This window comes from Corynebacterium curieae (assembly GCF_027570035.1).
Classification (GTDB): domain Bacteria; phylum Actinomycetota; class Actinomycetes; order Mycobacteriales; family Mycobacteriaceae; genus Corynebacterium; species Corynebacterium curieae.
On sequence record NZ_JAKMUU010000004.1, the window covers coordinates 56,899 to 111,504 of the forward strand.

58 protein-coding genes, 5 tRNA genes and 1 other RNA gene (2 of these 64 cut by a window edge) are annotated in these 54,606 nt (G+C 60.3%); 26 read left to right on the top strand and 38 right to left on the bottom strand.

The window, feature by feature from the left end; genetic code table 11:
• Together L8V01_RS07760 and ffs are read right to left on the bottom strand one after the other, a co-directional pair.
• Positions 1-1,087: the 5' portion of an aspartate aminotransferase type Ic gene (locus L8V01_RS07760; protein ID WP_269946517.1), read on the bottom strand. 185 nt of this gene lie to the left of the window's left edge; the window shows 1,087 of its 1,272 coding nt (coding positions 1-1,087); its start codon is at positions 1,085-1,087; its stop codon lies off the left edge, out of view.
• A gap of 60 nt (positions 1,088-1,147) precedes the next feature.
• Positions 1,148-1,246, bottom strand: an RNA gene (ffs, locus tag L8V01_RS07765) — signal recognition particle sRNA small type.
• A gap of 191 nt (positions 1,247-1,437) precedes the next feature.
• On the opposite strand from ffs, the gene L8V01_RS07770 reads away from it, so the two are divergent.
• Positions 1,438-1,526: transfer RNA gene (locus L8V01_RS07770), tRNA-Ser, on the top strand.
• A 120-nt stretch (positions 1,527-1,646) separates the two neighbouring features.
• On the opposite strand, the gene L8V01_RS07775 is transcribed toward L8V01_RS07770, so the two are convergent.
• From L8V01_RS07775 to gluQRS, 3 genes are read right to left on the bottom strand one after another with little or no spacing between them, the layout of a single operon-like run.
• Positions 1,647-1,982 (bottom strand): hypothetical protein, encoded by a 336-nt coding sequence (locus L8V01_RS07775; protein ID WP_269946518.1) that lies wholly within the window; start codon positions 1,980-1,982, stop codon positions 1,647-1,649.
• Positions 1,983-1,992: 10 nt separating this feature from the next.
• Positions 1,993-3,573, bottom strand: a complete 1,581-nt coding sequence (locus L8V01_RS07780) for a cation:proton antiporter (RefSeq protein WP_269946519.1) — start codon at positions 3,571-3,573, stop codon at positions 1,993-1,995.
• Between the two features lie 11 nt (positions 3,574-3,584).
• A complete protein-coding gene (gluQRS, locus tag L8V01_RS07785; protein ID WP_269946520.1) occupies positions 3,585-4,478 on the bottom strand; it encodes a tRNA glutamyl-Q(34) synthetase GluQRS in 894 nt (297 codons plus the stop codon).
• A gap of 33 nt (positions 4,479-4,511) precedes the next feature.
• Between gluQRS and L8V01_RS07790 the strand changes: the two genes are divergently transcribed.
• Positions 4,512-5,186 (top strand): queuosine precursor transporter, encoded by a 675-nt coding sequence (locus L8V01_RS07790; protein ID WP_394371652.1) that lies wholly within the window; start codon positions 4,512-4,514, stop codon positions 5,184-5,186.
• Here L8V01_RS07790 and tgt read toward each other — a convergent pair.
• From tgt to L8V01_RS07820, 6 genes are all read right to left on the bottom strand, one after another.
• Positions 5,171-6,415, bottom strand: coding sequence for a tRNA guanosine(34) transglycosylase Tgt (gene tgt, locus L8V01_RS07795; RefSeq protein ID WP_269946522.1), 1,245 nt, complete (start codon positions 6,413-6,415; stop codon positions 5,171-5,173). The two genes, L8V01_RS07790 and tgt, sit on opposite strands and share 16 nt — an antisense overlap.
• Before the next feature lie 2 nt (positions 6,416-6,417).
• Positions 6,418-9,039, bottom strand: a complete 2,622-nt coding sequence (locus L8V01_RS07800; RefSeq protein ID WP_269946523.1) for an MMPL family transporter — start codon at positions 9,037-9,039, stop codon at positions 6,418-6,420.
• 201 nt (positions 9,040-9,240) lie between these two features.
• Positions 9,241-9,328: transfer RNA gene (locus L8V01_RS07805), tRNA-Ser, on the bottom strand.
• Between the two features lie 91 nt (positions 9,329-9,419).
• Positions 9,420-9,620, bottom strand: coding sequence for a CsbD family protein (locus tag L8V01_RS07810; RefSeq protein WP_269946524.1), 201 nt, complete (start codon positions 9,618-9,620; stop codon positions 9,420-9,422).
• Between the two features lie 51 nt (positions 9,621-9,671).
• Complete coding sequence (locus L8V01_RS07815) at positions 9,672-10,103, bottom strand: nucleoside deaminase (RefSeq protein WP_269946717.1); 432 nt, start codon at positions 10,101-10,103, stop codon at positions 9,672-9,674.
• A 25-nt stretch (positions 10,104-10,128) separates the two neighbouring features.
• A complete protein-coding gene (locus L8V01_RS07820) occupies positions 10,129-10,608 on the bottom strand; it encodes a tRNA adenosine deaminase-associated protein (RefSeq protein WP_269946525.1) in 480 nt (159 codons plus the stop codon).
• Between the two features lie 39 nt (positions 10,609-10,647).
• On the opposite strand from L8V01_RS07820, the gene L8V01_RS07825 reads away from it, so the two are divergent.
• On the top strand, positions 10,648-11,676 hold the full coding sequence (locus L8V01_RS07825) for a prephenate dehydrogenase (RefSeq protein WP_269946526.1): 1,029 nt from the start codon (positions 10,648-10,650) through the stop codon (positions 11,674-11,676).
• Here the strand turns inward: L8V01_RS07825 and L8V01_RS07830 are convergent.
• The 4 genes from L8V01_RS07830 to L8V01_RS07845 form a co-directional block, all read right to left on the bottom strand.
• Positions 11,673-12,683 (bottom strand): trypsin-like serine protease, encoded by a 1,011-nt coding sequence (locus L8V01_RS07830; protein ID WP_269946527.1) that lies wholly within the window; start codon positions 12,681-12,683, stop codon positions 11,673-11,675. The genes L8V01_RS07825 and L8V01_RS07830 overlap by 4 nt on opposite strands.
• Before the next feature lie 2 nt (positions 12,684-12,685).
• Complete coding sequence (locus tag L8V01_RS07835) at positions 12,686-13,549, bottom strand: DUF418 domain-containing protein (protein WP_274707396.1); 864 nt, start codon at positions 13,547-13,549, stop codon at positions 12,686-12,688.
• Positions 13,550-13,776: 227 nt separating this feature from the next.
• The gene (locus L8V01_RS07840; RefSeq protein WP_269946529.1) at positions 13,777-13,968 is read right to left on the bottom strand and encodes a hypothetical protein; all 192 of its coding nucleotides are present in this window, start codon (positions 13,966-13,968) and stop codon (positions 13,777-13,779) included.
• Positions 13,969-14,031: 63 nt separating this feature from the next.
• Positions 14,032-14,104, bottom strand: a tRNA-Arg gene (locus tag L8V01_RS07845).
• Positions 14,105-14,287: 183 nt separating this feature from the next.
• Here L8V01_RS07845 and L8V01_RS07850 point away from each other — a divergent pair.
• Positions 14,288-14,440, top strand: a complete 153-nt coding sequence (locus L8V01_RS07850) for a hypothetical protein (protein ID WP_269946530.1) — start codon at positions 14,288-14,290, stop codon at positions 14,438-14,440.
• Positions 14,441-14,486: 46 nt separating this feature from the next.
• Here the strand turns inward: L8V01_RS07850 and L8V01_RS07855 are convergent, their stop codons facing one another.
• From L8V01_RS07855 to L8V01_RS07875, 5 genes are all read right to left on the bottom strand, one after another.
• Positions 14,487-16,061, bottom strand: coding sequence for an SLC13 family permease (locus L8V01_RS07855; RefSeq protein ID WP_269946531.1), 1,575 nt, complete (start codon positions 16,059-16,061; stop codon positions 14,487-14,489).
• Positions 16,062-16,320: 259 nt separating this feature from the next.
• The gene (gene mgtE / locus L8V01_RS07860) at positions 16,321-17,685 is read right to left on the bottom strand and encodes a magnesium transporter (RefSeq protein ID WP_269946532.1); all 1,365 of its coding nucleotides are present in this window, start codon (positions 17,683-17,685) and stop codon (positions 16,321-16,323) included.
• A gap of 96 nt (positions 17,686-17,781) precedes the next feature.
• Positions 17,782-18,543: a hypothetical protein gene (locus L8V01_RS07865; RefSeq protein WP_269946533.1), complete on the bottom strand. Its 762-nt coding sequence runs from the start codon at positions 18,541-18,543 to the stop codon at positions 17,782-17,784.
• A 44-nt stretch (positions 18,544-18,587) separates the two neighbouring features.
• Positions 18,588-18,896 carry a DUF202 domain-containing protein gene (locus L8V01_RS07870; protein ID WP_269946534.1) on the bottom strand — a complete coding sequence of 103 codons (309 nt, stop codon included), beginning with the start codon at positions 18,894-18,896 and terminating at the stop codon, positions 18,588-18,590.
• The gene (locus L8V01_RS07875; RefSeq protein WP_269946535.1) at positions 18,889-19,251 is read right to left on the bottom strand and encodes a YidH family protein; all 363 of its coding nucleotides are present in this window, start codon (positions 19,249-19,251) and stop codon (positions 18,889-18,891) included. Before L8V01_RS07875 ends, L8V01_RS07870 begins: the two co-directional genes overlap by 8 nt.
• Positions 19,252-19,371: 120 nt before the next feature.
• On the opposite strand from L8V01_RS07875, the gene L8V01_RS07880 reads away from it, so the two are divergent.
• From L8V01_RS07880 to L8V01_RS07900, 5 genes are all read left to right on the top strand, one after another.
• Positions 19,372-20,076 carry a hypothetical protein gene (locus tag L8V01_RS07880; protein WP_269946536.1) on the top strand — a complete coding sequence of 235 codons (705 nt, stop codon included), beginning with the start codon at positions 19,372-19,374 and terminating at the stop codon, positions 20,074-20,076.
• A gap of 28 nt (positions 20,077-20,104) precedes the next feature.
• Positions 20,105-20,488 carry an NUDIX hydrolase gene (locus L8V01_RS07885; protein ID WP_269946537.1) on the top strand — a complete coding sequence of 128 codons (384 nt, stop codon included), beginning with the start codon at positions 20,105-20,107 and terminating at the stop codon, positions 20,486-20,488.
• Between the two features lie 89 nt (positions 20,489-20,577).
• Positions 20,578-21,003, top strand: a complete 426-nt coding sequence (locus tag L8V01_RS07890) for a MarR family winged helix-turn-helix transcriptional regulator (RefSeq protein WP_269946538.1) — start codon at positions 20,578-20,580, stop codon at positions 21,001-21,003.
• 75 nt (positions 21,004-21,078) lie between these two features.
• Positions 21,079-22,485 carry an MATE family efflux transporter gene (locus L8V01_RS07895; protein WP_269946539.1) on the top strand — a complete coding sequence of 469 codons (1,407 nt, stop codon included), beginning with the start codon at positions 21,079-21,081 and terminating at the stop codon, positions 22,483-22,485.
• Between the two features lie 99 nt (positions 22,486-22,584).
• The gene (locus L8V01_RS07900) at positions 22,585-22,791 is read left to right on the top strand and encodes a hemolysin III family channel protein (protein WP_269946540.1); all 207 of its coding nucleotides are present in this window, start codon (positions 22,585-22,587) and stop codon (positions 22,789-22,791) included.
• 134 nt (positions 22,792-22,925) lie between these two features.
• Here the strand turns inward: L8V01_RS07900 and L8V01_RS07905 are convergent.
• Positions 22,926-23,014 (bottom strand) — tRNA-Ser (locus L8V01_RS07905).
• A 108-nt stretch (positions 23,015-23,122) separates the two neighbouring features.
• On the opposite strand from L8V01_RS07905, the gene hisC reads away from it, so the two are divergent.
• Together hisC and L8V01_RS07915 are read left to right on the top strand one after the other, a co-directional pair.
• Positions 23,123-24,175 (top strand): histidinol-phosphate transaminase, encoded by a 1,053-nt coding sequence (hisC, locus tag L8V01_RS07910; protein ID WP_269946541.1) that lies wholly within the window; start codon positions 23,123-23,125, stop codon positions 24,173-24,175.
• Positions 24,176-24,568: a phage holin family protein gene (locus L8V01_RS07915; protein ID WP_269946542.1), complete on the top strand. Its 393-nt coding sequence runs from the start codon at positions 24,176-24,178 to the stop codon at positions 24,566-24,568.
• Here the strand turns inward: L8V01_RS07915 and L8V01_RS07920 are convergent.
• Complete coding sequence (locus L8V01_RS07920) at positions 24,565-24,825, bottom strand: MoaD/ThiS family protein (protein ID WP_269946543.1); 261 nt, start codon at positions 24,823-24,825, stop codon at positions 24,565-24,567. The genes L8V01_RS07915 and L8V01_RS07920 overlap by 4 nt on opposite strands.
• Positions 24,826-24,883: 58 nt before the next feature.
• Between L8V01_RS07920 and L8V01_RS07925 the strand changes: the two genes are divergently transcribed.
• Genes L8V01_RS07925 through L8V01_RS07940 form a run of 4 tightly spaced genes read left to right on the top strand, consistent with a single transcriptional unit; the run spans position 24,884 to position 27,942 of the window.
• Positions 24,884-26,020, top strand: coding sequence for a molybdopterin molybdotransferase MoeA (locus L8V01_RS07925; protein WP_269946544.1), 1,137 nt, complete (start codon positions 24,884-24,886; stop codon positions 26,018-26,020).
• The gene (locus tag L8V01_RS07930; RefSeq protein ID WP_269946545.1) at positions 26,017-26,496 is read left to right on the top strand and encodes a MogA/MoaB family molybdenum cofactor biosynthesis protein; all 480 of its coding nucleotides are present in this window, start codon (positions 26,017-26,019) and stop codon (positions 26,494-26,496) included. Before L8V01_RS07925 ends, L8V01_RS07930 begins: the two co-directional genes overlap by 4 nt.
• A complete protein-coding gene (locus L8V01_RS07935) occupies positions 26,486-26,947 on the top strand; it encodes a molybdenum cofactor biosynthesis protein MoaE (protein WP_269946546.1) in 462 nt (153 codons plus the stop codon). Before L8V01_RS07930 ends, L8V01_RS07935 begins: the two co-directional genes overlap by 11 nt.
• Positions 26,944-27,942 (top strand): ThiF family adenylyltransferase, encoded by a 999-nt coding sequence (locus L8V01_RS07940; RefSeq protein WP_269946547.1) that lies wholly within the window; start codon positions 26,944-26,946, stop codon positions 27,940-27,942. Before L8V01_RS07935 ends, L8V01_RS07940 begins: the two co-directional genes overlap by 4 nt.
• Positions 27,943-27,971: 29 nt before the next feature.
• Here L8V01_RS07940 and L8V01_RS07945 read toward each other — a convergent pair whose 3' ends face one another.
• From L8V01_RS07945 to L8V01_RS07955, 3 genes are all read right to left on the bottom strand, one after another.
• The gene (locus tag L8V01_RS07945; RefSeq protein ID WP_269946548.1) at positions 27,972-28,232 is read right to left on the bottom strand and encodes a hypothetical protein; all 261 of its coding nucleotides are present in this window, start codon (positions 28,230-28,232) and stop codon (positions 27,972-27,974) included.
• Positions 28,233-28,434: 202 nt separating this feature from the next.
• Positions 28,435-29,949 carry a hypothetical protein gene (locus tag L8V01_RS07950; protein ID WP_269946549.1) on the bottom strand — a complete coding sequence of 505 codons (1,515 nt, stop codon included), beginning with the start codon at positions 29,947-29,949 and terminating at the stop codon, positions 28,435-28,437.
• A gap of 1,100 nt (positions 29,950-31,049) precedes the next feature.
• Positions 31,050-31,133 (bottom strand) — tRNA-Ser (locus L8V01_RS07955).
• A 178-nt stretch (positions 31,134-31,311) separates the two neighbouring features.
• Here L8V01_RS07955 and L8V01_RS07960 point away from each other — a divergent pair.
• A complete protein-coding gene (locus tag L8V01_RS07960) occupies positions 31,312-32,268 on the top strand; it encodes an NAD(P)H-quinone oxidoreductase (protein WP_269946718.1) in 957 nt (318 codons plus the stop codon).
• On the opposite strand, the gene L8V01_RS07965 is transcribed toward L8V01_RS07960, so the two are convergent.
• Positions 32,265-33,521 carry an aminotransferase class V-fold PLP-dependent enzyme gene (locus L8V01_RS07965; protein ID WP_269946550.1) on the bottom strand — a complete coding sequence of 419 codons (1,257 nt, stop codon included), beginning with the start codon at positions 33,519-33,521 and terminating at the stop codon, positions 32,265-32,267. The two genes, L8V01_RS07960 and L8V01_RS07965, sit on opposite strands and share 4 nt — an antisense overlap.
• Positions 33,522-33,733: 212 nt before the next feature.
• On the opposite strand from L8V01_RS07965, the gene wzm reads away from it, so the two are divergent.
• The 3 genes from wzm (at position 33,734) to glfT1 (ending at position 36,433) form a co-directional block, all read left to right on the top strand.
• Positions 33,734-34,585, top strand: a complete 852-nt coding sequence (gene wzm / locus L8V01_RS07970) for a galactan export ABC transporter permease subunit Wzm/RfbD (protein WP_269946719.1) — start codon at positions 33,734-33,736, stop codon at positions 34,583-34,585.
• A gap of 46 nt (positions 34,586-34,631) precedes the next feature.
• Complete coding sequence (gene wzt, locus L8V01_RS07975; RefSeq protein WP_150850302.1) at positions 34,632-35,435, top strand: galactan export ABC transporter ATP-binding subunit Wzt/RfbE; 804 nt, start codon at positions 34,632-34,634, stop codon at positions 35,433-35,435.
• A gap of 74 nt (positions 35,436-35,509) precedes the next feature.
• Positions 35,510-36,433: a galactofuranosyltransferase GlfT1 gene (glfT1, locus tag L8V01_RS07980; protein ID WP_269946551.1), complete on the top strand. Its 924-nt coding sequence runs from the start codon at positions 35,510-35,512 to the stop codon at positions 36,431-36,433.
• A 162-nt stretch (positions 36,434-36,595) separates the two neighbouring features.
• Here the strand turns inward: glfT1 and L8V01_RS07985 are convergent, their stop codons facing one another.
• The 3 genes from L8V01_RS07985 to L8V01_RS07995 are packed head-to-tail and all read right to left on the bottom strand — an operon-like array spanning position 36,596 to position 38,430.
• Entirely contained in the window at positions 36,596-37,036 is a 441-nt protein-coding gene (locus L8V01_RS07985; protein ID WP_269946552.1) for a GtrA family protein, read from the bottom strand.
• Between the two features lie 11 nt (positions 37,037-37,047).
• Positions 37,048-37,956, bottom strand: coding sequence for a hypothetical protein (locus L8V01_RS07990; protein ID WP_269946553.1), 909 nt, complete (start codon positions 37,954-37,956; stop codon positions 37,048-37,050).
• A 9-nt stretch (positions 37,957-37,965) separates the two neighbouring features.
• Positions 37,966-38,430 carry a hypothetical protein gene (locus tag L8V01_RS07995; RefSeq protein WP_269946554.1) on the bottom strand — a complete coding sequence of 155 codons (465 nt, stop codon included), beginning with the start codon at positions 38,428-38,430 and terminating at the stop codon, positions 37,966-37,968.
• Positions 38,431-38,464: 34 nt separating this feature from the next.
• Between L8V01_RS07995 and L8V01_RS08000 the strand changes: the two genes are divergently transcribed.
• From L8V01_RS08000 to L8V01_RS08020, 5 genes are all read left to right on the top strand, one after another.
• Complete coding sequence (locus L8V01_RS08000; RefSeq protein WP_269946555.1) at positions 38,465-38,740, top strand: hypothetical protein; 276 nt, start codon at positions 38,465-38,467, stop codon at positions 38,738-38,740.
• A 126-nt stretch (positions 38,741-38,866) separates the two neighbouring features.
• A complete protein-coding gene (locus L8V01_RS08005; RefSeq protein WP_269946556.1) occupies positions 38,867-40,282 on the top strand; it encodes a decaprenylphosphoryl-beta-D-ribose oxidase in 1,416 nt (471 codons plus the stop codon).
• A gap of 37 nt (positions 40,283-40,319) precedes the next feature.
• A complete protein-coding gene (locus L8V01_RS08010) occupies positions 40,320-41,078 on the top strand; it encodes a decaprenylphospho-beta-D-erythro-pentofuranosid-2-ulose 2-reductase (RefSeq protein ID WP_269946557.1) in 759 nt (252 codons plus the stop codon).
• 183 nt (positions 41,079-41,261) lie between these two features.
• The gene (locus L8V01_RS08015) at positions 41,262-43,238 is read left to right on the top strand and encodes a galactan 5-O-arabinofuranosyltransferase (protein WP_269946558.1); all 1,977 of its coding nucleotides are present in this window, start codon (positions 41,262-41,264) and stop codon (positions 43,236-43,238) included.
• A 74-nt stretch (positions 43,239-43,312) separates the two neighbouring features.
• The gene (locus L8V01_RS08020) at positions 43,313-46,774 is read left to right on the top strand and encodes an arabinosyltransferase domain-containing protein (RefSeq protein ID WP_269946559.1); all 3,462 of its coding nucleotides are present in this window, start codon (positions 43,313-43,315) and stop codon (positions 46,772-46,774) included.
• Here the strand turns inward: L8V01_RS08020 and L8V01_RS08025 are convergent.
• The 3 genes from L8V01_RS08025 to L8V01_RS08035 form a co-directional block, all read right to left on the bottom strand.
• The gene (locus L8V01_RS08025; RefSeq protein ID WP_269946560.1) at positions 46,713-48,089 is read right to left on the bottom strand and encodes a PepSY-associated TM helix domain-containing protein; all 1,377 of its coding nucleotides are present in this window, start codon (positions 48,087-48,089) and stop codon (positions 46,713-46,715) included. The genes L8V01_RS08020 and L8V01_RS08025 overlap by 62 nt on opposite strands.
• A gap of 63 nt (positions 48,090-48,152) precedes the next feature.
• Positions 48,153-49,046, bottom strand: a complete 894-nt coding sequence (locus tag L8V01_RS08030) for an alpha/beta hydrolase (protein WP_269946561.1) — start codon at positions 49,044-49,046, stop codon at positions 48,153-48,155.
• Between the two features lie 39 nt (positions 49,047-49,085).
• The gene (locus L8V01_RS08035; protein ID WP_269946562.1) at positions 49,086-51,020 is read right to left on the bottom strand and encodes a M13 family metallopeptidase; all 1,935 of its coding nucleotides are present in this window, start codon (positions 51,018-51,020) and stop codon (positions 49,086-49,088) included.
• Positions 51,021-51,062: 42 nt separating this feature from the next.
• Here L8V01_RS08035 and L8V01_RS08040 point away from each other — a divergent pair, with 42 nt between their 5' ends.
• Together L8V01_RS08040 and L8V01_RS08045 are read left to right on the top strand one after the other, a co-directional pair.
• Positions 51,063-51,644 (top strand): hypothetical protein, encoded by a 582-nt coding sequence (locus L8V01_RS08040; RefSeq protein WP_269946563.1) that lies wholly within the window; start codon positions 51,063-51,065, stop codon positions 51,642-51,644.
• Positions 51,645-52,496, top strand: coding sequence for a PrsW family intramembrane metalloprotease (locus tag L8V01_RS08045; protein WP_269946564.1), 852 nt, complete (start codon positions 51,645-51,647; stop codon positions 52,494-52,496).
• A 22-nt stretch (positions 52,497-52,518) separates the two neighbouring features.
• On the opposite strand, the gene L8V01_RS08050 is transcribed toward L8V01_RS08045, so the two are convergent.
• The 6 genes from L8V01_RS08050 to L8V01_RS08075 all read right to left on the bottom strand — a co-directional run.
• Positions 52,519-52,920: a hypothetical protein gene (locus L8V01_RS08050; RefSeq protein ID WP_269946565.1), complete on the bottom strand. Its 402-nt coding sequence runs from the start codon at positions 52,918-52,920 to the stop codon at positions 52,519-52,521.
• 153 nt (positions 52,921-53,073) lie between these two features.
• Positions 53,074-53,379 (bottom strand): hypothetical protein, encoded by a 306-nt coding sequence (locus L8V01_RS08055; RefSeq protein WP_269946566.1) that lies wholly within the window; start codon positions 53,377-53,379, stop codon positions 53,074-53,076.
• 27 nt (positions 53,380-53,406) lie between these two features.
• Complete coding sequence (locus L8V01_RS08060; RefSeq protein WP_269946567.1) at positions 53,407-53,724, bottom strand: DMT family transporter; 318 nt, start codon at positions 53,722-53,724, stop codon at positions 53,407-53,409.
• Positions 53,721-54,080 carry a DMT family transporter gene (locus L8V01_RS08065; RefSeq protein ID WP_269946568.1) on the bottom strand — a complete coding sequence of 120 codons (360 nt, stop codon included), beginning with the start codon at positions 54,078-54,080 and terminating at the stop codon, positions 53,721-53,723. The genes L8V01_RS08060 and L8V01_RS08065 overlap by 4 nt, the downstream gene beginning before the upstream one ends.
• Positions 54,077-54,382 (bottom strand): MGMT family protein, encoded by a 306-nt coding sequence (locus L8V01_RS08070; protein ID WP_269946569.1) that lies wholly within the window; start codon positions 54,380-54,382, stop codon positions 54,077-54,079. Before L8V01_RS08070 ends, L8V01_RS08065 begins: the two co-directional genes overlap by 4 nt.
• A gap of 5 nt (positions 54,383-54,387) precedes the next feature.
• Positions 54,388-54,606: the 3' end of a VOC family protein gene (locus tag L8V01_RS08075; protein WP_269946570.1), read on the bottom strand. 609 nt of this gene lie beyond the right edge of the window; 219 of the gene's 828 nt are visible here — the last part of the coding sequence; the start codon falls outside the window, past its right edge; its stop codon occupies positions 54,388-54,390.

Here is a 54,606-nt window from a genome sequence, read left to right on the forward strand (position 1 = left end):
CCCACACGCGGTTGGCGGTGCCATCGACGACGTTGAGGGAGATGAAGTAGCCGCCCTTCGGGTTGGTCCACTGCGCCACCTCGTACTCGCCGAGGCGCTTTTCTAGGATGCGCAGCACGGCATCGAACTTGGGCTTAATCAGCGCTGCGTGGCGGCGCATCACCGCGCGCACGCCCTCGGCAGAGCCGAAGAACTCGTGGTGCGCCAGCTGGTTAATCTTATTGGGGCCGATGCCGCGGATGCCGGCGTGCTCTAGGTACCACTCGAGGTTGTCCTTGGAAGAGCCGAAAAAGCCTACGCCCGAACCGGCGAAGGTGATCTTCGAGGTAGAAGACATAGCCCAGAAGCGATTCGGGTTGCCTTCCTCCGCAGCGATGTCCAGAATCGGCAGGATTTCCGGGAATTCCTCGGTTAAGGTGTGCACGGCGTAGGCGTTATCCCACACGATACGGAAATCCGGCGCGCCAGCCTCCATGCGGGCGAGGCGGCGGGCCTTGTCCTCAGAAATAACGGCGCCGGTGGGGTTGGCAAACACCGGCACTACCCACATGCCCTTGACCGCCGGATCCTTCGCCAGCTTTTCGACGGCCTCTACATCCGGCCCGTCTTCCTCCATTGGCACCGGTACCAACTCGAAGCCGAATTGCTCCGTGATAGCGAAGTGGCGGTCATAGCCCGGTACGGGGCAGATCCACTTGAGCTTTTCTTCCTTGCCCCATGGGCGCTCGGAATCGTTGGTGCCGAAGATATAGGCCCAAGAGATGAGGTCGAACATGATGTTCAGCGAGGAGGAATCCCCGGCTACGAGCAGCTCGGGGTCCATGTTGGTCAGCTCGCCCCAAATATCGCGCAGGTCCTTGATGCCCTTTTGGTTGCCGTAATTGCGCAGGTCGTTTCCGGCCGCGTCGGTATAGCGCCCCAGCCCTGGCAGGGCGAGCAAGTCATTGGAGAGGTCCAGCTGCGCCTTCGCTGGCTTGCCGCGGGTCAGGTCCAAATTTAGGCCCTGTGCTTTGAGGTTCGCATAATCCTTGCGGACCTGGGCGGCGAGCTCGTTTAGTTCGGACGATTCCAAAGTAAGAAGCGACATGCGTATGTCTACCTTCCATCTATAGGGCGACTTTTAGCCCCCAATAGTAACGCACGCCATACAAAAAGGGGACCCCGCGCACCCGCCAGAGCCTCCTGACCCTTGCTGCATTCCTGCCCTGGGGGAGTTCAGAGGATGGACGCCACGCGGAATCCTGTCTCATACTTTAACGCCCGCGCGCCGGTTTAGCCAAATGGGCCACCGGCACCTCCACGCCTTCGGCCGCGCTTCCTCGGCGCCAACAGCACCCTGACCCCATTGTGGGTTAAGCAATCCTCGAAAACCGCCGAAAACCTTGGTTGACCTGGCGATTGGTAAAATAATTGCCACGGCTGCTAATGTTTCTTCTCGGAGGATTCGACTAGCGGCCTATGTCACACGCCTGGAACGCGTGCGGGGTTCACGCCCCTCGTGGGTTCAAATCCCACATCCTCCGCCAGAGGAAATCCCGGCTCCTGCTTCATAGCAACGGAGCCGGGATTCTTTTATTTTTCCTGGCCCGAACGCAGAGCTCGGCCGGCGCTAGCCGACGCCGCGCTAGCCGACGCCCCACGTGCCGCTAATCAATAGCCGGCGGCTCGTAGCCATCCGCCTTCAGCCAAGCAACGTGCGGCGGAGTATTCATTGCCCACTCGGTGCGCGCCCAGAGGAAAGCTTGGGTAACTTCGGCCTCGGAATAGCCGCCATCGCGCAAGTATTGCCGGAATCCGTTCGGGCCTGGGTCTTTGATCCAGAGCCAGACATAGTCGTCGAGGGAGTCGTCGGCAAGCAGGCCCTCCAGCCCGTCCGGAACGTACTCGCGCTCTGTGCGCACGCGGTCCGCCAGGTCCTGATCGAGGAAGTCGTAGAGGTAATCCAGCGCATCCTCGAGCTGGGCATAGTCAAAGGGATCCATGCTGCCCAGCCTAGTGGCGCTTAGTGCCCAAGACCATGCGGTCGATTTCCTCGAGCACCTCATCCACGATGGCCGGGTTATAGGCCCGGTAGCCGCGCATGCGCAGCAGTTCCTCCTGTGCGGCAGCCAGGGCGGTCCGGCGGGCCTCCAACGCCACGTGGCGAGCCTGCCAGGCGCGCTGTTTGCGGGAATCCTCGGAAACATCCTCGCCATCGCCCAGCCGGTCCTCGAACCACTGGATAACGTTGGCGGAAATTTCCGGGTCGATCTTTTCGGCGTCGGGTGCGATATGCCCATCGGGCCTAAAGTGCGACAGGGCATCGATGCTGGCCGCACGCGCGCGGGCCACCACGGCGGCGCGCATCTTATCGCTGGCGATTTGGGAGGCCTCTGTCAGGTCAAGGCGCTCCATCAGCCACGGCAAGAGCAGGCCGGGCACCACCATCGTGACCAGCAGCACGGTCAGCGCGATGACTGCGAGCTCGTGGTGGAAACTGAATACACCGGCCGGGATAGACAGCACCAGCGCTAGGGTGACTAGGCCGCGCATGCCGGACCACGTCATCAGCAGCACTTCTTGCAGGCGCAGCGGCGCCACCCGCGGGCGGCCGCGCGAGACGTTGATGCGGTAATAGATGTACATCCACACCAAACGGACGACAAAGGCCACAAGGGACAAGATGACGCCCACGACCACCGAGTGCCACAGGTCCGAACCCACCTCCCCAATGGCGGTATTGACCGTCAGGCCAATGAGTCCGAAGGCCACACCGGTAAAAAGCAGCTCAACGGTCTCCCAAAAAGACTGGCCGGAAAGGCGGTCCTCGGCCTGAATATCGGCACGCGAATTCAGTTCTACGGCCGCGATAACCACGGCGATAACGCCCGAGGCGCCGAGCTCTTCCGAGATAAGGTAGACGGCAAACGGCGTCACCCACGTCAGTGCGTTGCGCGCGGTGACGTCATGGACGTGGGTAATAAACAGCGCCACCAGCCGGCCGACGACCCAGCCTAGGCCGCCGGCGACGAGTGCGGAGTAGAAAAAGTTGAGCACGCCGCCGCCGAAGGAGAGCTCATCGCCTTGGGTTACGGCCGTCAAGGCCAGGTTGAAGGCGACGATAGAAGCGGCGTCGTTAAACAGGCCCTCGGTCTGCAAGGTGGTGATGATGCGGCGCGGGATGCCGGCGGGCTCGGCCACGGCGTCGACGGCGACGGGGTCCGGCGGGGCGATGGCCGCGCCGATAAGGATGGCGGCGGCCAGGCTAATGCCCGGCAGGAAGGCGTAAGCCGTAGCGCCGACGGCCAGCGTGGTGGCAACAACCAGCAGCACGGACAGGCTCAAAATGGTCACCCATTGCTCGCGGATTACGCCCCACGAGGTGCGCCGGGCGAGCGCCCACAGCAGCGGCGGCAGGAAAATGGGCAGGATGAGCTCGGTCGGCGGCTCGAACTGGGGCAGGCCGGGTACAAAGACGGCGCAGGCGGTAATAATCGTCAGCAACGCCGGCCACGGCAGCCCAATCTTGTCACCGATGGCGACGACGAACACGGTCAGCAGCATGAGCCCAATGAGCACCAGAAGAACTTCCATGGGTTCAGATTTTACCCGCGCCAGGTATAGGGGTCAGGGCTTAAGCGGTCGGGCTCGAATTGCGCGAGCAGCTCGGCGGCACTGGCGGCCTTGTACCCCAGCGAGGCCGCCAGCTGCTTGACAACGTCCCCCTCCTCCCCCATCTCCCGCAGCGTCACCGCGCCATCGCGCTTGGCCAGGCGCTCACCGGATTCATTGAGCACGAGCGGGACGTGGATATACTCCGGCGGTTCGATACCGAGCAGCGAGGCGAGGTAGGCCTGCCGCGGCGCGGAGGAGAGCAGGTCATCGCCGCGGACCACCTGGTCGATGCCTTGGTAGGCATCGTCGACGACGACGGCCAGATTATAGGCCCAGCCAGTATCCTGGCCGCCGCGGCGCAGGATGAAGTCATCCACGTTGCCCGTATAGGTGCCGTGGAGGGCGTCGTGGATGGTGAAAATAGGGGCGTCGGCAAGCAGGCGAAGGGCGGGTTTGCGGTTGTGGGCCGCAAGCTCGGCGCGCTTGGCCGCGCGCTGGTCTTCGGTGAGGTTGCGGCAGGTGCCCGGGTATTGGCCGGGGATGGCGTGTGGGGCGCGGGAGGCCTCGCGGATATCCTTGCGGGAGCAATAGCACTCGTAGGTGGGCAGTTGGGCCAGGGCCTGTTCATAGGCGGCGTCGCGATCGTGCTGGTAGATAACCTCGCCGTCCCAGTCCAGGCCGAGCGCACGCAGGTCCGCGAGCTGGCGCTCGGCCGCTTTTTGGGAGGAGCGCTGCTTATCGATGTCCTCCACGCGCACCACAAAGCGCCTCCCCGTCGATCGGGCACAAAGCCACGCCAGAAGCGCCGTGCGGAGGTTGCCAAAGTGCAGATCGCCCGAGGGGCTCGGCGCGTAACGGCCGGCACCGATGGTCGCGGAATTCATGCCCATAGTCTACGGGCTGGCACAATGGCGGGCATGGAAAAATCGAACGGCGCTGAGGTGCGCTTCATTCCCGTCCGCTCCACGCTCTATCCCTGGCTGGTCACCGTGTTCGTGGTGACCTTCCTGATTTCTAATATCAACGCCACCAAGGGCGTCCAGCTCGGCCCGCTGGTTACCGACGGCGCCTTCTTCCTCTTCCCGCTGGCCTATATCGTCGGCGATGTGCTCTCCGAGTGCTATGGCTTCAAATCCACGCGGCGCGCGGTCTATATCGGCTTCGCGATGGCCATCCTGGCGGCCGTGTGCTTCTATATCGCTATCTGGCTGCCGGCGGCCGATTTCTACGAAGGCCAGGAGGCCTTCGCCGCCACGCTTGGTCTGATGCCGCAGATCCTGGCCGCTTCGCTGGCCGGCTACCTGGTGGGCCAGCTGCTGAACGCTTGGACGCTGACCGCGATGAAGAAACGCTCGGGCGAAAAGGGCCTCTTCACACGCCTTATCGCCTCCACCGTCGTGGGCGAGTTCGGCGATACGCTGCTGTTTTGCGCCATCGCCGCGCCGGTTATCGGCGTGGATACCGTGGGCGGGTTCATCAACTACGTCCTGGTGGGCTTCGTGTGGAAGACCCTGATGGAGGCCGTCATGTTGCCGGTGACGGCCGCCGTCATTAAGTGGGTGAAGAAGCGCGAGGACTACTTGCCGGCGTAGTACCGGCCGAGGAATTCATCGCGGTAGGCCTCATAGTAGCCGCCGTCGATGGCAGCGCGGATATTATCCACCAAGCGGATCATGAACTCCACATTGTGGATGGTGCACAGCGTGCCGGCGAGGAATTCCTTCGCCTTGAGCAGGTGGTGCAGGTAGGCGCGGGAGTAATTTTCGGATACGTAGCCGCCGAATTCCTCGTCGACGCCGGCGAAATCGCGCTTAAAGCGCGCATTGGTGAGGTTCATGCGGCCGTCGAGGGTATAGACGCCGCCGCGGCGCGCCAGGCGGGTGGGCGCCACGCAGTCGAAGGTATCGGCGCCAGCCTCGACGGCGGTGAAGATATCGTCCGGCTCGGAGATGCCGAGCAGGTGGCGCGGCTTATCCTCGGGTAGCTCATCGCAGACCCAGCCGACAATGGTGCCTAGGTTTTCCTTCTCCAGCGCACCGCCGATGCCGAAGCCGCCGAAGCCGCGCTTGTCTTCCTCGCGGGCGGCGCGGTCAAGGTCGAGCAGGCCGCGGGTGGCTTGGCGGCGCAGGTCCTCATATTGCGCGCCTTGGACAACGCCCCACAATGACTGCTTCGGGCGGTGGGCGCGCTCGCGGGTGAGCCGGTCGTGCTCATCCAGGCAGCGCTTGGCCCAGCGGTGGGTGCGGGCGACGGATTCTTCCTGGTAGGTGCGCGTATCAACCAGCGTGGTCAGCTCGTCAAAGGCGAACATGATATCCGCGCCCAGCCCGTGCTGGATCTGCATGGACTTCTCGGGCGTGAAGCGGTGCTTGGAGCCGTCGATGACGGATTTGAAGTCCACGCCATCCTCGTCCACCTGCGCCATGCGTTCTTTCTTGGCAGCGCGGATGTCCTTATCGCTGAGATCCGCGATATCCATCGCGAGGACTTTCTTGAAGCCCACGCCCAGCGACATCACTTGGAATCCGCCGGAGTCGGTGTAGGTCGGGCCGTGCCAGTTTTCAAACTTGGCCACGCCGCCGGCCTCATCCACGATGTCGTGGCCCGGCTGCAGGTAGAGGTGGTACGCATTCGACAAGATGGCCTGTGCCCCGGTGGAGCGAATCTGCTCCGGGGTCAGTGTCTTTACCGTCGCTTTGGTGGCTACCGGGATGAAAGCCGGAGTGTGAATATCACCGTGTGGGGTGTGGATGACACCGCTGCGGCCGTGCTTGCCGGGGCCTTCGGGCAGGCGCTTGCCGACGTCGAAGCTCAAGTCCATTTCTATTCTTCTTCCTCATCTGCGGGGATAGGGGCTGGGGTGGCGTGTTTAGCTTCCCATTCTTCTTCGAGGGCGGTGCCTTCAATGTCTAGAGTGGGCAAGATCTTGGCCAGCCACTTAGGCATCCACCATGTCGCGTGGCCCATGAGGAACATGGTCGCGGGGACGAGGGTCATGCGGATAAAGAAGGCGTCGAAAAGCACGCCGGCGGCCAAGGCAAAGCCAAAGATCTGGATGAAGGGCAGCGGCTGGTTAATAAACGCCACAAAGACCGAAATCATAATGATGGCCGCGGCCGTAACGACGCGGGCGCCTTGGGTAAAGCCGGTGATGGTGGCTTCGTCGACGGCGCTATACCGCCCACCGGTGCCCTCCGGATGCCGCGAGATATGCTCGCGCATGCGGGTGACCAAAAAGACCTGGTAGTCCATCGCGAGGCCGAAGGTCACGCCGATGAGGAAGATCGGCATGAAGGAAATCAGCGGGCCTGGCGCGGGGACCAAGTTCCACAGGCCTTCCTGCCACACCAGCACGGTCAGGCCGAAGGCGCCGCCGACGGACAGCAGGAAGCCCAAGCCGGCAACCAGCGGGACCAGGATGGAGCGGAAGACCAAAAGCAGCAGCACGATGGCTAGGCCTACGACGATGGCCAAGTACGGTGCCATGGCTTCCTCGAGGCGCTCGGTGATATCGAGCTGTACCGCGGTCAGGCCGGTGAGGCCGATTTCGGTGCCGGTGGCATCCTCGATCTCGCCAGTGGCCGAGCGCAGCGCGTGCGCGACGTTGACCGTAGCGGCGTCCGTGGGCGAAGTCTCCGGTGTCACCATAATCTGTGCGGCGCGCTTGTCCTCGCTGAGGCCGACGATCTGCGCGTGTTTGACGCCGCCCAGGCTCTTGAGCTGATTTGCGGTATAGAGGAAGGACGCGAGTGCGGCCTTGTCCTCCGGCGAGGCATTATCCGCATCGCCTTCCGCGGTATCTACAACCTCAGCGGCCGGGGCGATCTCCGGCTCGGCCGCGGGTTGATCCTGCTGCGGTTGCGCAGGGGCTGCGTCTTCCGGCGCAACGTCCTCTGGTGCAGCGTCCTCGGGCACGGCTTCCTCTGGCGCTGGGGCCTCAGGGGCAGGCTCCGCGTCCGGCTCCGGTGCCCGCTCTGGCGCTGGTTCGGGCTGGGATTGGGCGTCGACAAGCGGGGCTAGGGCGCCGGACTCCGCGTTGACCGTGTGGGCATCAACCAGAGCGAGGAAGGGGCCGTTGACGCCGGGGCCGAAGCCCTCGGACATGATGTCGGCGGCCTTGCGCTGGGTGGTATCGGGGTTAGAGGTGGTATCGGCCGGAAGGGCGAGCTCCATCTGGAGAACCGGCGCGGTCATAGCGCCCAAGGAGAGCACAACCAGCGCCATGGCCAGGCCGGGAACCTTTTGCACCAAGCGCACCCAGCGGTTGCCCATGGTGGGGCCGCGGCGGCGCTTGCCCTTGCGGGTCGGGTTGCCGGCCACACCGGGGATGCGGCCGTTGAAAGCCTTATCGCCCAGCAGGCCAAGCATCGCGGGAATGAGCGTGAGGGAGACCAACACAGTGATGGCCACGGTGCCAGCGGCGGCCAAGCCCATTGCCGTCAGGAAGCCGATGCGCGCGATGAGGAGCGCAAAGAGTGCGGTAAAGACCGTCGCGCCAGCAAAGACCACAGAGGAGCCAGCCGTGCCAACCGCCATGCCTGCGGCATTGGGCCCGTCCATGCGGCGGCGCTCGGCGCGGTAGCGCGAAAGGATGAACAGCGCGTAGTCGATACCCACGGCAAGGCCAATCATGATGGCCAGGACCGGGGTCATATTATTGAGCTCAATCCAATGGGTGGAAATGAGCATGCCCAGCGCGCCTAGTCCCACGCCGATGACCGCAGAAACCAAAGGCATGCCCGAGGCCACCAGCGAGCCGAAAGTAAAGATAAGCACGAAGAAGGCGACGCCGAGACCGATGATCTCGGAGGTGGAATTGACCGCGATTTCATCGCCGAAGCCGGCGCCATTGCCTTCTACCGTAAGGCCGCGGTCGCGGGCGATGTTCATCGCCTCGGTGACGGTGTCCTTGTCCGCTTGATCGACGCTATAGGGGGACTCGGCGTCAAAATTGAAGGTGGTATACGCGATGGTCTCATCATCATTGACCATGGCGAGGTTATCGGCATCCGCGCGGGCGGATGCTTCCGGCAGCCCCATATCCGTGAACTGGTGGATGACCTGATCCTGCAGGCGGGGCGAGACCTCAAGCGGGTTGCCAAAGCGCGTGGTATCACCCATTTCCAGGTTGTCCTCGAGGTAGGAAATGGTGGCATCGATGGCCTCGCGGTTAGCGGGATCAGAAAGCTTCTGGCCATCCGACGCCTTAAAGACCACGTTGACCGAGGGCGAGTTGGCAGGGTTGCCACCCTCTGGGAAGAGGTCCATGGTCTTGTAGGTGGCGTCGATGGACGGGGTTCCCTTGATGGAAAACTCGCTCGTCATCGGTTTCATCAGCAGGGCGGCGGCACCGCCGACGGCGGCGAGCAGCAGCAGCCATGCCACGATGACCTTCCACTTATGGAGGAAAGACCAACGCCCAAGACGATAAAGCAATTTAGCCACGGGTAGATGTACCTTCGCATTCGCGTGGGGAACGGGTTGAACTTTGCCCTAGTGTAGTGGCCATACCCTCTAATCCCCTATCGCGAAGCCACCTGCGTCCCAGTTTTCACAGCTGACGGCCAGCCAACCCGAGGCCAGGAGCCTGCCGCATAATAGGCAAAACAAAATCCCGACCTGTACAAACAGGCCGGGATCTCGGTGCGGTGGCGGCGGGATTTGAACCCGCGGTTGGGGGTTACCCAACAATCGCTTTCGAGGCGATCACCTTCGGCCGCTCGGACACGCCACCGCGTTCCAGATTACGGGAGTGGGCCCGAGCGACAAAATCGCTGCGCCGGCGGGGTGCCAGCGCAGCGATATGCGGAAACGAGAGACGAGGATTAGTCGTCCTTCAGGCCGCCGATAACCTCATTGGCCTTGTCCTTAACGCCTTCAGCGGCGTCAGAAAGCTTGTCCTTAGCCTCGGAGGTGACCTGGTCGGCCTTGCCCTCATTAGCTACATCCTCGTTGCCGGTAGCTTCGCCGTAGGCTTCCTTTGCCTTGCCTACGAGGCCGTCCTTCTTGTTTTCCAAATCGCCCATGATCACTCCTTTGAGTAGACGGTTAGTGTATGGCAGCCAGTGTACGCACTTTCACCGCAGGCCGTCGAAGAATTCACGGAGCCCAGCGGCGCATTCCTCTTCGAGGACGCCGCCGCGGACCTGCGGGGTAAAGGGGGCGGTGGGGGCACGCAGGACGTCGATAAGCGAGCCGCACGCGCCGGTCTTTGGCTCGAAGGCGCCAAAGACCACGGAGGAAACGCGCGCTGCTTGCAAAGCACCGGCGCACATGGCGCACGGCTCCAGGGTGACGACGAGCTCGCAACCGGAAAGGCGCCAGCCATCACCATGCGCGCGGACGGCTTGGCGGATGGCCTCGACCTCCGCGTGGGCGGTGGGATCGGCTAGCTGTTCGCGGCGGTTGACTCCGGTGGCGAGTTCGGTTCCGGTGGCGTCGTAAAGCACCGCACCCACGGGGACATCGCCGGCCGGGGTGCACTTGGCGACGTCGAGGGCGCGGCGCATGCGGGCTTCCGCGCGCAGGAGGGGCTCAGGCGTTATCAATGACGTCTTCCAGCTCATCGCCAAAGCCGAGCTCGCCGGCGATGCGCAACAACATATCGGAAGGCCAGTCCTCCTCATTGTCGATGATGTAGCCCACCTGATCCTCGGATAAACCGAGGTCAGCGAAGATATCGAAATCGCCCTCGCCATATGGCTCGGCCTCATCGGGGTCCACATCCGGGATTTCATGATCGTTGATATCCATAAAATCAGCGGCGAAGTCATCATCAACGCCATAAGTGGCATCAGAAATGAGCATCTTTACCCCGCCCGGCACGGGGCGCACGGCAATAAAGTAGGCGTCCTCCACGCACAGCAGCGCAAACGCAGCACCCTCGGAGCGGAGGCTGCGCACCGCATTAATAGAGGTCTGCGGGTCCTCAAAATCATCGTTGAAGCTGCGCACCAGCCACTGGCCCTCAGCGCGGGCGACGGTTACCGCAAAGGAGTAATTTTCGTTGCTCATACCTCGTGAGATTAGTCGTGTTGTGCCACAATTGTCATCGTGAGTTCTCAAGATGTTCAACGCCCCATCTGCATTATCGGCCTCGGCCTCATCGGCGGCTCGCTGCTGCGCGATCTCGCCGGATATAATCACCCCGTTTTTGGATACAACCATTCCACTTCTGGCGCCCGCACCGCCGTCAAGCAGGGCTTTGACGTCACCGACGATCTTCCCGCCATTTTGACCCGCGCGGAGACGGAGAACGCGCTTATCGTCATAGCCGTGCCTATGGGCGCTGTGGGAAGCGTCCTCGATGCCATTCAGGAACACGCACCCAGCTGCGGTATTACGGACGTCGTTTCCGTTAAGACGGCCGTGCGCCAGCAGGTGCTGGAGCGCGGAATGGAGTCGCGCTACGTGGGCGGCCACCCAATGGCGGGCACCTCCAAGTCCGGCTGGAATAACTCCCAAAAGGATCTTTTCCGCCGCGCCGCTTGGGGAATTACCTATGACTACGCCGCGGAGTGCGAGGCCCGCGGTGAAAAGATCCCTAAGCAATGGGTAGAGACCTTTTCCGAGGTCGTGCGCATGACCCAGATGGTGCATGCGGAAGCGGTGCCTATCCGCGTGGCTAACCACGATGCGGCGGTGGCGCGCATCTCCCACTTGCCGCACGTCTTCGCCGAAATCCTCGCCGTGGTGGGCGATAACGGCGGAATCCTGGCGCAGTCCCTGTCTGCCGGTTCCTTCAAGGACGCCACGCGCGTGGCCGGCACGCACCCGGAGCTGGTGCAGCAGATGTGCGAAACCAATGCGCCGGCGCTAGTGGAGGCTTTGGACGAGGCCTTGGACTTGCTTCGTGACGCCCGCGAGAAGCTCGATTCCCCCGAGCCTTCCATTGCGGAGCTTACCGACGCCGGCTACCGCGCCCGCACCCGCATCGATGCCCGTTCCGGCGCGCGCAAAGAATCGGTCTCCCCGGTCAAGATTTCTTCCCGTCCGGTGCTGCGCCTGCACCCAGGCGGCCCGAATTGGGTGGCGCAGTTGCGCCAATCCGAGTCCCTAGGCGGGCGCATCGAGATTTTCTAGTCCTTGCGGCCGCGGTTGCGCAGGCCCGGAATCCTCGCCAGCGCCGCGGCAACGATGAGGCCGATAACCGCAATACCCGCGTAAAGCCCCGCACGATCCGCGCTGGTCTGCGGGGTTTTCGGCGGTTCCGGGGTGGTCTCTGCGGTGAGGATTGCTTCCTTATCGCGGCCGCTAACCACGCCTTCTATCCAGTCCTTGGTACCGGCCAGCGTGGTGATCGCCGCACTTGGCGAGGGCAGATCGGCATCCCCATTCACCGTTCCCGCGGTGGCCAGGCCGACAAGTTTTCCATCGACGAAAAAGGGCCCGCCGGAGTCGCCGCCCTGCATGCCGGCTCGGCCGGTGGAGTGTACATCGAGGATGGCGCTTTCCATCAGCGGCATCGGGCCGTCAGGTGTGCCCCCAGGCATCGCTTCACCGGCCGGCACGCTTTCTGTCCCCTCTGGCACACTAAGCCCCGGCATAGCCTCGGCCGCGGGAACGCTTTCTCCTTCAGCGGGATCTGGTGAGTCGGTGGCACTGGCGGAGCCGCCGCCGAGGAGCTCGGCCACTTCCATCTCCGCCTGCGGCAGCTGGCCGCGGCGTGCCATGGAAGAACTGCTGCTCCAGCCGTAGAGCGTGCCGCGTTGCCCCGGCTCTGGCACTTGGGTGGAGATCTCTGCCGGGATGGTGTCGGTGACGGAGGTGGTGAGGTGGAGAAGGGCGGCGTCGGAAAGCGGGGATAGCGCCCAAGAATCCGCATCGTAGGTGGTGCCGTTAATGCGGGCCTGGGTGCCCTCGTTATTGACTGACTCGAGGCAGTGGCGCGCGGTAAGCACCCATTGCGCGGCCACGAGGGTGCCGGTGCAATCGCCGAAGCTGCCCACACGGCCGATTTTGAGCTGTGCAACGGTCCGGGCTTCCGCTGAATCCGGGGCTGGATCCCCATGTTCAAGGGCGCTGGCTGGGGCGGCGGTCAATGCCACGAGGCCGGCGGCAATAAGGGCGGGGAAGATTTTGTGCTGCATGATTAGTCCTTCTTTCCGGCAGGAACGGCGATGGTAATGGCTTTGGCGACGGCCCATTCGGCCGGCCCCTTCCCTATCAGGCGGTGCCAGAAGGTGGCTAGGACAAGGAAGAGTGCGATGAAAGCGCAGGCCCAGCCGGTGTTATGCAGGGAGACGTGACTTTGCCAGTAGTAGGCGGTGAGCACATGCAGGATATAAATGCTTAGTGACATCGCTCCCAGCGCAGCAAAGGGATACGCCAATTTGGGCACTGTCCGGCCGATAAGCAGGCATAGGTGCAAGACGATGGCAGCGACGGCGATGGACAGGGCAATCTCCCCCAGTACGCCGGTGTGGCCGGTAAAGCGCAACCAGCCAGGCATATCCGGGATAAAGCGGAAGTAGAAGCCTGCAGCGGCAATCAGGGCGGCAATGCCGGTGGACGCCCACTGTGCAACAGCGCGGGAGCTGCGGATATAGGCCTCATAAAGCAGCATTCCGGCAAGGAAATAGGCAGTGTAGGCCAGCAGCGGATAGGCCTGCGGCAGGGTCAGCGGCGCGTACTTTATGGTCGCAGTAGCGGTGGCTGCAACTAGGAGCAGAAGCTTCCACCACCAGCGCAGCGGCGGGACCCACGACACGAAGATCATCGTGATGCCGATGACCACGAGAACCACCTGGATCTCGCCGCCTACAGGGAGCAGGGCGAGGCCAATAAGCGTGATTATGCATCCGCGGGCGATGATGCGCAGGAACCCCGTCACCGTAAAAACGCGGGCGATAATCATCAGCGTGACGCCGGCCAGTATGGCAAAAAGTGCGGCGGGCAGGCCGTTTAAGATGACCTTGGTATGCCATACTAGGGAGGCCATATGTAGGACGATCATGCCGATAATGGCAAGTGAGCGGGCTATATCGAGCCCTATAATGCGCGAGGTTGTTTTCACCTGGCGTTCTCCTTCAAGACGTGAGGGAACGCGTCGCCACGCCCCCTATTGGTAAAGACTTTCTTTTTCTACTAAGTGAGTCTGGAAGGTAGCTGTGGAATTTTTATAGGTGTCCTGCATTTTATAAGTGGATTGTTTGGGACTTTTGCGGCGCGGCGAAGGCGGGGCTAGTCGCGGAAAGAACTATCACGGCGTTTGCGCGAACGCGAAGGATCAGCAACCAGTTTTAGGAGTGGGGCCGCCCCTAGGCCGATGAGCATACCAATAAGAAAGAGCCAAAAAATGCCAGAGCCCAGCCAGAGAATAAGGCCAAGGATCGCGCCGGCGATGAGGCCGGGAACCAGCGTGGAAGACTTCATGGAGCGAGACCTAGGTGGGGTGGACGAAATACAAGAAAAGCCGCCCGAAGGCGGCTGATTTTGTGCGCCCGGAGGGATTCGAACCCCCAACCTTCTGATCCGTAGTCAGATGCTCTATCCGTTGAGCTACGGGCGCAGACCGTTGGTAAGCAGTGCATGCGCTCTGCTGTGCAACGAGAATTTACTATACCCACGGTCTAGAAAACTAACAAATCGCCTGTTCACCAAGCGTTCACCTGGATGAAATGGGGAGGTTTAGGAAGGAATGCGGGCGGCAGCGTGGGCGTCGGAAAGCAGGACGCCTTGAATCGTAAGCTTCATGGTCGATGTCGATGCCTATGAGGACGAATTCGGCGCTAGGCGTCATGCCATTGGCCTCCCAGAGGGAGGCAGGCATGATTGGCAGGTTAAGGCCAGTGCTGGCACGGAGGGCAAACTTGCACTCTTCGCAGTTAGCAAGCAGATGATCTAAGTGCGTATTTTTCCGTTTCCTAAACCCAGGCAGCACGGCTACGGGGCTAAATGGACAGGCCGAAGATCGGCACCGCCAGGAGGTAGACCGTGAGGGTGATAAGGAATATGCCGATGATATTGAGACCAAGGCCGCCTTTGATCATCTCGCCGATTTTGACGTAGCCAGAGCCGTAGGCAATGGCGTTTGGCGGGGTGGCGACAGGGAGCATGAATGCACAGGTTGCGGCAAGTGCGACCGGGATGGTGAGCAGGAGGACGTTGATATCGCCATCGGCAGTGAGCCCAACGCCCACGGCGACGCCACCCATAATCGGGATGAAGGTGGCGGCCGTTGCGGTATTGGAGGTGATCTCCGTCAAGAAGAGCACCAGCGCAGCTACTGCAGAGACGATGAGGACAACCGGCAGGACGCTAAGTCCCTTAGCCATCTCACCAATCCACAGGGACAGACCGGAGGAGTTAAAGACCGAGGACAGGGACAGGCCACCGCCGAAGAGGAGGAGGACGTCCCACGGCATCTCGTTGGCCGTCTTCCAGTCCAGCAGGCGGGTGCGGCGTTGGTTATCCGCCGGAAGAATAAAGAGCAAGATGCCGGCGGCGATGCCCACAATGGCATCGTCATAGTTCTCAAATTCCTTGAGCACTAGCGGCAGGGTAACCCAGGCGGCGGCGGCAAGGACGAAGATGATGCCGGTCATAATCTGGGGGCGGGTCCAAGGGCCGAGGGCCTTAATTTCGTCGTTGATAAGCTCGCGGCCGCCCGGAATATCCTTCATCTCTGGCTTGAAAATGGTGATGAGCAGTGCCCATGCAATGAGCAGGAAGATCACGGCGAGCGGCACGCCCACCGCCATCCACCGGCCGAAGCCGAGAGTAACGCCCCAAGTATCGGCCATATATGCATTAAGGAAGGCATTCGGCGGGGTACCGATGAGCGTACCTAGCGAACCGATGGAGGCGGAGTAGGCAATGCCCAGCATCAAGGCCGTGGCAAACTTCTTCTGTTTCTCCCAGCCGCCTACGGTCTCCGCAGTCAGTGCGAGCACCGAGGTGCCGATAGGCAGCATCACCACGGCCGTTGCGGTATTAGATACCCACATGGACAAAAAGCCGGTAGCCAACATAAAGCCTAGAATGAGGCGCTTGGGCGAAGTACCGATAACCTTGACCACATAAAGCGCTAGGCAGCGATGCAGGTTCCAGCGCTGCAGGGAAAGCGCGATCAGGAAGCCGCCCATGAACAAGAAGATGGTGGCGGACGCGTACGGGGCGCCTACTTCTTTAATCGTGCCTACGTCGGCTAATGGGAAGATAACCAGCGGCAGCAGCGCAGTGGCGGCGAGCGGAATCGCCTCGGTCATCCACCACACACCCATCAGGATGGTTACTGCAGCGACCGTGCGGATAGCGCCAAGGGAGTAGTCACCGTCCGCATCTGCGCCAGCGGATCCCCGGACCGTCTCGATGGCATTGGAGGGGAAGATGAAAAAGACAAGTATCGCCAATGCCAAGCCCACGAAGAGGCCGATAAATTGGCGGCGCCACTCGCCGCGTGGGACCTCTGGGGCCTCGTCACCTTCGGTGTGGGCGGTGGATTCGTGAGTATGCGGGGTGGTCATACCGCGCGCTCCTTCACTGAGAGAGGATTGTGCTGTGGGATATGCTCCGTACTTCCCAGGTTATTAGCTGGCCTAGGCAGCGGACCGAAAGTTATCCAGTTCACTGCGAAGCATGCACTGACCATACAAAACATGTGACGCAGAAACCATATCCCTCCACATAGAATTACCCCCGCACCCCCACAGAGCACACACTGCACCTGCCCGAAACCAGAAATGAGTCCACCACTTCCCTACCCCCGAGCCAAGGAACGGCGAGCTAGAGCCCCAGTACGGTCTTGGCAATAAGGAAGTAGATAATAAGACCCGTCGCATCACAGAAGGTAGAGATAAACGGGTTGGAGAAGACTGCTGGATCGGCACCGATGGTCTTCGCCACTATGGGCATCAGCCCGCCGACGGTCGCAGAAATCGAACAAATCAAAAACAGGGTTGAACCAATGACAAGGCCGATGCTCAAACCATAGACCAGCGTAGCCAAGCCCAGACCAGCTAAACCGAGCACGGTGCCGAGCAGCATGCCGACGCGCAGCTCGCGCCACATGACGGCGAGGAGGTCGCGTGTGCGGACATCGCCTAGGGCCAAGGCACGGGTCACCGTAGTAGCCGCCTGGTTGCCGGTATTGCCGCCGGTGCCGGTCAGCAGCGGGATAAATAGCGAAAGAACCACGGCCTTGGCCAGTGTGTCTTCAAAAGAATCCAACACCTGCACCGTTAGCAGCGCAGAAACGGCCAGCACGAGCAGCCACACAATGCGCGAACGCACCAGCTTGAGCAGCGGCGTAGATAGGTACGGTTGCTGGAGGGCCTCGGTACCGCCGGCGCGAGCGGAGTCCTCGCTATCTTCTTCCTCCACGATATCGGTGGCATCGTCCCACGTCAGCAGGCCGACGAGGCGGTGCGAATCATCCACAATGGGCAACGCAAGGATATCCAATGGCAGGAACCAACGCGCGGTTTCTTCGGCATCATCACCGGCACGAGCAAAGATGGGATCGTGCATAATATCGGCCATGGTCAAAGCGGCGTCGGCGGTAAAGATTTCACGCAGGCTCACCACGCCCACCAGGCGCCGATCTCCGCGCGTGATGGGCACGGTATAGATGGTTTCTAACTCATTCGCGGTCTCTCGCAGTTTGAATAGCGCGTCTTTAACGCTCATCTCTGGGTGAATTACGGGCACCTCGGGCGACATGCGGCGGCCCACCGAGCCTTTGGCATAGCCCAACACCACGCCCGTGACATCGCGCTTGGATTGGGTCAGCGAGCGCAGCAGGCGATCCGCGATTTCTGCGGGCAGCTCATCCAACAGGGCCACCCGGTCTTCCGGATCGAGCTCATCGAAGAACTCATAAACATCGGCATTGCCCAGCTCATCAATGATATCGGCTTGGTGTTTAGCATCCAGCGCATCGAATACCACAATGGATTTTCGCCGCGGCAATAGGCGCAGGGCCAATGCCGCCCGGATGGCATTTTGCCGCTCGACGACGGCGATGAGCTCCTGCAGCGGCACCTCATCCAAAAGCTCTTGCAGGCGCGGGGCCTTTTGCGGGTCGATGGCGTCTTCTTGTTTCAGCCACGCCTCGACGATATCGCTAGCCTGCTTGGTGGTCTCCGCCATCGCCCTGCCTGCCTTTCTTGCCCTAGGGTATTTATCCCCTTGAGTGTTGTCTTCAGCCCACTTAGACTACGCCATTACCCAGATGACGCCGCGCTGCTAGCCGACGATCTGGTGGCTCGTCGTTTCCAGGTGAGGCGTATCCCCATCCAGCGTGAGATTCCCAGTGAATTCTTGGGTGGCGCAGCACGCTGCATCATTGGGGCCATAGGCCCGCCACGTGACGGTAATAGTGTCCTCGGTCCACTGCAGCTGCTGGATATGACCGCGCGCCGGCGCCATTCCCTCGCGCTCCCAGTCTTCTACCTTGGTGATGTAATTCAGATCGTTGTCATAGATGAGCAGGTTATCCGGCCAGCCCACGCCGCCTTTATTGCAGACGTAGGTAATAACGGCTTCGTCTTTGCCATCGCCGTTGATATCCGCGTAGGCGCCCTTTGGCGTATCGTCCTGATTCCGCTTCAGGGCAGCCATCGCATGGGGGTAGCCGGCCTTCAGGTTTTCCGGCAAAATGCCGCCTTCTAGGTTGCCAGCTTGGTTCTCACATAGTGCCAGCACCCACAAACTGTCTAAGGCTTCTACCGGGATGATTTTGTTTTCCCCACCAGCCTCGGCGTCTTTGCCCTTGTCGGCACCGGCTTCGGTTTCTGTGTCATCTACGGAGCCGTCAGCGGAGTCTTCCTCGGCGTCCGTCTCGGTCTCGGTCGCGGACGAGGCAGCTGAAGAAGTACTCGGAGCGGCGCCGGTGAAATTCGGCTTATCCGCGGACTCGGTGGATTCGGTGAAATTGGAACAGCCGCTTAAGGCGACTACTGCTGTCACCGTGAGAAAGGCGAGAGGGATAGATAGGGATTTAGACATAGGCATAATATACAGCGCCGCAGCGGCGACGGCTGGGCGGAAAACTAAAAGAAAAGTCCCCACAGCGCGAAGGCGGCCAGCAGGGAAACAAGCCCCGCGGTGCTCGCGAGGATGAAGGCATGCGGGAGGGGACGGTGGGTGGATAAGGAGGCGTCGACAAGCGCGGCACGCTGCCATACCGCCAAAGCCAGCGCCAATACGCAGGCAGCGATGAAGACCAGCGGCAAAAAGACCTGCACGCTTACCGCCCGCATTACGCCCAGCACCACCAAGGACAGTGCCAAGAGGGTGCGCTGCCACGATAGCCGGGTGCGCTCGGGCTGCAGGCCGGGATCGAAGAGTGGACTAGCCAAGGAACTCGCCCACCACAAGCGCACCCGCTACCACCACAATCGCCACAACGAGCACCGGGATAGCAAAGCTAAAGGGCAACGGGCGTTCCTCACGCATCGCGCGTTCGGACTGCTTCCAATGCACCCACGCCACCACCGGCAGAATAATGGCCACTGCCAGCATGAAGACCGATACCGCAGAGCGCAGTTCGGCCGGCAGGGGAACATCAAAGGCCTCGAGCGCCACGCCGCCGGCAATCAACGCCAGGGAGGTGCGAATCCAAGCCAAGAACGTGCGCTCATTTGCGAGCGTGAACCGCGGATCAGGGTCGGTGCCAACCGCGAACACCGAGCGGGGAAACCTCGAGTCACTCATGGGCACCACTTTATATTCATTTCCGCCTCACGTCGCGACACGATAAGCCCACGCGATTCTCTGCCTTCCCGTAGCCTCAAAGATGCAGGCCAGCCCCTAAGCAAAGGAGCATCCGCCCCTATGTACCTGCCCGTGTGCAGATTCACAGTGACCTCCCCGAACGAGGAAAAGTTTTTCAGCGAAGAGAACATCGAGCGCGTTAGTACCCCAAATCCGCACCCAGATCCCACCGGATTGCGCGAGGTCATTATTAACGGCGGTCCCTGCCCTACAAAGAACCATACGAAGTTCGATTTCCTCTTTGAGCTCATCCGGATGGGCTACATCGTGATTATGGGACTTTTCCCCTTTGCCTTGACCGGCCTCGATACCTACATCGCTGTGCTTATCAGCCTGCCCATCGTTACATTTGGCATTTCCAAGCCCATACGCTGGCTTGCCTCAACCCGCACCGAGCGCACCCTGCTGCGTAAGGCATGGACCAATAACTGGCTGGAGTTTTATCCCGCCTTGGTGGGAAACTTCCGCCACGCTCGCGTCATGGTTTTCTTTCCTGACGGTTCCACGGAGGTGCTGCCGGGGCTAGCAACGGCGAAAATTACGGACTACCCGCCAGAGATAATGCGGACCGATGGCAGCGCCATGGTGGACAGCCCAGACGATTTGCGCGTTAGCCGCACTGATAACAATGGCTGGATAGTGCTAAGCGTGCTCGCTGGTGATCCAGTGTCTGACGGCACCCTCGACGTTGGCTTGAATGAGCAGCAGGTAGAAGCGGCACTCTCCCACGTGAAACGCGAGTGGGTGCCGGGCTTCCTGAACTAGTGTGCCGCAGCGGGTTATAGTCGGGCACATGATTGAAGTTGCCGCCGTAGTTTTTCGTAATTCCTTTGGCCACGTCCTGACAGTGCGCAAAGATTCTTCCACCAAGTTTCAGCTGCCCGGTGGCAAGCTCGAAGCTGGCGAAACCCCACTGCAAGCCGCTGCTCGCGAGGTTGCCGAGGAAATCGGCGTTGACGTCCGCCTTCCTGAGCTTTCCCCACTCGGAACCTTCGATGCACCGGCTGCCAACGAACCCGGTGAAACCGTGCGCGGCCATATTTTTACCTATCCGCGCCCGATCTTGGCCCGTGCCGCCGCAGAGATCGCCGAAGCCGCGTGGGTAGACCCCACTAATCCCGATCGCGAGCTCGCCCACCTGCTGCGTGACGAGGTCTTTCCCGCCTTGGGACAGTAGATTCGTCGCTAGGATCCCGCCCCACAACACTTCAAAGGCATTTAGTTAGAGGATTGACAGTTAGGGCTCTAACCATTAGTGTTCTAACTATGACTTCACGAGCAACCGAGATCGCCAACCTAATCCGCCAAGTAGGAATCGCCCACCGCACCAAAGCTAACGAATGGATCGCAGACGCTTCCCTCACTCCGGAACAGGCCTTTGCACTCGGGCATATCGTGGACAATCAAGACAACGGCGTCATCGCCCGCGATTTAGCTGAAGTCACCAGAACCAAACCTGCATCCGTGGCCAACTTGGTCAAGGGCCTGGAGACTCGCGGTCTGATCACCCGCGCGCCCTCCCCCACGGATTCACGCATCAAATTTATCCACCCCACCGAGCTCGGCACGCAACTCCATGCCGACTTCAAAGACACCCTGGGGAAAGCCGATGAAGACATTTTCGGCTCCTTAACCCCCGCCGAACAAGACCAACTTATCGCCTTGCTCGAGCGCATTACAGAAAACTCTTAAACCACTTCACTACCGCTTCACCGCGCCGCACTATCCGGCGCGGCGATCACCCCTGCCATTTTGGAGGGCAGAACCATGTCAAATAACAACTACACCCTTTCTTCGGCGCCGCTCCTGCGCGCCCTTTTGCACCTATGCTTACCGATGATCGCCGGACTCGCCGCCGGCTCCCTCTACAACGTGGCCGGCGCCGCCATCGTCGGGCACCTTGATAACACCGCCTTTCTCGCCGCGCTCACGTTTGGTCTGCCGGTTTATTCGCTCATCATGGGATTTGGCAACCTCTTCGGCGTCGGCGGCGGAACCTACATGTCCCGCCTTGCCGGCGAATATGAAAAATCCGGCGATAGCCACCTACTAACACGAATCAAAAACGTGTCTGCCTTTACCTTGTGGGCGTCGCTTAGCGTCGGCGTAGTGCTAGGAATTGTTGTCGCCCTATGCGCACATCCCATCGCGCACGCCATAGGCGCCGGTTCCGGAACCCCAACCGCTGCCGCTACCAGCACCTTTATTGTCGCGCTCGCACTAGGCTCACCCTTGCACATTTCCGCATTTTCGCTAGAACAGCTCGTACGCGCGGAGGGTGCGGCCTCCCACTCCATGATCGGCATGGGAATCGGTGCGGCCGCCAATGTGCTCTTCGATCTCATCTTCATCCTTGGCTTGGGTTGGGGAATGACCGGTGCCGGCGTTGCCCTTGCGCTGACCAACCTCATTGTGTGTGCCTACTACGTGTGGTGGCTGTCCACCCGTTCTTCCCAGGCTTCGCTGCGGCTTTCCGACGTCCACGTTGACACCAAACTCGTCACCACCGTGGTGGAGACTGGCTCGTCTGAGCTTTTTATGACCGCGTTCATCATCATTACCACGCTCATCATGAACTGGATTGCTATGTCCTACTCCGAAGCTCTGCTTGCCTCCATGGGCCTCGCGCTGCGCGTTAGCAACCTAGTGGAAATGATTGTTACCGGCATCGTCATGGGCTCGCTGCCGCTGATGTCTTATGCCTTCGGCACCGGCAAGCACCAACGCCTGCACGCCGCAATCCGCAGCGTGGCGCTGGCTAACCTGGCGGTCGTTGCCATCTTTTCTACCGCAATCTTCGTGTTCAAAGAGCCATTCCTGCACTTGTTTAGCTCCGATGCGGAGGTCATTGCGGATTCCACCTCCTTCCTCACCGCCATGCTCGTCTCCACCGCATTTAACGGATTGACCAGCTTGATGATCTCCGTCTTCCAGGCCACCGAACAAGGGCGGGCTGCCGCGGCACTCTCCATCATCCAAGGTGTTGCCTTCGTCCCCATTGTTCTAGCCGCCCATGCCTGGATTGGTATGACCGGCGTCATTTGGTCCATGACCGCTGCAGAGTTCATCACCTTCCTCGCGGCAGCGGCAATCTACGTCCACAATCGGTGCCGCTTGGACGCCGCTCCGAGCAAGCGGGAAGCTCCTGAAATGGCTGAAGCCCTAGCCGCCTAACGCCGAATTCCTTCCCTCTGCGAGGAGTTCCATGAGGTGATAACCTTTTCTGCAAAAGAATTGCCTTATAAATCTAGATAGGGAGCCTAAGGACACGCCATGACTGCAGCCCGTCAGTACGAAATCGCCACCGTTGCCTGCCTTGTACTCGGCGCCATCAGCTCCGTAATCGCCATGCTCATGTTGCCCGCGCTCTTCCATGAGTTCTCCCCGCTGCGCTTGGAAATCCTCACCGGCACCCTCATTTTCGGAGTAGGCATGCTGCTTCTCGCTCGCCGCTGCGCACCACACGCTCTGGGCCGTTAGTAGTTCGCCTCCCCCACTCACCTCTTCCCCACCCGCTATTGCGGCTGGGGAATTTTTGCGGCTTATTTCCCTGGTTGATCCGGCAATGCTAGACACCGATACAAGAAAATCCCGAGCGCACGCTCGGGATTAGCTGGCGGAGATGAGAGGATTCGAACCTCCGGACCCCAGAAGGGTCAACTCCTTAGCAGGGAGCCCCATTCGGCCGCTCTGGCACATCTCCACGGTTCACAAGGAACCTCGTTTGAGAATACCTGCCTGCCCCGCCGCTGCCAAACTAGCCCCCTCCTTTCCCGCCCACAGCAAAGGTGCAGGCCCTAAAGTGGTAGGCATGATTCGCCCAGACCTAAAAGCCATCCCCGCCTACGTCGCTGGTGCGCGCAACGATGACGCGCTCAAGCTCTCCTCCAACGAGGCAGCACACCCGCCGCTGCCCGAGGCGGCCGCGGCCATGGCGGAGGCGGCGGCACACGCCAATCGCTACCCGGATATTGCGGCCACCACGCTGCGCGAGGAACTCGCCGCGCACCTGGGTGTGGATTATGGGCAGGTAGCGGTGGGCACCGGCTCATCCGCGCTGTGCCAACAGCTGGTAGAAATTACCGCCACCCCTGGTGAAGAAATCCTCTTCCCGTGGCGCTCCTTCGAGGCCTACCCTATCTTCGCCCAAGTGGTAGGTGCCCATCCCATCCCGGTTCCACTCGGTGCAGACCAGCGCGTGGACCTGCCAGCCATGGCACGGAAGATTACGGACAAGACCAGGCTTATCTTCGTGTGCAACCCCAATAACCCTTCCGGCACCACGGTCACCAAGGACGAGTTCTCCGCCTTCATGGATGCCGTGCCTGCCGACGTCCTCGTCGCCCTCGACGAGGCCTATATCGAATACAACCGCACCTCGGACACCCCGCTGGGCACAGAGCTGGTAGGCACCTATCCCAACCTGGTGTGCCTGCGCACCTTCTCTAAGGCTTATGGCTTGGCCGGCGTGCGCATCGGTTATGCTTTTGGCCCGAAAAATATTATCGAAGCCCTCAATAAGGTGGCCATCCCCTTCTCTGCCAGCACCGTGGCACAGGTTGGTGCCCGCGCGGCGCTGGCGGCGCAGGATTCGCTGCGGGAGCGCACCGATGAGGTCGTCGTCCAGCGCGAGCGCCTAGAAGAAGCCCTGCACGCGTGGGGAGTGCCGCATTCCGAGGCAAACCATGTCTGGCTGCCGGCTGCGAATCTGGCCAGCCTTGGCACCCCGCAGGAGGTGGCCGCTCGCCTAGCCGAACGCGGAGTGCTCGTTCGCGCGTTTAGTGAAGGCTTACGCATTACCGTCACCACCGAGGAAGAAACCGACACCTTGCTGCAGGCTTGGAACGCAACCATAGGAGGCTAAATGCGCTCGCTCATCAACTTCGCTCTCAACGTCTTTGCCATCGCGGTGGCGCTGTGGGCGGTGGTCGCCGTCATTCCCGGCATTACCATCACCCCAGCCGAGACCGGCAATTTCATTGCCATCGCCATCGTCTTCATCATTATTAATGCCGTGGTCATGCCGGTGCTGCGGGTCCTCGGCGCGCCGCTGACCTGCCTAACGCTCGGACTTTTCTCCCTCGTCATTAACGGCGCGGCGCTCATCATCGTGGAGTGGGCGTTGAATACCCTCGATCTCGGAATCGGACACCTCGTCATCGATTCGTGGGGTGCGGCGATTATCGGCGCCATCGTGCTCTCGATTGTCAGCAGCGTCATCAATTTCTTTACCAGTCCGCTGCGCCAGCGCGATTAGCCGCCTGCAAAAGGTGGCAGCACATCCACGCGGGTCACACCCACCAGCGGTGAATCCATGGCGGTGTTTCCGGCGCCGCCGATAAGAAAGCTGCAGCGCCCCAGCACCTCTTTCAGGCTCATGCCGGCCTCGGTGGTTCCGGTGTGCTCTTTGCCTAGCTGTGTCACCAGATCGCCCAAGGTGGCAGGGGCTTCTACCTGCTCAGAAGCCACGCCCGCGGCGGCACGGGCGGCGGCAAAATAATGAACGGTCAACATGCCTTCCACTATGCCCGCACACCCCTGCCGTGTCGAGACCGCGGGTAAACTAGCCGCCATGCGCACACCCGAGACTCACGCGCGCGAGGTCGCCGCGGCCCTGCCCGCACGCCAGGTCACCACCGTAGCCCTTCACCAAGCGCAGGATATGGTGCTAGCTGCGGATATCCACGCCGGTTTCCCCTCCCCTCGCTTTGATAACTCCCAGATGGATGGCTACGCGCTCCCGCAGTGCGCGGCCGGAACCTACCTGGTGGGCCCTACCATCGCCGCCGGTGACGACCCCGCCCGGGTGCTCAACGGCCCACTCGATGCGGCCTGCCCCATCATGACCGGCGCCAAAGTGCCAGAGGGAACCGCAGCCATCGTGCCCATCGAGCACTGCGAACCACAAGAATTCCTCTCCGCAGGTGCTCGCATCACCGTGCCAGAGACCTCGCCAGGACAGTTCATCCGCCGCACCGGCTCAGATCTAGAGGAAAGCGCCCTCCTTGCAGTCCAAGGAGATAGGCTCACGCCTGTCCGCTTGGCCGCCCTCGCCTCCCAAGGAATTACCGAGGTGGAGGTCTATCGCCCCGCCCGCATCCTCATCTGCACCGGCGGCGCCGAGATCGGCCATGGCAACGCCGCCATCCCGGATGCCAACGCACCACTCCTTACGGCGATGTCTCACCGCGCCGGCATCGAAGTCGCAGGCTATATCACCACCAATGATGACCCGCAGGCATTGGCCCACGCCTTCGCAGAAGCCATCGCGCAGCACCACCCGGATGCCGTTATCACCTCGGGCGGAATCTCGGCCGGGAAATTCGAAGTAGTCCGCCAGGTGCTCACTGGCTGGTTTGGCCACGTGGACCAGCGACCCGGCGGCCCGCAGGGCATCGCCACTTTTCACGACACCCCAGTGATCTGCTTGCCTGGAAACCCCATTTCCACGTTGGTGAGTTTCCGCCTCTTTGTCGCCCCAGCGCTGGGCTGGACACCCGAGCCTTTCCGCGTTCCCCTCGCGGCGGGAATCGAAGGCCTCCCGCACAAGGAGCAATTTCGCCGCGGACGCGTGGATTCCCACGCCCATATCCTCGGTGGCGCAAGCTCCCACCTGCTCGCCCAAGCCGCCGATGCCACCCATCTCATCCGCATCCCTGCCGGTCAACGCCTCGAAGCAGGCGAGGAAGTAGAGGTCTACCCACTATGAGCCCACAGCGCACCGCCATCGTCATTGTCGCTTCTACGCGCGCCGCCGCGGGCATCTATGAAGATCGCTCCGGGCGCATCGCAGTAGATTTCTTGCGCCGCAAAGGCTTCGACTGCCCCGACGCACGCATCGTTTCCGACGCCGATATTGCCGCGGCTGTTGACGCCGCGTTCGCCGAAAAACCGGCAGTCATCCTGACCTCCGGCGGCACTGGGCTGACCCAAGATGACCAGACGGTAGAAGCCGTAACGCCACATATCACCCGCGAGTTGCCCGGCATTGCGGTGGCCTTCTGGCAGAAGGGGCTGGAAAGCGTACCTACTGCGGTGGCCTCCCGCGCCATTGCGGGGGTCAACGACACCACTTTTGCCATGACTCTTCCCGGTTCTACCGGCGGGGTAAAGGATGGCTGTGCAGTCTTGGAAGAATTGATTGTTCCGATCGTCGATATGCTAGAAGGAATACATGAACACTGATCCCTCCTACGTTGCCGAGCAAACCGGCTGCACCATTGGCACGCTGCTGAGCGATCAGCCCCTCGAATCTCTTCTTGCCGCCGCCAAGGAAGAGACTGTCACGGCCGCCATGGGTGCCGTTGTCACGTTTGAAGGGGTTGTGCGCGATCACGACGGCGGCCGGCCCAATGTGACTTTGCTGTCCTATAGCGCACACCCGTCCGCACCAGAAAAACTGCAAGAAGTCACCGATTCCGTTGCGGCCAACCACCCAGTGCGCCTGTGGGCCGCCCACCGCACGGGAGATCTCGAGGTCGGTGACCTAGCCTTTGCCGTAGTAGCGGCCGCCGCACACCGCGGCGATGCCTTCCGTGCGGCCGAAGAATGCGCCGATAGGGTCAAGGCGGAAGTACCCATCTGGAAAGAGCAAAGCCACGGCGATGGCTCCACCAACTGGGTGGGACTGGAATGAGCACCCGCTATGCCCGCCAAGAAGCGCTGTGGGGCGAAGACGGCCAGCGCAAGCTCAGCAAAGCCCACGTAGCGGTTATCGGTGCCGGCGGCCTGGGCTCCCCCGCCCTGCTCTACCTAGCCGGCGCAGGCGTAGGCCGCATTTCGCTTTTCGACGACGACGCGGTCTCCCCCTCCAACCTGCACCGCCAGGTCATTCACACTACCGCCGCCATCGGAACGCCAAAGACGGATTCCGCCGCGGCTGCGGTGCGCGCGCTCAATCCAGAGGTGGACATCACCTGCCACGGCCGCCTCGAATCAGCGACAGCGCTTGAGCAGCTACGCGGCTGCGATCTCATTCTCGACGGCACCGATAACTTCGATGCGCGTTACTTAAGTTCCTGGGCCGCCCACGAACTAGGAATCCCGCATGTGTGGGCCTCCATCCTCGGCTTCGATGCCCAGGTCAGCGTGTTCTGGTCCGGCCACGGCCCTGTCTATGAGGACGTCTTTCCCACCGCTCCCGCGCCCGGCGAGGTCCCCTCCTGCTCGCAGTCCGGAGTTCTGGGCCCAGTGGTCGGCGTTGTCGGATCCGCCATGGCGCTCGAAGCCCTCAAACTCATCGCCGGCGTAGGCACTCCACTCATCGGCACGCTCGGCTACTTCGATGCCCTTTCCGGTACCTGGGAATACATCCCGCTCCAGTCCACCGGCGCGCAACCAACCCAGCCTGCCGACGCCCCCGAGGTCCGCGAGATTCCCCCTCACGCTCCGCTTATCGACGTCCGCGCCTCCCCCGAGCGTGCCCAATCCGCGATCCCCGATTCCACGCACTTTGAACTCGACCGTATCCTCGACGGCGAAAACCCCAACATCGAACCGGATGCTCCGGCAGTGATCTACTGCGCCAGCGGCATCCGATCCGCCCAAGCCGTGGATATCCTCCGCAAACGCGGCTTCACCAACGTCGTCTCCCTACGCGGCGGCATCAATTCCTGGCTCGAGCAGCATTAGCCACTTTTCGCCTGTTAACGGAAGGCAGTTTAGCGGTCCATTCGGGTCTTATGTTCCTTATGCCGTGCAAATAGGAACCAAATAAGAGGCCCAAGGAACGGGTAGGCAAATGCCGCCATCGCCAGCAGTATTTTGACCCCTACGCTATATCCCGAGCGAATGATGGATATGAGCGAAGCCACCCAAAAGACCAACAGAGCGATAACGATGACGGCACCTATCCCGCCCGCAAGCCAGCCATATGATTCTGGTACCTGTTCTTCGGCCAACAAAGAAATGGAATTAGTCATAGTTTCCTCATGGTTAACGGTCTTTCGATATCCAAACCTCAAGGTAGTAACTCATTGTAAACATTGACTGACTTCGTCCTGAATTTTCTCTGCATCCCAGTACAACCTGTCAAAACGTGATTAGGCACCCTACCGATTCGGTAGGGTGCCTTAATACTGCACTCCCTCACTCAGAAGCTATAAGCTTCTATGCTCCTTTAACTTAGAAAGGAAGCTTAGGCAGCTGAGGAAGCTGCGGCAGCTGCAGGTTCAGCTGCTTGCCCAAGAATGGGAAGATAGCTGCTACAGCGCCCAATACACCGAGGACAATGCCTGCGATGCCCAGCGGGGACAGCTTGGAGGACTTGTCCTTCGGGTCCTTGTTCGGGTTCTCAGTCTGCTCATTGTCTGCAGGAGCCTCAGGGGTCTCAGGGGTCTCAGAAGTCTGAGCGTCGTCCTCATTCTTCTCCTGTTCAGCAGCTTCCAGCTCGGCAGCAATCTGCTTGGTGACCTCGTTGTCCTTGTTTAGAACCAGCTTGAGAGCTTCTTCCCACTCAACAGCGTCAAAGGAGTTTTCGTAGGCGTTGGTCTTGGTAGCGGTGCGCATTGCGTCGAAAGCCTTAGCCTCGCCGTCTTCCTTAGCACCCTCGAAGTTATCCAAGTCGCCGTTCCAGCCGTCCAGCAAGTTCTTCTCGGTTTCGCTCAAGGAGTCTGCGTACTTGGTGGTGTTCTCGTTCAGGGTAGGAAGAACGTTCCAGTAAGCCTGGCGCAAGGTGATGTCCTTGCCGTCGATGGTGATGTTGCGGTCAGCATCGGACTCGCGCAGTTCAATCACGCGGGTAAGCACGGTGAAGCGTGCCTCGTACAGGCGCAGGACGTGAACCTGAGCGCGTGCTCGGTCGAGAAGTGCCTGACGAACCAAAACGTCGGACTTTTGAGCCTCACGAGCAGCGTCCTTCGCAGCAGCGGTTGCCTTATCGAGAGCTGCCTCAGCATCCTCAACCTTCTTCAGCTGAGCCTTGGTGGTTGCGATGAGCTCCTCCAGCGGTGCGAGGTAGGAACGTGGGATGAAGTTGTCCTCGGCCTGGTCCGCATCACGCTCACCAGCGTGATCGTATGCTTCCTCGTAGGACTCAAGTGCTGCCTTGATTTCATCTACGGAAGCAGGGGAAGGAGCCTGCAGATCCTCCAGGCCACCCTTCTGGCCTTCAGCGTTTACAGCATCAACCTTGGCGGAGATAGCCTCTTCAGCAGCGGACTGTGCGGCGTTCAGCTCAGCCTTCTTCTTATCAACGTTCTTCCAAGCAGCGTCAGAAGCGTCATCCTTCTGCTTAGCGAACTTAACGGCGGCACGAGCGTCCTGCACGTTCTTGCGAGCCTTAGCCAGCTCCTGGGTAGCTACCTCGCCCTGCTTCTTGAAGTCACCGTAGGTAGCTTCCTCAGACGGGTCAATGCCGTCCTCGGCATCCTGCAGAACCTCTTCGATGATCTGATCCAACTCAGCGTGACCATCGATGTAGTCCTTGGTAGCGCCGGTAGCCTTCAGCAGTGCTTCTTCGGTGTTGTCGAGAGCCTTAACTTCTTCAGCTGCAGAGTTATCCGCAGGGTTGAAGCCGTCGCCCTGGGTCTGGGCAACTACGTTGTCTTCTGCGAAAGCGGGAACAGCCAGACCGGAAACACCGGTAGCAACTGCAACAGCACCGGCGAGGGCGGCGGTACGAACACGATTCTTGAACATATTTTCCCCTAAAGAGAGTTGAGTTTGGGTCAGTGAGAATTATCTTTCGATAACCGTCGTGTAGGGCGACGCGAGCAATGTTCCAACGAATGAACTTCTCATTCTCAACATTCAGTGCAGCTTTTGTCGCTGGGAATGACCCTATCCAAGAAGCAGGTTCGCTTCCAGCCCAATACAACCTTCTTGGCAGTTAATTTTCAGGCGAACACAAGAAGGTTAAGCGTATTTTCACTGGTCATCATATATACAGTCGGACACGCTTACAGAAAACGGATTCTCAGTGCGCGTAAAAACTGTGAACATTGTGACGATATTTCACCCCCATACGGGTGCTGCATAGTTAATTTCTGAATATGCATTAGCACCAACTGTCGACACACATTTCCACAAGCTCCCCAGCCTTCACGACGCCCCTTGCCGGCCTAATCATCATGCTTGCAGATCTGTATCCAGCACTTACGCGAATTAAAAACCTAACCAGAACCTTAGGTAGCTAAATATTTTCGCTAGGAGAGTTGCATATTTGCATACTTCGTACGGCATATTATGCTCTAAATTGCACTCCAGCCAGCACGCTTCCACCCGTTGGTGCATTTTTATATTTGACAGGCAATCTCATGGTGATCTTATTTAAGCAATTTAGCATTCTAATCTACTTATTCCGAAAGGATAAATGGGTGAAATCCTATATAGAACAAAGGTTCTTTTATTTTTTGATGGGTAAATATTTACGGCATTAACGGCTTTCTTGCTTAAACCGAATTAATGACCATACGAACGGCATCAAGTGGTACAACTGCAGGCCTCCCCGCATCGGATACCGCCATCGAAGCGAAGATTGGAGAGGCCTAGGTACTTACCGATTCACGTCCGAATCTTGCCTGTTTCCGCACATTCAGAAGACAACCTTCCTCAACCTGGAAGGCACCAATGAATCAGGATTTGGTTGGCGAGAATTTTGTTGCGTTAGGAATAATCAAAACCCAATACGTGGAGTTCATCCTGCAACTACTTGAGATCGGTAGGGCAGATCAGGGCAGGGCAGATTCTAAGGAAAAAGCAAACCCCTAGTCAGGGACGACTAGGGGTCAGACAGTCTGCGGAGACGGCGGGATTTGAACCCGCGGAGGTATTACCTCGCCGGTTTTCAAGACCGGTGCATTCGGCCGCTCTGCCACGTCTCCAGGTTGCGCATCGAAGGCAATCTCCTTGCCAAAGAAGCAACTTGGTCAGTCTACTAAATAGATGGCCCTGTTTCCCAAAAGGCCACCGTCAGCGCTTAAAATGATTACTCCCCGCGAGGTCATTCGTGGCACAGGACACAGGATCTTCATTAGATTGGGGCCCATGGCTACAACAAAAATGAAGGCAATTGTCCAGACCGACCCACAGGAGCGTCGATCCCTAGAGCTTCGTAACGTCGATTTTCCGCAGCTGCAACCAGGTGAAGTTCTCGTCAAGGTACACGCTGCCGGCGTCAACCGCGGCGATATCTTGCAAACGATGGGTGCCTACCCGCCACCACCGGGAGCGTCCGAAATCTTAGGCTTAGAAGCCGCCGGCACTGTCGCGGATGCTGGCGATACCGATTGGGAGGTGGGCGCTGAAGTGGGCTGCCTACTTGCAGGAGGCGGCTACGCCGAATATGTGGCGGTTCCAAAAGGTCAACTGCTGCCCGTGCCAAAGGGGTTCAGCTTGGAAGAAACCGCTGCGGTAGTTGAGGTCGGCTGCACCGTCTGGTCCAACCTTGGCATCGAGGCGGGCCTACACGAGGGCCAGCGCGTGCTCATCCACGGCGGTGGCGGCGGTATCGGTACATTTGCCATCCAGGTGGCTAAAGCACTGGGGGCGGAAGTGGCCGTGACAGCCGGTTCGCAAGAAAAACTTGAGCGTTGCCGCGAACTAGGTGCAGATATTCTCATCAACTATAAAGAACAGGATTTCTTAGAAGAGTTGAAGGGAAGCTGCGATGTCATCTTGGACATTATCGGGGCAAAGTACTTGGAAAAGAATATGAAATGCCTAGCCAAGGATGGCAAGCTCATCATCATCGGCATGCAGGGCGGAACCAAGGCCGATATCAACCTAGGTGCCATGTTGCCCAAACGCTTGACCATCCAGGGCACTACGCTGCGCGCCCGCGATCTGGAGGATAAGGCACAGATTGTGGCAGGCACGGTAGAAAATGTGTGGCCCATGTTGGAGGACGGCCGCGTAAAGCACGCCCTACACGCCACTTACCCGCTTGCCGACGCCGCCCACGCCCACGCCGCACTCGACAGTGGCGAGGTCACTGGCACCTTGGTGCTTACTGTTTAAGCCAGCGAGGCTACAACACGCGTCAGGTGCTCGACGTCGTGATAGGTATTGAAGGGGCCAAGCGCAACCGTCACGGCGCCACCGATTTCTTCCACGCCCATCTCCGTAAGCAACGGGGTTTGTGGGGCAAGCGTAGTGACGAGCCCGTTGTCAAAGAGGCGCTTGTACACGGTCTCAGCAGGAACGCCCCTTACGGCAAAGGTAAGGCGGGGCAGGCGATCGTCGGATGCGCCGGCGGCGGCCTCCCCAGTCACGCCGAGGATATGCACGGCAGGCAGCGTGCTCAAGAAGGAATACAGGTCTGCGCGCAATTCCTCCAAGTAGGCACTGAGCGCATCCATGGAGGTACGCAAGCGCTTGCGGCGCGAACCACTCTCCCCACCAGCAAGCGCAGCGAGGTGGTCCACGAGCGGGCCGACGCCACCGGCAAGGCCAGAGGAAATGGGCGTCTCCAGCTTGCGGGCCCCCTTGCCGGCATGCACCGGATCGAGGGCATCGAGTCGCCGGAACATTCGGGTATCGCGGAAAACCAAAGCCGCTAGCTGCGGGCCGCCTAATAAGCCCAAGTCGAGGCCCAAGATATCGGCGCCGAGCTCATCAAAGTTGATGGGGCGATAGGGGGCGATCGCAGAGACGTCGAGAAGCGTCCAGGCACGGGAGCGCTCATGGACCGTATCGATAATCTCAGCCGCTGGGGAAACAGTGCCCAAAAGTTCGTGCGCGGCAGAGAAGGCGACAAGCCGCGTAGAGCCGTCGACAAGCTCTGCGAACTGGAATCCTGGCAATTCGCCTGTTCCCAAGTCCGGCTGGGCCCAACGGGTCTCCGCCTTGCCCTCAGAAAACGCCGAGTACAAAGACGGTGGATCAAGCTTGGAAAGCACCAGCGAGGAATTGCTACCTAAAAGCGGGCGCGCCGCATGTGCCAAGGACTGGTAGAGCACCGGCAGGGAGGGGCCAAGCACCACGCGATCCGCCTTGGAACCGGTCAGATCGGCTACGGCCATGCGCGCAGCGGTGTAATTGCCATCTCCTTCCAAACGCCCCGGCGCGGGCGTGGCAGAGTGGGCGCCGCCTGGCCCTTCCTGAGTGGCCACCGCAGTGGACATGCGGAAGGAGCGAGCCACGCCGGAGGCTACTCGCTCAGAAATCTGGGGAACCGCGTGCGCGTTGAGGTAGGTCCAACCATCAGATAGCCCGGTGTATAAGCCGCGCACACTGAATACGTCATAGTGTGCCGAAGCTCCTGCTGGCATTACGGTCCCTTCTTTATCGCGCTAAGCATCGCCACTCAGTGGCGGTCGATCCCCTACTGTATACGCGTTTGCCCCAAGTTTCCCAAATCTGGATTTTCGCTGTATATCGCTGTTTTCGCAGGCTGGCGGCGTGTAGTTCCCGTTTGCCCAGCCCGCGCGCTAGGGTGTTGAGCGTGCAAGATAACAATCAACTGCGCGCTGATATCGCCCGCATGACCTCTCAGCCAGACAGCGAGGCCACCCCAGCGTCCCAGTCCGAGACCCTCAAGGCCGCCTTCGCGGATCTTGCGCAGGGTGCACAGCAGCGCGAGCTGTGGTTCAAGCTGGGTATTCAAGATATTAAGCAGCGCTACCGCCGCTCCGTCCTGGGCCCATTTTGGATCACCATCGCCACCGGCGTCATGGCCCTAGCCCTGGGCCTGCTATATTCCATGCTCTTCCAGATTCCCGTTGCGGAGTTCCTCCCCCACGTCACCGTGGGCCTTATTATGTGGACCTTCATCTCGGGCTGCATTAAGGAAGGCTCCACCGTCTTCATTGACAATGAGGGCTTAATTAAACAGCTACCCGCTCCCCTTTCGGTGCACGTCTACCGCCTCGTATGGCGCCAGACACTGTTTTTGGGCCATAACCTCATCATTTGGTTGCTGCTTATCCTTATCTTCCCGCGCAGCCTGGGCTGGGAGTTCTTCCTGTTTATCCCTGGTTTGGCATTGCTTTTAGTCAACGGCGTGTGGGTCACGATGTTCTTTGGCATTATTGCCACCCGCTTCCGCGACGTAGCCCCGCTACTGGAAGCTTTGACCCAGCTACTGTTTTACGTCACTCCGATTGTGTGGATGACCAATACCTTGAAAGACCAAGGCGGTGCTGTGGCCGGCCGCGCCCGCATCGCGGAGATCAACCCGCTCTATCACTACTTGGAAATCGTCCGCGCACCGATGATCGGTGAGCCGGTGGCCGCCTACCACTGGTGGATCGTTATCGGCTGCACCATAATCGGCCTGCTCATCGCGGGCTTGGTTATGCGCAAGTGGCGCTTCCGCGTCAGCTACTGGGTTTAGGCCCGCGCCCTGCACTTGCTGAGATTCCTCGAAAGGATACAGACTGATGGTCTCGATTGATACGTATAACGCGTGCGTGGACTTTCCCATCTTTGATGCCAAATCTCGCTCGCTGAAGAAGGCCATGCTCTCTTCCGCCGGTGGTGCGATTGGCAAAAATGCCCAGAATACCGTTGTGGTGGAGGCGCTGAAGGATATTAACCTGCACCTGCGTGAGGGCGATCGCGTGGGTTTGGTGGGCCATAACGGCGCCGGCAAATCCACCTTGCTGCGCCTTTTATCTGGCATTTATGAACCCACCCGCGGTTCTGCCGATGTGCGCGGCCGCGTGGCCCCCGTCTTTGATTTGGGTGTGGGCATGGACCCAGAGGTCTCCGGCTACGACAACATCATTATCCGCGGCCTCTTTTTGGGCCAATCCATCAAGCAGATGAAAAAGAAGATGGATGAGATCGCGGAGTTTTCTGAGCTTGGCGATTATCTTTCCATGCCACTGCGCACCTATTCCACCGGTATGCGCGTACGTTTGGCACTTGGCGTGGTGACTTCCATTGAACCGGAAATCCTGCTGCTGGATGAGGGCATCGGCGCCGTCGACGCCGCATTCATGGCCAAAGCACGCGTGCGCCTGCAGGAGCTGGTGAAGCGCTCCGGCATTCTGGTCTTTGCCTCCCACTCCAATGACTTCCTGGCTCAACTGTGTAATACCGCGCTGTGGATCGACCACGGCGAGATCCGCTCGGTGGGCGAGGTTTCTGACGTCGTCGGTGAATACGAGGGCCCAGAGGTTGGAGAATACGTCCGCGACCTGCGCGAGCGATTTGAAAATGAGGATACGAGCGACAACTAGCAGCGCTCTTTTTCGCATCTCGCTTCCGCTGCGCGGAGTGTTTCTGCGCTAGCCCGCCCCAGCCCGGTGGCAAGATGGAACGCATGACTGCCACCCTGACTTCTACCGGTTCCACCGCCGCCGTCATTGTTACCCATCAGCGCGCCGAACTATTGCGGGCTTCGCTCGCACAGGTGGTACACCAAACCCACCCCGTGCAGTGGGTAATCGTGGTGGATAATGGCGCAGAAGATGCGGTGCGCGAGCTCGTGGAATCCATGGCGGGCGACCGCGGTGTTTATGTGCCCTCAGAGACCAACTTGGGCGGCGCTGGCGGCTTTGCTCTGGGCTTTCTCACCGCGCTTTCTTTGGGTGCCGATGCCGTGTGGTGCGCCGATGATGATGGGCGCCCCGCCGATCACGCGGTACTTGCGGAGCTGTATCGGGTAGCCGAGGCCAACCGCCTGCACGAGGTTTCTCCAGCGGTGTGCAATATCGACGATCCCGGCCGGCTGGCCTTCCCCCTGCGCCAAGGGTTGGTGTGGCGCCGCCGCATGGATGAGCTGGAGGGCGACTTCCTGCCGGGCATTGCCTCGCTGTTTAATGGCGCGTTGATTTCGGCGGCAGCCATGGAGGTTATTGGGGTACCGGACTATCGCCTCTTTATCCGTGGCGATGAGGTGGAATACCACCGCCGGCTGGTAAATTCCGGGCTCTCCTTCGGCACGGCGCTAACCACCAGCTACCTGCACCCGGACGGCTCGGATGAGTTCAAACCAATTCTGGGCGGCAAGATGCACACGCAGTACCCAGAGGGCGAGTTCAAGCGCTTTTTTACCTACCGCAATCGCGGCTACCTGCTGTGGCAGCGCGGCATGCGCAAGCTACTGCCGCAGGAATTCGCGCGCTTTGGCTGGTTCTTCTTGGTCCAACGCCACGATCCGGCAGGCTTTATCGAATGGCTCAAGCTCCACAACCGCGGCCGCAGGGAAGATTTCCGCCGGCCCGGTCAGGGCTAGGTAGGCTCCTGCTTGACGACGCCCCGCGCTTCCGCTTTCTCAAAAGAATCCAGCGCTACACCGCGAAATTCACTACCACGGCGGTGGCTTTAGGCCCATCAGCAGGAGGCCAGGCCAACGCAAACGTGAAGTCCTGCGCACGCAAGCTCAGGCTACTGACGTTTACTTTTCTTTAAAGATGAAGGCCCTCTGAATGGCAAAGTTGGTCACTGTGGCCACGCCTTGGGCGATGACAAAGGCGATGGTGTCTTTCACCGCACCCTCAAAGCCAAGGGAGATGAGCGGCTCATTGAGCACCCAATACAGAAAGTTTTGTACCGCGAAGGTTGAGGCGTACAAGATACCTACGGTCGCGGCCGTGCGGCCGGACACCTTGGCCCCAAAGGTCCACCGCGCATTGGCTAGGTAGGCGGCAATGGTGCCAAAGACCCAACCGATCGCCTTGGCGGCAGAGCGGTGCAGGCCCAAATACGTCAATAAAAGCGTGAGACCATAGTCAATGGCGGCAGTAAATACGCCCACGGAAATAAAACGCACCAGCTGGGTATGCAGCGAGGTGGATGAGGGCTTTACTTCTACGGCGTCGTCAGCTGAATTAGTCACGAGTGAGTAGCCTACCCGCGCAAGAGCGCTCGGTACATGTCCAGCCGGTCCACCGGCGCGGCGGATTCAGCACCATAGGCACCGATACCGGCCAATTGTTCCAAGGATGCTGCGCATAGCTCGCGGACTTCGGCACCGGTAAGTGCCTTGCCGTCGTCATTGACCCAGCCGAGCGCATCCATGGTGGTCTCCACCACGGAATCAGTCAGCTCCGCCCCGCCCATGCACGATAGGGCAAGCACCATGGACCAAAAGGCATCTTTTCCTTCATGTGTGACCTCGCGCGGCAGGCTGGCGAGCACGCGGGTGGTATTACCGGATAGGTCCGTGTCTCGGCTTAGATCCATCGCCTGGAGTAGCGGGACGAAATCATAGAGTTTGGTGCGCTCAATCAAATCACGCACGGGCAAAGATACTGCGGAAAAGACCTCATCGGTTACCTCTTGCCCGGTCAACTCGCGGTTAACGCTGGTGAGCTCAAAGGGCTGGAAGAGCGAGCCCGAACCTCCCACGCACAGGGCCTCTGGGGTGCCGTTATCGCGCGGGTAAATATCGGCTACCACCAGTTCGAAATCCCATAGGCCCCAAACGAAGTCGATCTGGTCTCCCGCGCGCCATAGGAATTCGGAGGCCTGGCGTTCCGGATCGATGCGCTGACCACGGGCCTCTGTGTGTTCATAAAAGTGCCAGGGCGATTCTTCCTCCGGCAGGCCAAAACAAATGCGCAGCACGCGGTGTAGCTCCGTAAATGTCAGCGCATCGCTAAAACCAATCTGACGGTGCACCTCGCCATCGGCGCGAATATTTGCAACTTGGCAAATAATGGTGAGGGGCTCGCGCTTTAGGGATACCACGCTATCGGCGCGCTTGGCCCGCGCCTGTGCGATATCGGTGACCCCTGCGTTCATGAGCCCCACCATACGCAAGTTTTAGGAAGCTAGTTTTGCAATATCGCGCGCTTCCAGCTCACTAATCAGGAACGTCAGCGCTGCGCCAATGGCGCCCAATAGGGTCCACGGCCGCTTGGCACCGCGCTTGCGCAGGAACTTCACCATGCGCTGGGAAATAGCAATATTCATCCAGCCGCCCAGGATGAGCAGCAGCACCACTGCGGCAAAAATAGCCCAAGGCTTAAGGCCTTGATCGGAAATATCCTGTGGCGAGCGCGGCTCATCGCCATCCTGCTCAGCGTGCGCGTTGGTATAAGCCACTAGGGCACCAAAGCCAAAGAAAGACAAGGTATACGCAGTAATCAATCCGCCCTTGGATTTGATCCAATCAGGATAGGAGGTCGCGATGCCCACGGCGGCAGCTTGGGTAATGCGGCCTGCCAGGGTGTCATCGAGGGCGTAGTTGTCTTGTTGCTGATCTTGCGTCTCGCGGTTGTTGGTCATAGCGACCACTTTAAGCGGCGGTAAGCTAATGCGCATGTACTCGGAAAAGACAGAGCATATGACGCCCGCGCAGCAGGCGGCCCAGGATGTGCGCGCGGAGGATGATAAGCGCAACGGCCACTTCGAAGCCACAGAGCACACCGATGTACCCCTGAGCCCGTTCATGACGCGGCTTATGGCGGAGGAACTACCCATGTTGGATTCCTCCTCGCGGGCTCGGGTCTACGAACTTTTGCGGGCGTACGATGGCCCGACTATTGAATCCCAAGACGAGCTGCCAGAGGAGATCCGCGCGCTTATGGATCTATAAACGGACACATTCGGGCAGTACAAGCGTCCGTTTTGTTCCGAATATCACTCGCGTCACTCCATCACCCCTCGTGTGAGCTAGGTAGGCTGGAGAAGCGACATAAGTCCGTCGAGCAAAGAGTAAGAGATGGAATTACACACCACTGAAAAGTCCCTGCACGGCTGGGGCCGCACCGCCCCGACGACCGCCCACGTGCTCGCCACCGAAGACGTGGACGTGATCAAAAAGGCCGTGGCTCAGGTTGCAGAAGATAACTCGGATAAGCCCGCCCACCTGCGCCGCGGCGTCATCGCCCGCGGTATGGGCCGCTCCTACGGTGACCCCGCCCAAAATGGCGGCGGCCTGGTCATCGACATGCAAAAGCTCAATAAGATCCACTCCATCGATCCCGAGTCCGCTCTGGTGGACGTCGATGGCGGTGTCACCTTGGACCAGCTGATGAAGGCTGCCCTGCCATATGGCCTGTGGGTTCCGGTTCTACCGGGTACTCGCCAGGTCACCATCGGTGGTGCTATCGGCCCGGATATTCACGGCAAGAACCACCACTCCGCCGGTTCCTTTGGTGACCACGTGGTCTCCATGGAGCTGCTCGTGGCCGATGGCCGCGTGCTGCACCTGACCCCGGAGGGCTCCGAGGATGACCCGAGCGGCGACCTCTTCTGGGCCACCGTTGGCGGCATGGGCCTGACCGGCATCATCCTGCGCGCCACCATCCGCATGACCAAGACGGAAACCGCCTACTTCATCGCGGATACGGACCGCACCGATAACTTGGATGAAACCATCGCCTTCCACTCCGATGGTTCCGAGCACAACTACACCTATTCTTCCGCCTGGTTCGATGTCATTTCGCCAGAACCAAAGCTGGGCCGCTCCACCATTTCCCGCGGCTCGCTGGCCACCCTGGCGCAGCTGGAAGAACTCGCCCCGAAGCTGGCCAAGGATCCGCTGAAGTTCAATGCGCCGCAGCTGATGACGGTGCCGGATATCTTCCCGTCTTGGACTATGAATAAGCTTTCCCTCTCCGCTGTGGGCTTGGCTTATTACACCATGGGTGCACCGGCGAAGAATCAGGTCAAGAACCTGACGCAGTTCTACCAGCCGCTGGATCTCATCGGCGAATGGAACCGCGGCTACGGTTCCAAGGGCTTCCTGCAGTACCAGTTCGTGGTACCGACCGAAGCCGTGGAGCCGTTCAAGGAAATCATCCGCGATATGCAGCGCTCCGGCCGCTACTCCGCACTCAATGTGTTCAAGCTCTTCGGCGAGGGCAACCGCGCACCACTGTCCTACCCGATGCCGGGCTGGAACGTCTGCGTGGACTTCCCCATCCGTCCAGGCCTGGGTAAGTTCCTGGATGACCTGGACCGCCGCGTGATGGAATTCGGTGGCCGCCTCTACTTGGCCAAGGAGTCCCGCACCTCCGCGGAGAACTTCCATAAGATGTACCCGGGCATGGAAGGCTGGCTGAAGACCCGCAACGAGATCGACCCGACCGGCGTCTTTGCCTCCGATATGTCCCGCCGCCTCGAGCTGCACTAATCACTGGAAATAACACCTTTAAGGAGATTTACTGACCATGCTTAATGCAGTAGGCCAAGCACAACACATCCTGCTTTTGGGCGGCACCTCCGAGATCGGCCTCGGCGTCGTCTCCGAGTTCCTGCAGCGCGGCCCGGCCAAAGTCACCCTGGCCGCCCGCCCGGAGTCCCCGCGCATCGGCCAGGCCAAGGCTGACCTGGAATCCCGCGGCGCTGACGTAGAAGTCCTAGACTTCGACGCCACCGACTTCGACTCCCACCCAGACGTTATTAATAAGGCCTGGGAGCGCGGCGATGTGGACGTGGCCATCGTTGCTTTCGGCACCCTGGGTGACCAGGAAGAGCTATGGCAAAACCACGATAAAGCCGTCGCCTCCGCACAGACCAACTACACCGCTCCGGTATCCGTAGGCGTGCTCTTGGGCGAGAAGTTCAAGCACCAGGGCCACGGCACCATCATTGCCATGTCCTCCGTGGCCGGCATGCGCGTGCGCCGCTCCAACTTTGTCTACGGTGCTTCCAAAGCCGGCGTGGACGGCTTTTATATCAACCTGGGCGAGGCCCTGCGCGGTACTGGCGCTAACGTGCTGGTCGTTCGCCCAGGCCAGGTTCGCACCAAGATGTCTGCCGAGGCCGGCGACGCCCCGCTGACCGTCAACGTCTCCGACGTTGCCGAAGCCACCGTCAAGGCCGTGCTCGATGGCAAGCAGGCCATCTTCGTGCACCCACTGTTTGAATACGTTTCTTTGGCATTCAAGTTCATCCCACAGGCCATTTTCCGCAAGCTGCCGTTCTAAAACACCGCGGCTTTCCACGCTGGCACCTGCCGGCCGGCTCGCCTCCGCCCCCGCTTTCTCCACTCGCCACACCCCGCGGCGTGGAGGGACGGGGGCGGTGGCATAGGGAGCGTCGGTAAGCAAGTGCTCAACTGCCCGCGCCAAATCCGGGCTGTGGGGCTTAGGTATGCGAAACTATAGGGCATGACAAGCACAGCTGTACCCACCCAGGCAACGCCCGTGAGCGAGGATAACCGCACCGAAGCCTATCGCGCCGATGCACTGACTCACCGCGCGACCCTGCTGGGTATTGTACTGGCCGCCGTAGCCGGTGGCGCGGTGACGCTGCTGGGTTGGTTTGCCTTCAAGACGGTATCGCTGCCGTCCTTTAATACCTCCATGGTCACCCGCGCACTGACCACGGTGGGCGTGGTGGTCACACTCGCACTGGCCGGTGGTCTGTGCGTGTGGTGGCTCTATGACCACTACAAGGATTCCTTTGCCCGGCCACGCTGGCGGGTCTGGCTGACCTACGCGGTCACCTACCTTTCGCCAGCCTTTTTAACTCTGGCCGCCGTGGGCCTGCCGCTGTCCGCCTCCCGCTTATGGCTCGATGGCGTGCAGGTGGACCAGGCCTTCCGCACCCAGTTCCTCACTCGCTCTGTGGAGGAAATGGGCTATGCGGACATGAACTACCAGGACATGCCCTCCTTCTACCCAATTGGTTGGTTCTGGCTCGGCGGCCGCTTGGGCGCACTATTAGGCATTCCGGGCTGGGAGGTCTACCAGCCCTGGGCCCTTATCTCCATTGCTGTAGCCGGCTGCATTCTGGTGCCCATCTGGCAGCGCCTCACTAATTCCCTACCGGTGGCCACCGCCATCGCCCTAGTCACTACCGCAATCACGCTGACCATTGCGGCCGAAGAACCCTATTCTGCGGTCATCGCAATGGGTCTGCCTACCGTAGCGGTACTTAGCGCCCGTGCCTACGGCGGCTCCTGGCTATCTACGCTAGGCGTGACGCTCTACCTGGGTATTTCAGCTACGTTCTATACCCTTTTCACCGGTGCAGCCGCGCTCACCGTGGTCAGCCTCATCGCGCTATTTACCGCGCTTTATGAGCACACGTGGCGCCCCATCGTGCGTTTGGTAGTCATTGCCGCAGGCTCCATCGCCATCGCTCTCATCGCCTGGGCCCCTTATATCTGGGCGGTACTGCACTCACCCGAACCGCTACAGACCACCGCGCAACACTATCTGCCAGAGGAAGGCACGCAGATTCCGGTGCCCTTCTTGTCCTTTAGCCTCGTTGGCTTCCTCTGCCTCATCGGCCTCATTTATATTGTGGTCCGCCTCAATGACGTAGAGGTTCGCGCACTAGGCATCTCCCTCATCGGCATCTACCTATGGACCGTGGCATCCATGGTGGCTACGCTGGCCGGCACCACGCTGCTCAGCTTCCGCCTCGAGGTAATCGTGGTGCTCCTCTTTGCCACCGCCGGCATCCTCGCTCTGGCCGAGGTGCGCCTGCTCGGCGTACACCGCCTCTACCCGGCGCGCTTCTCCCACACCACCAATAAGCAGATCACCGCGGTCATGGCCATCGTCCTCGCCCTTGCTGGCGTCTATTATGCGCAGCAGATCCCAGAGGCCAACGAGGACGCCATCGACCACGCCTATAGCGATACCGATGGCTATGGCGAGCGTGCCGACCGCTTTACTAGCGATTCTGCTCATTACTACTTGGATATCCACAACTTCATCCAGGACCAGGGCTATGCGCCGGATGACACGGTGGTGCTCACGGATGAAAAGATCTTCATGTCGTACTATCCCTACTGGGGTTTCAACGCCTTTACCAGCCACTACGCCAATCCATTGGGCGAGTTCAACACCCGCAATCAGCAGATTGAAACGTGGGCGAATGAATCCTGGGACATGAAACCAGACGAGTTCGCTAAGGCTCTAGATTCCGCCGCTTGGCGCGGACCGGATGTCATGATCTTCCGCGGCGACTTGGACAATAAGGATGATGGATTCAAGCTGCACTTGGCGGAGGATATCTACCCCAATCAGCCGAATATTCGCTACCGCGCGGTCTTCTTCAACGCCGATGTCTTTGACAAGGGCTGGAAGCTACAGCAAACCGGTCCCTTCGTAACAGCCGTTCGCGCCAAGTAAGTTCACCCACACTTCCCGCCCGTGGCAGGGTGTGCCCGCGGGAAGAGAGGTTTATCTGACGTAGACTAATCGCCGTGTCAGATAGCCTCACTACGAATACCACCCAAGCGCGACCTGCCGGCTCCCGCTTCACCGCCGCCCCCGCGGGCCTGCGGTGGACCGCGATCATTGCCGGACTGATTGGTTTTCTGTGTTTTGTAGCGACCCCGCTACTGCCGGTAACCCAAACTCAGTCCTCTTATGACTGGCCGCAGCATGATTCCGTGCAGTCCATCAACGCGCCGCTTATTTCCGTGGCCCCAGAGGATCTTCAGGCCACCATCCCTATTTCCGCGGTTGATGAGCTGCGCGAGGGCCAGTCCATGGTTTACGGCACCGTGCCGCCCGAGTCCAAAAAGGCTTCCAACCGCGGCCTTTTCGTCCGTGCGAATGACGAGGGACTCTCTGTTGTCTCCTTGGATGAGGTGCTGCTTACCCTCAATGCCAAAGAAGTGGCCAAGCTTCCCAAGGACGCCAAGATTGAGATTTCCGCTTCGGGCGATGGCACCACGGTGAGCGTGGGCGATCATGAAAAGACCACCGAGGAGGATCTGCGCCCGCAGGTCACCGGCGTCTATACCGAAATCGATGACAAGGCAGATGTGCAAGCCTTGCTTGACGATGGTCTCAATGTCCACGTCGATATCAACTCGCGCTTCACTTCGTCCCCGACGTTGCTCAAGACCCTTGCCATGTGGCTGGGCACCGCCATGGTGGTAGTGTCCCTGTTCTGCCTGTGGCGCATCGACCGCCTCGATGGCCGCCGCTTCGGCTTTATGCCTGAAACGTGGAAGAAGGTGCGCCCGCTTGACGGCGTGGTCACCGCCATCTTGGGATTCTGGTATATCTTCGGCGCCAATACCTCCGATGACGGCTTTATCTTCTCCATGAGCCGCGTCTTCGATCACGCGACCTACATGGCCAACTACTACCGCTGGTACGGCGTGCCAGAGGCCCCCTTCGGTGCCCCCTATTATGACTTGGTTGCCGTTCTCTCCCAGATTTCTACCGCCTCGGTCTTCGTGCGTTTGCCCGGCCTGATTTCTGGGCTCATCATCTGGTTTATTCTCTCCCGCGAGATGCTGCCGCGCTTTGGCCAGCTTGTCGATGGCCGCCGGGTCGCCCACTGGACCGCAGCGCTCATGTTCCTCGCCTTCTGGCTGCCTTATAACAACGGCACCCGCCCGGAGCCCATCGTGGCGCTTGGCGTGATGTTTACTTGGGCCTCCTTTGAGCGCGCCATTGCCACCCACCGCCTGCTTCCAGCGGCCGTGGGCACCATCGCCGCGACTATTACTTTGGCCGCCGGCCCCACCGGTCTTTTTGCCGTGGGCGTCTTCTTGGTCAGCCTGCCGCACCTCTTCCGCGCCATGGCCGAGCGCGTCCCGTCCATGGGCGGTGGCGCCCTCGGCTGGCTCGCGCTCATTGCACCATTCCTTAGCGCTGGCACCGCCATTATGGTTGCCGCCTTTGGTGACCAGACGCTATCTACCGTGCTGGAGTCCACCCGCGTGCGCTCCGAAGTCGGCCCCTCCCTGCCGTGGTACGCCGAGTACGCGCGCTATTCCACCCTCTTCCAGGAATCGGTGGACGGCTCGCTTACCCGCCGCTTCGCAGTCTTCACCATGCTCTTTTGCCTGGTTCTTATTGTGGCGGCCTTTATCAAGGACCGCCGCGTCGTCGGTGCTGCCGTCGGACCAACCCAGCGCCTGCTCATCATCGTGGCGCTGTCCATGTTCTTCCTCATGTTCACCCCGACCAAGTGGACCCACCACTTTGGCATTTACGCCGGCGTCGCCGGTGTCATCGCCGCCCTCGGCGCCGTGGTGCTCTCCCAGTTTGCACTGCGCTCGCCGCGCGCTCGCACTTTTGCTATTGCCGCGGTGGTTTTCTTGCTGGCCATCTCCTTCGCCGGCTGGAACGCCTGGTGGTACGTTTCTTCCTTTGGCATCCCGTGGTGGGATCGCACGGTGCAGCTCAAGGCCATCGAGGCCAATAAGGTGCTCCTTGCCATCGCGTTGGTCATCTTCGCAATCGGCATAGTGCAGTCCCTGCGCCATAGCTACCGCAAGTCGCAGGCGGAAGAGGCCGGCACTCTTGCGGAATTTGAACAGAATGCTGCTGCAAAGGTCTCGCGCTCAGCCGGCATCATGTCCGCGCCCATCGCCTTGGCCTGCGCCATCGTGGTAGCGCTGTCCTGTGCATCCTTTGCCAAGGCAACCGTCTCGCAGGCGGATTCCTACTCCGTAGGCAAGGGCAACCTGGCCTCCCTGCGCGGCAATACCTGCGCGCTGGCGGATCAGACCATGGTGGAGACCAACACCAATGAATCCTTCCTAACCCCGGTCGAGGGCGACTTAGGGGATTCCTTGGTAGATAAGGACGAGCCCCACAACGGCTTCGACCCGAATTTCATCCCCGAATCCATCGAGCCGGAAAACCAGAACTCCGCCTCCGTAGGTGCCATTGCGGATGACTCCAGCGACTCCTCCTCTGATAGCGCGAATACTGCCACCTCGGGCGCGGATACCGAATCCGGCGGCACGAGCGATTCCGCCGATTCCCAGGAGACTAAGAATAAGCAGGAAAAGAGGGGCGAGAAGTCTAAGGAAACCACCAATACTTCGGAAGGTGGCGTGCGCGGCACCAAGGGTGTCAATGGCTCCACCATGCACCTGCCGTTCAACTTGGATTACACCAAGGTTCCGGTTCTCGGCTCCTATTCCGAGGATCAAGACTCCACCTCTGAGGTAACCACCAAGTGGTACAACCTGCCAGAAGCCAAGGACAATACCCCAGTGCTCGCCGTATCAGCGGCCGGCAATATCTACCACCACGACGTCAACGGAGTGGAGCAAGACGGCATGAAGCTTAGCCTCGAATACGGCACCATCGATGATTCCGGAAAGGCCACCAATACCGGGGAGGAAGAACTCTCCGCCGTTGGTGCCACTCCGAAGTGGCGCAACTTGCGCCTGCCGCTGGATAAGCTGCCGAAGGACGCCAACGTGGTACGCCTAGTAGCAACGGATGATTCCACCGATGAGGATGACTGGCTCGCCTTTACTCCGCCGCGCGTGCCGGAGCTGGATACCATCAATAACCAGTTCTCCAAGGACACCCCGGCGCTGCTGGACTGGGCCGTCGCTCTGCAGTTCCCGTGCCAGCGCACCTTTGACCACTTTGCCGGTGTCACGGAAATCCCGGAATACCGCATCCTGCCGGATTCCTCGGCACAGACCTCGCTGACGGATTTCCAGTCCTTCTCCGGTGGCGGTGCGATGTCGACCGCGGAAGCGGTGAACTACTCCTATGAGATCCCGAGCTACCTCAACAATGATTGGGCACGCGATTGGGGCGCCATTGAAAAGTACGAACTACGTACCGATTCACAGGGCAACGCCCCAGTTCCAGCCGAGATCGAATATGAGGATATTACCCGTTCCGGCCTATGGAAGGACTCCGAGATGAAGATCCGCCCCGAGGGTGAGGAATAGTCTCCCCCGCGGCTGCGCCTCGGCCTCGCTGCGGGGCGCGCACTCGCCGCACAATCCAATCGCCAAGGAAAAAGATCAAAAGCGAGGCGCCAAAGAGCGGCGCGATGATCGAATAGGCCACCACCCCCGCCAGCACGGCGGGGGTAATTTTTAGCTCGGGGAGGCCGCGGCGCGGCTTTATCCACCACATCCACAAGCCTGCGCCACTCACCACGAGCAGTCCCAAGGCCAGCGCCGCCAAGGCGATCTGGCTATAGATGCCAAAGAGCGTCCCCATGTGCAGCTGGATGAGCCATGAGGTTAGCTGTGCGGCAAGCGACCAGTCGGCGGAATTGATGCGGTCGATGACCTCCCCGTTCGGGGTCACTGCTACGGCATCGCTGCGCAGCTTGAAGGCTGCACGAGCCTCGCGCACACCCCACGCATCGCCTGGCTTTTCCGGTGGGGTCATTTCCAGAACCCCGGTCAATCCTTGGCTACGAGCTGCCGACAATGCGGTTTGGGCCCCGGCAAGTTTCGCAGCGCCCTCGTGTCCCGCATGACCCGCATGGCCGTTGTGACCAGCGTGGCCGGAATGCTCGCTCGCCTCAGTGCTAGCGCCCACTTCCGCAACGGAGGTTGCCACGGACGGTTCCTTCCAATTCAGTTCCTCGCGCACCTTGCCAATGGCGGTACCCGCCACCAGCGACCACGTCAGACCGGTGACGGTCAGGAAGAGAAAGCCCGGCAGCAACCAAGTGCCCACGCGAGCGTGCAACGCCAGCGGCTTGGAAAGCCGCTTTCTATTCTTCTGCTTACGCTTAAGCCACAGGTAAAGGCCAAGGATGCTCAGCGCACCGAGCCACGAGGCCGCAAGTTCGGCATAGAGGCGGCCAGGCTCTCCCAGCCACAGGGTGCGGTGGCCCTCGGAGGCCCACGTACGAAAGGAGAGCGCGCGGGATCCGCCATATTGTTGTAGTTCGCCGGTGATATGCAGATCCACCGGATCCACAAAGACGGCGCGGGTGTAACTGGCGTTGGATGCGCTGGGGTCCGCGAATAGCACGCAGGTGGTCTCCTGCGGATCCTCGGAAGGCTCGACCTGAACCACGTGCCCATCAGGGTGCTCGCGCTGGGCGGCGGCAATCTGCTCGTCCAAGCTGCGTGGGTTGCCTGGCGCGGTGGCGGTTACCTCATCGTGGTAAATCCACGGTTCAAAGGTGGGTGCCAAGGCGTAGAGAAAGCCGCTTAACGCTGCGGCTATGAGAAAGGGCGCGATCATGACGCCGGCGAATTTATGCAGGCGCGATAGCGCGCCATGGGTGGATATAGTCATGCGGAACTAGTCGCACCCTTGTTGAAACTAGTTCCCTTTTAGTATGAAACCGCCAGGAACCTGTTATTTTTCTAGCTCGCCTGCCAGGAACGCGGCCGCATCTCGCACGCGTTGCCGGGCCACCGCCGGAGTAGATACGCGGTGGGTGGAGACGTAATCGCGCGCAACGGCACCGGGCACGCAAACGCGCGCGGCAATCTCATCCTCGGTTGCGGTTTGCACGAAAGTGTGCGGACTTAGCTCAGATAGGTCCGCCGGGATTTCGTATCCGGCGCGAAGATCCTCAGGCAGGTTTGCAAGGGCGCCGAAATCGGGGAAGGTGAGCAGGAGGGCGTCGGCAGGCACGAGCGCAGCCAGCGCTCCGCCGGAAGAATACCCCCAGTTAGTAACGCTAGAAGCGCCCTGCGCGCGGGCATAGTCGATGGCTTGCTGCACGGCATTGACCATCTCTGCCACGGTGTGCTCGGGGGCGAGCGGATAATCCACGTCAATAATGGTGGTGCCGGATAACTGCGCAGCGGCGGCTACCTCGGGGCGCCACTGCATCTCCAGCGCCTGACCGTCACCGCGCCACCAACCGCCCGAATGCAGCGAGACCGCCCAGCGGCCGGTGGGCTTTGTAGGCTGGAAGATGGCGCCCACCTCGGATTCCTCTACGGTGATACCGTCCGTGAATTCGGTCCCGGGTAGTGCGTGGTTTACACCGGTGCCGAGCACCATCATTGCCGCATGCGTAATGCGATCCGGCAAAAACGCGCAATACTGATCCGCCTCAGGGGAGCCGCCCCCAGCCCACGGCGGACGGAAATCCGGGGTGTCATAGTGGGCATCAATATAGGCAACGAGTTGCTCGAGCTGTTCCTTCTCATCCATCTGACGGTCCTGACCGCCAATGTGCCACTCCTGGCCGGGCTCCAGCGGGCGGTGCGGGTCCTGGTTAGCATCTGCGTTAGTCATGCCACCGAGCCTACGCGCACCGCCTACCGGCGGAAAGGGCTACCAAATGGTGACGCGATCCTCCGGCGCAATATACATGGCAGAATCCTCTACAACGTTAAAGGCCTCGTAGAACTCCGCAATATTGGCCGCAATAAGATTGCAGCGGAACTCCGCCGGCGAGTGCGGGTCAATGGCAAGGTACTGGGTAGCCATCTCTGGACGGATGGCGGTGCGCCAAACGCGGGCCCAGGCCAGGAAGAAGCGTTGTAGGCCGTTGTAGGTGTGCTCGGCCAGCTCTGGCTCGGCTCCATCTACCTCGAACTTCTCCTCCTTGCCCTGCAGGTCAATGCCCTTATCGGCGCAGTAGTTCTGGAAAGCCACCACGGCGATACCCAAGCCGCCCAGGTCACCGATATTCTCACCCAGGGTGAAGCTGCCATTTACGCCGGTGGATTCGATGCCGGCTTCCTTGAGCACCGTCGGCACTTGGCCGTTGAATTGCTCCACCAGCTTGGCGGTGAGCTTTTCAAAGGCGGCGCGGTCCTCATCGGACCACCAGGAGTTCAAGTTGCCCTGGCCGTCAAACTGCGAGCCCTGATCATCAAAGCCATGGCCAATCTCGTGGCCAATAACGGCACCGATGGCGCCGAAGTTTTCTGCGGCATCGGCCTCTGGGTTATAGAACGGCGGGCGCAGGATTGCTGCTGGGAAGGTGATGTCATTGACCACCGGGTTATAAAAGGCGTTGACCGTTTGCGGGGTGGTCACCCACTCATTACGGTCAGCCGGCTTGCCAATCTTGGCCAGCTCAAAGTCATGGGAGAATGCGGAGCCGGCGCGGGCATTAGCCAGCAGGTCCCCACCCTTAGCGGAGACCTCGAGGCCAGAGTAATCACGCCAGGAATCCGGGAAGCCAATCTTGGCCTTGAACTGGGAGAGCTTTTCTAGGGCGCGCTCGCGCGTGGCCGGGGTCATCCACTCCAGCTGGGAGATGCGCTCGCGGTAGGCGGCGATGAGGTAGCCCACCAGCTCATCCATCTCACGCTTGGAGGAGGCCGGGAAGTGCTTATCCACGAATACTTGGCCAATCTCTTCGCCCACGAGGGACTCGGCTAGGCCCACGGCGCGCTTCCAGCGGTCGCGCTGCTCGGTAGCACCGGAGAGCTTGGTGCCGTAGAACTCGAAGTTCTTCGCGCCTACCTCCTCTGGCAGCATGGCCGCGCGGGAGCGCAGGATGTGCCAGGTGGCCCACAGCTGCCAATCGGCCATGCGCTCGGAGGTAAAGAGGCTCTCGAAGTGCTCGAGATAAGACGGCATCATATTGACCACGCGGTGCTCCGGCAGGTTGCCGCCGGAAAGCAGAGCACGAGTCATGGCGGGAAGCTCACTAAACTCGCAGGGATTATAGGTCTTGACCGCATCGCGAGTGGAGACCACGTCCCAATGACCGGCGGCCAATTCCTTCTCCAAGCCCACAATGCGCTGGGCCGCCACCTCAGCGCCCAAGCCAAAGAGGCGGGACGGATCGAGGAATTCCAGCATCTCGGCCACGTGCTTCTCATAGGCACTCAGCGTTTCCCCATGGGCTTCCTCGCGGTAATAAGCCTCATCCGGCAAGCCCAGGCCGGATTGAATAACATAAGCAATGGCGTCCTCAGAACCCGAGTCCTTGGATACCCAGAAAGTCACCGGGGAACCCACGCCGGTGCGCTCGAGTTCACCCAGGCGGTGCGCTAATTCCTCTGGGTCGGCCGCACTCAGGCGGTCCAGATCCGCGTCCAATGGAGCCATGCCGGCCGCGTTAACTCCCTCGGTATCCATAAAGGAGGCATAGAGCTTGCCGGGGCGGCCGGTGTCCTTTTCCACGATCTCATGAACGAGTTCTTCGGCTTCGTCGCGCAGCGCGTGGAAAGTGCCGTCCACGCCGCGATCATCGGGAATGACATGGCTTTCCAGCCAGGGTCCATTGACTAGTTGATAAAGATCTTTCATGCCTGCCACTCTAGGGCAAAGCGGCAAGATAAGGTGTGGGCTATGGAATTTTATCGCTTTCCTCCAGCGCATCCGCGGCGCCTTTTCCTAGCCGTCATTGCGTTCGTAGCGGTGGTTCTCGCCCTGCCCATGATCGTGCAAACGGCGCTAGGGGATTCTTCCGCGGACGTCGAGCAGGTTACCTTGGCAGAGCCTAGCCAGGACTGGGAGATTGACGTTCCCGATCTATATTGCGAGCGCGATTATGAGTCCCTCGCCAGCATCGGCTGGACCTGCGGCGATGTCAGCGTGCAAGCCACCCTTACCGAGGATGCCAAAGACGATGCCACCACTTTGCGCCGCATGGTTCGCGCCCTAGCCATGGCTCCCCTGCCGGCCGACGCCCCTACCTTCGACGGCACGGATGGAGCACTCCTGCTTGCCGACGCCCCCTCCTCCACCGCCGCCCTCTCCCTCGACGGCACCGGCGAGGACGAAAACAAGGATTGGGTGGTCACCGTGACCGGCAAGGGCGAGCAGGCCCGCACCACCGCCTCTCGCATTTGGCGCGCCTTCGGCCAAGAGGATCTACCCGCCGCGGCCGATTCAGAATTCGCTGACTTCTCCGGGGAGTTGATGTTCTAGATGTCCAAGCTCTTTCGCACCACACTGTGGATCCTGTCCGGCATTGGCCTCATCGCCTTCTTTTTCCAGACGCTGAGCACATTTTTGATCTCTCCTCTGATGGGCCTGCTCAGCCTGCTCATTGCCGCCGTGCTCGTGACGCTGATCTTTTATCTGCTGCAGCGCAGCCCCATGTGGGCCCGCCCGGCGCGGTTATGGGCCGCGCTGGCTTTCCTTTGGGGCGGCGGGGTGGCCGTTGCCTTGGCGCTTATTAGCGCTGGTCCGGTCATGCAGCTCGCCATCGGCTCCGGCTGGGTCGATTCCATGATGTCGTGGAGCGGTGCCTACCCAGAGGAAATTTCTAAGGCCACCGGCGTAATCTTCGTGCTCATGTCCTTCCGCCAACTCAACCGCCCGTGGCATGGCTGGATGGTGGGCGCAGTGGTGGGCCTTGGTTTCGAGGCTTGCGAGAATATCCTCTACGGCGCCATGGGCGCGACCATGCACCCCGATAGCGATATTCAGGGCCTTTTTGAAATGTGGGGCCTGCGCCTTGTCGCCGGCCCCGGCCTGCACGTGCTGCTTACCGCGATGGCCGGATGGGGAATCGGCTGGGCCTTGTATGCCGCCGCCAAACCGCTGTGGTGGCGCATCGGCGTTTTCCTCGGCTACCTAGCCGCCTCTTTCACGTTGCACTTTTGCTGGAATTACCTGCACGATTCCGAGGTGGCCTCCATCATCCAGGCCGTCGGCGTAGCGCTTATCCTCTACCCGCTGAGCATATGGCTTGTGCTGCGTGGCAATAAGCTCGCCAAGGCCGACGAGAGCTATAGCCACAGCACTGCCGACGACGCCCTCGCCTTCGTGCACTAAAGCCACCGACCGCTCTGCGAACCTAGCCGCACACGCGCATCGGTGTTACCTGCGCCAGTGCTTGATTAGCGCTCGCGCAAGCCTGGCGCTCGTAGCTCGCTGCCGTGCGGGTGACATCTCGGATAGCTTGTCGCGCTGGGCCTCGCAGATGCAGATCGTGCTCGATTCGAGCGCCAATGGCCTCGCTAGAACCACCGGGGATTGTGCCCGGGGCATTATGTACGGCGCGGGTGACATCTGCGGTATGGGTGGCCGCATCACCGTAAGTATTGGCGGCTACGGTAAATCCAGGGGCGGTGGATACCGAGGCATGGATGCGGCGATTGTCTGACCAGCCAAACTTGGTACCGATAACCCCAGAAATCCGGGAGGTACCAAAATCCTGCCGGTAGCCATCGGCGGCCACGGGAGCGGCGGTAGCCATGCCGGTCATGATGGGCGCAGCAAGGGGATCGTGCTGGATACGCGAGGTAAACCGCGCTACATCCTCGGTGGAGGTGGTCGTTGTCCCCCAGTAACCGGTGTAGTGCGTTTCGCGCAGGCCAAACTCGTGGATGATGCCGGGGATGGCCTGCGGTTAGCGGCGGTCCAAGTCGGTAGCCACGTTGTCATCGCTCACACGAATCATATGCTCCACGCGAGCTTTATCGGCCGGTGCGCCGTATTTTAGAACCCAATAGCCCAAGTAGAGCTTGCTCAAAGACAGCGCGGGGCGAGACTCATGGGAATTAGCGGTAGAAACCGTGGCCCCAGAATCGTGCCGGACGGTGATTTGGGTGCGCGCGGGCACAGCGTGCGGGTCGAGCGTGACAGCCTGGGCGGCGGGGATGGTAACGAGGGAGAGTGCGGTAACCAAGGAACCTACCGCCAGCTTTTTCATCATGAAAATATCCTAGCGCCGCCGTGGGTATTACGCACCGGCTTCTACGAGCAGCACTCCCCCGACAATGAGCACCACGCCCAGAGATTTTAACCAAGTAAACGGCTCCTTGAACAGGAGATACGAGGCAATGGCGGTAAGCGCAACGCCAGTGGCAGCCCAGATGCCGTAGGCCACGCCAAGATCCATGCCGGCCTTGAGCACGAGCGCCAAGAAGCAGTAGGCAGAGACATAACACAGGGCGACGAGCACCACCCAGAAGCGGCGCCCAGTCACTGCGGACATGCGCAGGCACAGCGTGCCGGAAACCTCGATGGCGGTGGCGAGGAAAAGAAGGAACCAAATCATTGCGGCGCCACCTTCACAGTGTGGTCTTGATCCTCATCTGGTTTCGCACCCATTTCCACGCAGAATACGCCGGCCATAATAAGTGCGATTCCGGCAAGTTTTACTGCGCCGAGCGGCTCGCCAAATAGCGCGGCGGACAGCAACGCGGTGGAAATGACCCCACCGGATGCCCAGAGTCCATAAGCCACGCCCACGTTGACGCCTTCTTGCATTACGCGGTGCAGGAGCACAAAAGCAAGGATGAAGCAGAAGGCGGCCACGCCGTAGATCCAGACATACTCCACGGCGTACTTCAGCGCGACGGTGCCCACGACTTCGCTGGCAATCGCGAGAAAGAGAATGACCCAGGCCCTCACTCCATCAACTCCTGTAATTCGCGGGCGTCGATTCCGTGCTCGTGCATTTTAACGCGGCCGCCAGCGTAGGCGATGGATTCGCGATCCCACAATTCCGCGGCGCGGGCGGGATCATGGCAGGCGCCATCGGCGCGGACCACGCGCCACCATGCAGCACCGGCACCGTGGCGTTTTAGTACGGTACCGACGTTGCGCGCGCCGCAACCGGCCACCTTGGCCACCTCCCCATAAGAGGTGACGTTGCCGGGCGGAATCGCGGCAACGACCGCCAATACGCGTTTGACCAGTGGCGATTCACCCATCTCAGTTACTGTGGGTCGAGTCCCAGCACGTCATCCGATTCGGTCGGTTCCTCTTCGGGGGCGTCTTCGACCTCGGTAAGAGTGATGGTCGCACCGGTGGAATCAGCCAGCAGGCACATGCGGCCAAAGGGCGAATCCCACGGTTCACGGATGACCTCGCCGCCTAATTCCACGGCCTTCTTCGCAGCAGTGTCGATATCGCGCACGCCCAAATAGGTCTGCCA

Bases quoted from the DNA above. Each gene is read 5' to 3' on its own strand.
- L8V01_RS07895 (WP_269946539.1), top strand. From the start codon at position 21,079: ATGTCAAATAACAACTACACCCTTTCTTCGGCGCCGCTCCTGCGCGCC.
- L8V01_RS08025 (WP_269946560.1), bottom strand. From the start codon at position 48,089: ATGACTATATCCACCCATGGCGCGCTATCGCGCCTGCATAAATTCGCC.
- L8V01_RS07965 (WP_269946550.1), bottom strand. From the start codon at position 33,521: ATGCCAGCAGGAGCTTCGGCACACTATGACGTATTCAGTGTGCGCGGC.
- L8V01_RS08045 (WP_269946564.1), top strand. From the start codon at position 51,645: ATGTCCAAGCTCTTTCGCACCACACTGTGGATCCTGTCCGGCATTGGC.
- L8V01_RS07890 (WP_269946538.1), top strand. From the start codon at position 20,578: ATGACTTCACGAGCAACCGAGATCGCCAACCTAATCCGCCAAGTAGGA.
- L8V01_RS07945 (WP_269946548.1), bottom strand. From the start codon at position 28,232: ATGACTAATTCCATTTCTTTGTTGGCCGAAGAACAGGTACCAGAATCA.
- hisC (WP_269946541.1), top strand. From the start codon at position 23,123: ATGATTCGCCCAGACCTAAAAGCCATCCCCGCCTACGTCGCTGGTGCG.
- L8V01_RS07950 (WP_269946549.1), bottom strand. From the start codon at position 29,949: ATGTTCAAGAATCGTGTTCGTACCGCCGCCCTCGCCGGTGCTGTTGCA.
- L8V01_RS07830 (WP_269946527.1), bottom strand. From the start codon at position 12,683: ATGCAGCACAAAATCTTCCCCGCCCTTATTGCCGCCGGCCTCGTGGCA.
- L8V01_RS08055 (WP_269946566.1), bottom strand. From the start codon at position 53,379: ATGATGAAAAAGCTGGCGGTAGGTTCCTTGGTTACCGCACTCTCCCTC.
- L8V01_RS07820 (WP_269946525.1), bottom strand. From the start codon at position 10,608: ATGAGCAACGAAAATTACTCCTTTGCGGTAACCGTCGCCCGCGCTGAG.
- L8V01_RS08040 (WP_269946563.1), top strand. From the start codon at position 51,063: ATGGAATTTTATCGCTTTCCTCCAGCGCATCCGCGGCGCCTTTTCCTA.
- L8V01_RS07790 (WP_394371652.1), top strand. From the start codon at position 4,512: ATGGAAAAATCGAACGGCGCTGAGGTGCGCTTCATTCCCGTCCGCTCC.
- L8V01_RS07875 (WP_269946535.1), bottom strand. From the start codon at position 19,251: ATGAGTGACTCGAGGTTTCCCCGCTCGGTGTTCGCGGTTGGCACCGAC.
- L8V01_RS07815 (WP_269946717.1), bottom strand. From the start codon at position 10,103: ATGCGCCGCGCCCTCGACGTCGCCAAGTGCACCCCGGCCGGCGATGTC.
- L8V01_RS08035 (WP_269946562.1), bottom strand. From the start codon at position 51,020: ATGAAAGATCTTTATCAACTAGTCAATGGACCCTGGCTGGAAAGCCAT.
- wzm (WP_269946719.1), top strand. From the start codon at position 33,734: ATGACCTCTCAGCCAGACAGCGAGGCCACCCCAGCGTCCCAGTCCGAG.
- wzt (WP_150850302.1), top strand. From the start codon at position 34,632: ATGGTCTCGATTGATACGTATAACGCGTGCGTGGACTTTCCCATCTTT.
- L8V01_RS08005 (WP_269946556.1), top strand. From the start codon at position 38,867: ATGGAATTACACACCACTGAAAAGTCCCTGCACGGCTGGGGCCGCACC.
- mgtE (WP_269946532.1), bottom strand. From the start codon at position 17,685: ATGGCGGAGACCACCAAGCAGGCTAGCGATATCGTCGAGGCGTGGCTG.
- L8V01_RS08060 (WP_269946567.1), bottom strand. From the start codon at position 53,724: ATGATTTGGTTCCTTCTTTTCCTCGCCACCGCCATCGAGGTTTCCGGC.
- L8V01_RS07940 (WP_269946547.1), top strand. From the start codon at position 26,944: ATGAGCACCCGCTATGCCCGCCAAGAAGCGCTGTGGGGCGAAGACGGC.
- L8V01_RS08070 (WP_269946569.1), bottom strand. From the start codon at position 54,382: ATGGGTGAATCGCCACTGGTCAAACGCGTATTGGCGGTCGTTGCCGCG.
- L8V01_RS07920 (WP_269946543.1), bottom strand. From the start codon at position 24,825: ATGTTGACCGTTCATTATTTTGCCGCCGCCCGTGCCGCCGCGGGCGTG.
- L8V01_RS07930 (WP_269946545.1), top strand. From the start codon at position 26,017: ATGAGCCCACAGCGCACCGCCATCGTCATTGTCGCTTCTACGCGCGCC.
- L8V01_RS07840 (WP_269946529.1), bottom strand. From the start codon at position 13,968: ATGAAGTCTTCCACGCTGGTTCCCGGCCTCATCGCCGGCGCGATCCTT.
- L8V01_RS07995 (WP_269946554.1), bottom strand. From the start codon at position 38,430: ATGACCAACAACCGCGAGACGCAAGATCAGCAACAAGACAACTACGCC.
- L8V01_RS07960 (WP_269946718.1), top strand. From the start codon at position 31,312: ATGAAGGCAATTGTCCAGACCGACCCACAGGAGCGTCGATCCCTAGAG.
- L8V01_RS07780 (WP_269946519.1), bottom strand. From the start codon at position 3,573: ATGGAAGTTCTTCTGGTGCTCATTGGGCTCATGCTGCTGACCGTGTTC.
- tgt (WP_269946522.1), bottom strand. From the start codon at position 6,415: ATGGACTTGAGCTTCGACGTCGGCAAGCGCCTGCCCGAAGGCCCCGGC.
- L8V01_RS07915 (WP_269946542.1), top strand. From the start codon at position 24,176: ATGCGCTCGCTCATCAACTTCGCTCTCAACGTCTTTGCCATCGCGGTG.
- L8V01_RS08050 (WP_269946565.1), bottom strand. From the start codon at position 52,920: ATGGCTACCGCCGCTCCCGTGGCCGCCGATGGCTACCGGCAGGATTTT.
- L8V01_RS08010 (WP_269946557.1), top strand. From the start codon at position 40,320: ATGCTTAATGCAGTAGGCCAAGCACAACACATCCTGCTTTTGGGCGGC.
- L8V01_RS07810 (WP_269946524.1), bottom strand. From the start codon at position 9,620: ATGGGCGATTTGGAAAACAAGAAGGACGGCCTCGTAGGCAAGGCAAAG.
- L8V01_RS08015 (WP_269946558.1), top strand. From the start codon at position 41,262: ATGACAAGCACAGCTGTACCCACCCAGGCAACGCCCGTGAGCGAGGAT.
- L8V01_RS07900 (WP_269946540.1), top strand. From the start codon at position 22,585: ATGACTGCAGCCCGTCAGTACGAAATCGCCACCGTTGCCTGCCTTGTA.
- L8V01_RS07865 (WP_269946533.1), bottom strand. From the start codon at position 18,543: ATGTCTAAATCCCTATCTATCCCTCTCGCCTTTCTCACGGTGACAGCA.
- L8V01_RS07850 (WP_269946530.1), top strand. From the start codon at position 14,288: ATGGTCGATGTCGATGCCTATGAGGACGAATTCGGCGCTAGGCGTCAT.
- L8V01_RS07935 (WP_269946546.1), top strand. From the start codon at position 26,486: ATGAACACTGATCCCTCCTACGTTGCCGAGCAAACCGGCTGCACCATT.
- L8V01_RS07925 (WP_269946544.1), top strand. From the start codon at position 24,884: ATGCGCACACCCGAGACTCACGCGCGCGAGGTCGCCGCGGCCCTGCCC.
- L8V01_RS07855 (WP_269946531.1), bottom strand. From the start codon at position 16,061: ATGACCACCCCGCATACTCACGAATCCACCGCCCACACCGAAGGTGAC.
- gluQRS (WP_269946520.1), bottom strand. From the start codon at position 4,478: ATGAATTCCGCGACCATCGGTGCCGGCCGTTACGCGCCGAGCCCCTCG.
- L8V01_RS08030 (WP_269946561.1), bottom strand. From the start codon at position 49,046: ATGACTAACGCAGATGCTAACCAGGACCCGCACCGCCCGCTGGAGCCC.
- L8V01_RS07990 (WP_269946553.1), bottom strand. From the start codon at position 37,956: ATGGTGGGGCTCATGAACGCAGGGGTCACCGATATCGCACAGGCGCGG.
- L8V01_RS08000 (WP_269946555.1), top strand. From the start codon at position 38,465: ATGTACTCGGAAAAGACAGAGCATATGACGCCCGCGCAGCAGGCGGCC.
- L8V01_RS07835 (WP_274707396.1), bottom strand. From the start codon at position 13,549: ATGATCGTCCTACATATGGCCTCCCTAGTATGGCATACCAAGGTCATC.
- L8V01_RS07775 (WP_269946518.1), bottom strand. From the start codon at position 1,982: ATGGATCCCTTTGACTATGCCCAGCTCGAGGATGCGCTGGATTACCTC.
- L8V01_RS07880 (WP_269946536.1), top strand. From the start codon at position 19,372: ATGTACCTGCCCGTGTGCAGATTCACAGTGACCTCCCCGAACGAGGAA.
- L8V01_RS07885 (WP_269946537.1), top strand. From the start codon at position 20,105: ATGATTGAAGTTGCCGCCGTAGTTTTTCGTAATTCCTTTGGCCACGTC.
- glfT1 (WP_269946551.1), top strand. From the start codon at position 35,510: ATGGAACGCATGACTGCCACCCTGACTTCTACCGGTTCCACCGCCGCC.